The 42,322-nt window shown below is 61.7% G+C and carries 35 protein-coding genes and 3 tRNA genes (1 of these 38 running past the window's edge); 15 read left to right on the top strand and 23 right to left on the bottom strand.

Annotated elements, in window-relative coordinates; genetic code table 11:
* Positions 1 to 677 precede the first annotated feature (677 nt).
* Entirely contained in the window at positions 678 to 1,724 is a 1,047-nt protein-coding gene (locus ACQ4W0_RS18425; RefSeq protein ID WP_102121980.1) for an NAD(P)-dependent alcohol dehydrogenase, read from the bottom strand.
* Between the two features lie 179 nt (positions 1,725 to 1,903).
* Between ACQ4W0_RS18425 and ACQ4W0_RS18420 the strand changes: the two genes are divergently transcribed.
* The gene (locus ACQ4W0_RS18420; protein ID WP_436578045.1) at positions 1,904 to 2,851 is read left to right on the top strand and encodes an AraC family transcriptional regulator; all 948 of its coding nucleotides are present in this window, start codon (positions 1,904 to 1,906) and stop codon (positions 2,849 to 2,851) included.
* On the opposite strand, the gene ACQ4W0_RS18415 is transcribed toward ACQ4W0_RS18420, so the two are convergent.
* Positions 2,833 to 6,405, bottom strand: coding sequence for a hydantoinase B/oxoprolinase family protein (locus tag ACQ4W0_RS18415; protein WP_436578044.1), 3,573 nt, complete (start codon positions 6,403 to 6,405; stop codon positions 2,833 to 2,835). The two genes, ACQ4W0_RS18420 and ACQ4W0_RS18415, sit on opposite strands and share 19 nt — an antisense overlap.
* A gap of 143 nt (positions 6,406 to 6,548) precedes the next feature.
* Between ACQ4W0_RS18415 and ACQ4W0_RS18410 the strand changes: the two genes are divergently transcribed.
* A complete protein-coding gene (locus tag ACQ4W0_RS18410) occupies positions 6,549 to 8,093 on the top strand; it encodes an NAD(P)H-hydrate dehydratase (RefSeq protein WP_436578043.1) in 1,545 nt (514 codons plus the stop codon).
* Positions 8,094 to 8,101: 8 nt separating this feature from the next.
* Here ACQ4W0_RS18410 and ACQ4W0_RS18405 read toward each other — a convergent pair whose 3' ends face one another.
* Positions 8,102 to 8,749, bottom strand: a complete 648-nt coding sequence (locus tag ACQ4W0_RS18405; protein WP_070301963.1) for an ABC transporter ATP-binding protein — start codon at positions 8,747 to 8,749, stop codon at positions 8,102 to 8,104.
* Positions 8,750 to 8,852: 103 nt separating this feature from the next.
* Between ACQ4W0_RS18405 and ACQ4W0_RS18400 the strand changes: the two genes are divergently transcribed.
* A complete protein-coding gene (locus ACQ4W0_RS18400; RefSeq protein WP_436578042.1) occupies positions 8,853 to 9,542 on the top strand; it encodes an arylesterase in 690 nt (229 codons plus the stop codon).
* An 80-nt stretch (positions 9,543 to 9,622) separates the two neighbouring features.
* On the opposite strand, the gene ACQ4W0_RS18395 is transcribed toward ACQ4W0_RS18400, so the two are convergent.
* The 8 genes from ACQ4W0_RS18395 to tig form a co-directional block, all read right to left on the bottom strand.
* Complete coding sequence (locus ACQ4W0_RS18395) at positions 9,623 to 11,545, bottom strand: SurA N-terminal domain-containing protein (RefSeq protein WP_436578041.1); 1,923 nt, start codon at positions 11,543 to 11,545, stop codon at positions 9,623 to 9,625.
* A gap of 422 nt (positions 11,546 to 11,967) precedes the next feature.
* A tRNA-Asp gene (locus ACQ4W0_RS18390) sits at positions 11,968 to 12,044 on the bottom strand.
* 17 nt (positions 12,045 to 12,061) lie between these two features.
* Positions 12,062 to 12,138, bottom strand: a tRNA-Asp gene (locus ACQ4W0_RS18385).
* 125 nt (positions 12,139 to 12,263) lie between these two features.
* Entirely contained in the window at positions 12,264 to 12,536 is a 273-nt protein-coding gene (locus ACQ4W0_RS18380; protein ID WP_010398442.1) for an HU family DNA-binding protein, read from the bottom strand.
* A 204-nt stretch (positions 12,537 to 12,740) separates the two neighbouring features.
* The gene (gene lon, locus ACQ4W0_RS18375; protein WP_436578040.1) at positions 12,741 to 15,152 is read right to left on the bottom strand and encodes an endopeptidase La; all 2,412 of its coding nucleotides are present in this window, start codon (positions 15,150 to 15,152) and stop codon (positions 12,741 to 12,743) included.
* Between the two features lie 273 nt (positions 15,153 to 15,425).
* Entirely contained in the window at positions 15,426 to 16,694 is a 1,269-nt protein-coding gene (clpX, locus tag ACQ4W0_RS18370; protein ID WP_010398446.1) for an ATP-dependent Clp protease ATP-binding subunit ClpX, read from the bottom strand.
* Between the two features lie 360 nt (positions 16,695 to 17,054).
* Positions 17,055 to 17,672, bottom strand: a complete 618-nt coding sequence (gene clpP / locus ACQ4W0_RS18365; RefSeq protein WP_373629889.1) for an ATP-dependent Clp endopeptidase proteolytic subunit ClpP — start codon at positions 17,670 to 17,672, stop codon at positions 17,055 to 17,057.
* 82 nt (positions 17,673 to 17,754) lie between these two features.
* On the bottom strand, positions 17,755 to 19,095 hold the full coding sequence (gene tig / locus ACQ4W0_RS18360) for a trigger factor (protein ID WP_436578039.1): 1,341 nt from the start codon (positions 19,093 to 19,095) through the stop codon (positions 17,755 to 17,757).
* Positions 19,096 to 19,342: 247 nt separating this feature from the next.
* Between tig and ACQ4W0_RS18355 the strand changes: the two genes are divergently transcribed.
* The gene (locus ACQ4W0_RS18355; RefSeq protein WP_436578038.1) at positions 19,343 to 19,774 is read left to right on the top strand and encodes a hypothetical protein; all 432 of its coding nucleotides are present in this window, start codon (positions 19,343 to 19,345) and stop codon (positions 19,772 to 19,774) included.
* Positions 19,775 to 19,820: 46 nt separating this feature from the next.
* On the opposite strand, the gene ACQ4W0_RS18350 is transcribed toward ACQ4W0_RS18355, so the two are convergent.
* From ACQ4W0_RS18350 to ACQ4W0_RS18340, 3 genes are all read right to left on the bottom strand, one after another.
* Positions 19,821 to 19,903 (bottom strand) — tRNA-Leu (locus tag ACQ4W0_RS18350).
* A gap of 174 nt (positions 19,904 to 20,077) precedes the next feature.
* Positions 20,078 to 23,176: an efflux RND transporter permease subunit gene (locus ACQ4W0_RS18345; RefSeq protein WP_436578037.1), complete on the bottom strand. Its 3,099-nt coding sequence runs from the start codon at positions 23,174 to 23,176 to the stop codon at positions 20,078 to 20,080.
* Positions 23,173 to 24,336, bottom strand: coding sequence for an efflux RND transporter periplasmic adaptor subunit (locus ACQ4W0_RS18340; protein ID WP_436578036.1), 1,164 nt, complete (start codon positions 24,334 to 24,336; stop codon positions 23,173 to 23,175). The genes ACQ4W0_RS18345 and ACQ4W0_RS18340 overlap by 4 nt, the downstream gene beginning before the upstream one ends.
* A 293-nt stretch (positions 24,337 to 24,629) precedes the next feature.
* On the opposite strand from ACQ4W0_RS18340, the gene hpnC reads away from it, so the two are divergent.
* From hpnC to ACQ4W0_RS18310, 6 genes are all read left to right on the top strand, one after another.
* Positions 24,630 to 25,511, top strand: coding sequence for a squalene synthase HpnC (gene hpnC, locus ACQ4W0_RS18335; RefSeq protein WP_436578035.1), 882 nt, complete (start codon positions 24,630 to 24,632; stop codon positions 25,509 to 25,511).
* Between the two features lie 46 nt (positions 25,512 to 25,557).
* A complete protein-coding gene (gene hpnD, locus ACQ4W0_RS18330) occupies positions 25,558 to 26,391 on the top strand; it encodes a presqualene diphosphate synthase HpnD (protein ID WP_436578057.1) in 834 nt (277 codons plus the stop codon).
* Positions 26,384 to 27,763 (top strand): hydroxysqualene dehydroxylase HpnE, encoded by a 1,380-nt coding sequence (hpnE, locus tag ACQ4W0_RS18325; protein ID WP_436578034.1) that lies wholly within the window; start codon positions 26,384 to 26,386, stop codon positions 27,761 to 27,763. The genes hpnD and hpnE overlap by 8 nt, the downstream gene beginning before the upstream one ends.
* Before the next feature lie 130 nt (positions 27,764 to 27,893).
* Positions 27,894 to 28,049 carry a hypothetical protein gene (locus ACQ4W0_RS18320; RefSeq protein WP_436578033.1) on the top strand — a complete coding sequence of 52 codons (156 nt, stop codon included), beginning with the start codon at positions 27,894 to 27,896 and terminating at the stop codon, positions 28,047 to 28,049.
* Between the two features lie 28 nt (positions 28,050 to 28,077).
* A complete protein-coding gene (locus ACQ4W0_RS18315) occupies positions 28,078 to 28,869 on the top strand; it encodes a DUF1700 domain-containing protein (RefSeq protein WP_436578032.1) in 792 nt (263 codons plus the stop codon).
* A 10-nt stretch (positions 28,870 to 28,879) separates the two neighbouring features.
* Complete coding sequence (locus tag ACQ4W0_RS18310) at positions 28,880 to 29,686, top strand: head GIN domain-containing protein (RefSeq protein WP_436578031.1); 807 nt, start codon at positions 28,880 to 28,882, stop codon at positions 29,684 to 29,686.
* 25 nt (positions 29,687 to 29,711) lie between these two features.
* Here ACQ4W0_RS18310 and ACQ4W0_RS18305 read toward each other — a convergent pair whose 3' ends face one another.
* The 3 genes from ACQ4W0_RS18305 to ACQ4W0_RS18295 form a co-directional block, all read right to left on the bottom strand.
* Positions 29,712 to 30,245, bottom strand: a complete 534-nt coding sequence (locus ACQ4W0_RS18305) for a DUF2812 domain-containing protein (RefSeq protein ID WP_436578030.1) — start codon at positions 30,243 to 30,245, stop codon at positions 29,712 to 29,714.
* Complete coding sequence (locus ACQ4W0_RS18300) at positions 30,242 to 30,580, bottom strand: PadR family transcriptional regulator (RefSeq protein ID WP_436578029.1); 339 nt, start codon at positions 30,578 to 30,580, stop codon at positions 30,242 to 30,244. The genes ACQ4W0_RS18305 and ACQ4W0_RS18300 overlap by 4 nt, the downstream gene beginning before the upstream one ends.
* Positions 30,581 to 30,731: 151 nt before the next feature.
* Positions 30,732 to 31,976: a TIGR03862 family flavoprotein gene (locus ACQ4W0_RS18295; protein ID WP_436578028.1), complete on the bottom strand. Its 1,245-nt coding sequence runs from the start codon at positions 31,974 to 31,976 to the stop codon at positions 30,732 to 30,734.
* Positions 31,977 to 32,141: 165 nt separating this feature from the next.
* Here ACQ4W0_RS18295 and ACQ4W0_RS18290 point away from each other — a divergent pair, with 165 nt between their 5' ends.
* Positions 32,142 to 32,384, top strand: a complete 243-nt coding sequence (locus tag ACQ4W0_RS18290) for a hypothetical protein (protein ID WP_436578027.1) — start codon at positions 32,142 to 32,144, stop codon at positions 32,382 to 32,384.
* 47 nt (positions 32,385 to 32,431) lie between these two features.
* Here the strand turns inward: ACQ4W0_RS18290 and moaD are convergent, their stop codons facing one another.
* The 3 genes from moaD to thrC are packed head-to-tail and all read right to left on the bottom strand — an operon-like array spanning position 32,432 to position 35,422.
* Positions 32,432 to 32,689: a molybdopterin converting factor subunit 1 gene (moaD, locus tag ACQ4W0_RS18285; RefSeq protein ID WP_436578026.1), complete on the bottom strand. Its 258-nt coding sequence runs from the start codon at positions 32,687 to 32,689 to the stop codon at positions 32,432 to 32,434.
* Positions 32,690 to 32,699: 10 nt separating this feature from the next.
* A complete protein-coding gene (locus ACQ4W0_RS18280; RefSeq protein ID WP_436578025.1) occupies positions 32,700 to 33,926 on the bottom strand; it encodes a molybdopterin molybdotransferase MoeA in 1,227 nt (408 codons plus the stop codon).
* Entirely contained in the window at positions 33,926 to 35,422 is a 1,497-nt protein-coding gene (gene thrC / locus ACQ4W0_RS18275) for a threonine synthase (protein WP_436578024.1), read from the bottom strand. Before thrC ends, ACQ4W0_RS18280 begins: the two co-directional genes overlap by 1 nt.
* A gap of 287 nt (positions 35,423 to 35,709) precedes the next feature.
* Here thrC and ACQ4W0_RS18270 point away from each other — a divergent pair, with 287 nt between their 5' ends.
* Positions 35,710 to 36,450, top strand: coding sequence for an AAA family ATPase (locus ACQ4W0_RS18270; RefSeq protein ID WP_180977463.1), 741 nt, complete (start codon positions 35,710 to 35,712; stop codon positions 36,448 to 36,450).
* A gap of 60 nt (positions 36,451 to 36,510) precedes the next feature.
* On the opposite strand, the gene ACQ4W0_RS18265 is transcribed toward ACQ4W0_RS18270, so the two are convergent.
* Genes ACQ4W0_RS18265 through kbl form a run of 3 tightly spaced genes read right to left on the bottom strand, consistent with a single transcriptional unit; the run spans position 36,511 to position 40,172 of the window.
* Complete coding sequence (locus ACQ4W0_RS18265) at positions 36,511 to 37,911, bottom strand: L-serine ammonia-lyase (protein WP_436578023.1); 1,401 nt, start codon at positions 37,909 to 37,911, stop codon at positions 36,511 to 36,513.
* 48 nt (positions 37,912 to 37,959) lie between these two features.
* Positions 37,960 to 38,925 carry an NAD-dependent epimerase/dehydratase family protein gene (locus tag ACQ4W0_RS18260; protein ID WP_436578022.1) on the bottom strand — a complete coding sequence of 322 codons (966 nt, stop codon included), beginning with the start codon at positions 38,923 to 38,925 and terminating at the stop codon, positions 37,960 to 37,962.
* A gap of 20 nt (positions 38,926 to 38,945) precedes the next feature.
* Positions 38,946 to 40,172 carry a glycine C-acetyltransferase gene (gene kbl / locus ACQ4W0_RS18255; RefSeq protein ID WP_436578021.1) on the bottom strand — a complete coding sequence of 409 codons (1,227 nt, stop codon included), beginning with the start codon at positions 40,170 to 40,172 and terminating at the stop codon, positions 38,946 to 38,948.
* Between the two features lie 220 nt (positions 40,173 to 40,392).
* Between kbl and ACQ4W0_RS18250 the strand changes: the two genes are divergently transcribed.
* The 3 genes from ACQ4W0_RS18250 to ACQ4W0_RS18240 all read left to right on the top strand — a co-directional run.
* Positions 40,393 to 40,968 (top strand): helix-turn-helix domain-containing protein, encoded by a 576-nt coding sequence (locus ACQ4W0_RS18250; protein WP_034751403.1) that lies wholly within the window; start codon positions 40,393 to 40,395, stop codon positions 40,966 to 40,968.
* Positions 40,969 to 41,059: 91 nt separating this feature from the next.
* Positions 41,060 to 41,986 (top strand): STM4015 family protein, encoded by a 927-nt coding sequence (locus ACQ4W0_RS18245; RefSeq protein WP_436578020.1) that lies wholly within the window; start codon positions 41,060 to 41,062, stop codon positions 41,984 to 41,986.
* 27 nt (positions 41,987 to 42,013) lie between these two features.
* Positions 42,014 to 42,322 carry the start of an STM4014 family protein gene (locus ACQ4W0_RS18240; RefSeq protein WP_436578019.1) on the top strand. It continues 780 nt past the right edge of the window, so only the first 309 of its 1,089 coding nucleotides appear in the window; it begins with the start codon at positions 42,014 to 42,016; its stop codon lies beyond the right edge, outside the window.

Genomic DNA, 42,322 nt, shown 5'->3' with positions numbered 1-42,322 from the left:
GAGTTCACAGGTGATCCGTGTGATACGGAACTTCTTGGCGTTATCAAACGCGTTAAGGCGATGGCTGAAATGTAGTCAGCGACGGCCTGAAGCGAAGGTCTGCTTTGGGGCGAAAGCGGACGGACACGGCGATCAGCGACGGGATGGTGAGCTGAACTGATGCTATGGCTAAAGCAATGCTGCCTGGCGGGCTCTGCTTCCTTTTCGTTGCTCACCTTCAGCACACCGTCGCCGAAAGGCGCTCGGCCACGGTTCAGTGACGCACAATGAAAATTTGTCAGCCGCTATTGGGGCTTAATCCGCCCTGCGCGCGACTCGCGCCACCACCATCACGATCAGTTCCGCAATCAATGGCCGGAACGTGGCGGCGCTGCCGCCCTGCCCCTGCATGATGGTGCGCGTTGTCAGGTGCGAAAAAACAGCGTCAAACAGAATCTGCGACAGGTTGGAAAACGAGGTATCGGGCGCGATGCGGCCCTGGGTACGCTGCTGCTCCAGAAGACGCAGGATCAGGGCGCGTCACACTTGCGGGCCGTGTTCGTGCTTGATTTTTGGCGCGATGGGATAGTGGATGCGGCGGCGGCATGTCGGGTTTGACTTGAAGCATGCGCCGCCGGAACGCCCGAAAAACGCCCAGGGCGAGACGCGACAACAACGCCCTGGGCTACTCTCGGGTGTTACAAAGAGGCCATGTCGATGACGAAACGATAGCGCACATCGCTCTTCACTACACGCTCAAACGCCTCATTGATATCCTGGATGCGGATGATCTCGATGTCGGACACGATATTGTGCTTGCCGCAGAAATCCAGCATTTCCTGGGTTTCCTTGATCGAGCCGATCATGGAGCCGGACAGGCTGCGGCGCGCGCCCACCAGGCCGAAGGCGCTGATCGGCGGCACGGCGCCGTCCGGGATGCCGACGATGACCATGCTGCCATCGACTTTCAGCAGGTTGATGTACTGGTTCCAGTCGATGGAGGCACCCACGGTGCAGATGATCAGGTCAAACGTGCCGGCCAGCTTGCTGAAGGTTTCCGCGTCGTTGGTGGCGTAGTAATGGTCGGCGCCCAGACGCAGCCCGTCTTCGCGCTTCGACAGTGTCTGGCTCAGCACCGTCACTTCGGCGCCCATGGCGTGGGCAATCTTGACGCCCATGTGACCCAGGCCACCCATGCCCAGGATAGCGACTTGCTTGCCAGGGCCGGCTTTCCAGTGGTTCAGCGGCGAATACAGGGTGATGCCGGCGCACAGCAGCGGGGCGGCGGCGTCCAGCGGCAGGTTGTCGGGTATCGACAGCACATAGCCTTCCTTGACGACGATGCTGTCCGAGTAGCCGCCCTGCGTGGCCGTCTTGCCATCCGCCTCCAGGCCGTTGTAGGTCTGGATCAGGCCTGGCATGTATTGTTCCAGGTCCACGTTGCGCGTCTTGCAGGTGGTGCAGGAATCGACGAAGCAGCCCACGCCCACATGGTCGCCCACCTTGAACTTGCTGACGTTGGCGCCAACGGCCGTGACGACGCCGGCGATTTCATGGCCGGGCACCATCGGGAAGGCGGCGCCGCCCCATTCGTCGCGCGCCTGGTGGATGTCGGAATGGCACACGCCACAGTATTTGATCGAGATGGCCACGTCGTCTTCGCGCGGGGCGCGGCGCTCGAACGTAAACGGTTGCAGTGCGGAGGTGGGGCCCAGTGCGGCGTAGCCTTTGGCGATGGTGGTCATGAAAACTCCTGTATCTATAGGTGTGTAACGAGGGGGGGACGCGTGCCGTGCATGCGATTGCACAAGTGTGCCTGAGAAGCCAGCCCGCCGTTACCGCGATCCTGCAAGACCTTTGCACGATCCTCCAAATCTGCGTAAGATCAAGCCCTGCCCTTCCTCGCCTGACGCATACTCGCCCCATGTCCACACAGATCCTCCCGCAAGATGAAATCGCCACCCTGATCAGCCGCCACGCGCCGCGCAATGGCGACTACGCGACGTCCATCGGCAACCTTACCTTCCACCGCCAGTCGTCGGTCACCGAATCGCTGTTCCATGCAGCGCGCCCCAGCGTGGCCATCATCGCGCAAGGGGCGAAGGACGTCACCCTGGGCACGGAAACCTTCCATTACAGCCGCATGCAGTACCTGCTGACCTCCGTAGACTTGCCGGTGCAGGTGCGCGTGGCCGAAGCGAGCGAGCAGCAGCCGCACCTGTGCGTGGTGCTGGGCATCGACATCGCCGACGTGGCGGCGCTGCTCGACAGTGACAGTGACAATGGGGCGCAGCAAAAAATTCTCCCCGCCACGCGCGGCATTTCCGTCAGCGACGTCTCGCCCGAGCTGCTCGACGCCATGCTGCGCCTCGTGCACCTGCTGGACAAACCGGGGGAAATCGCCGCGCTGGCGCCCCTGATCCGCCGCGAGCTGACCTACCGCCTGCTGAACGGTCCTGTCGGCGCGCGCCTGCGCCACATGGCGCTAGCCAGTAGCCAGTCGCACCAGGTGGGGCAAGCCATCGACTGGATCAAGCACCATTACGCGCAGCCGCTGCGCATCGAGCAACTGGCCGGCATGGCGAACATGAGCATGTCGTCGCTGCACCACCACTTCAAGGCGATCACCGCCATGACGCCGATGCAGTACCAGAAGCTGCTGCGCCTGCAGGAAGCGCGGCGCTTGATGCTGGTCGAGCAAATCGACGCGGGCACGGCCGGCTACCGCGTCGGCTACGCCAGCGAATCGCAGTTCAGCCGCGAATACAGCCGCCAGTTCGGCCGCGCGCCCATGCGCGACGTGGGCCAGGTGCGCGCGCACCTCAGCGGTGCCAACGCCGGCGCCGGCACGGCCTATTCCAACTTGCCGTAGCCGCCACCACCCGGCGTCTCGATCACGAACACGTCGCCTGGCTGCATGTCGGTCTTGCCGATATGCGCCAGGCGCTCGACCGTGCCGTCCACCCGCTCCACATAATTGCGCCCCAGCGCGCCCGGCGCACCGCCATCCATGCCGAAAGGAGGATGGATACGGTTGTTCGACAAAATCGCCGCCGTCATGGGTTCCAAAAAGCGCACCCGGCGCACGCCACCATTGCCGCCATGCCAGCGCCCCGCCCCGCCCGAACCTGCGCGGATGCTGTAGCTGTCAAGCCGTACGGGGAAACGCCACTCCAGAATTTCCGGGTCCGTCAGGCGTGAATTGGTCATGTTCGTCTGCACCACGTCCGTGCCGTCGAAGCCGGGGCCGGCGCCCGAGCCGCCCGATATCGTCTCGTAGTACTGGTATTTGGCGCTGCCAAACGTGAAATTGTTCATCGTGCCCTGAGAAGCGGCCATGGCCCCCAGCGCGCCATACAGGGCGTTCGTGATGCAGGTCGAGGTTTCCACATTGCCCGAGACGACAGAGGCCGGATACTGCGGATTGAGCATGGAGCCGGACGGGATGATCACAGTCAAAGGCTTCAGGCAGCCCGCGTTCAGCGGAATGTCGTCATCGACCAGGGTGCGGAACACGTACAGCACGGCCGCCATGCAGACGGCGGACGGCGCGTTGAAATTGTTCGGCAGCTGGCTTGAAGTCCCAGTAAAGTCGATGGTGGCGCTGCGTGCAGCCACGTCGACCTTGATCGCCACCTGGATGCGCGCGCCGTTGTCCAGGTCCAGCGTGTAGCTGCCATCCTTCAGGGTGGTGATGACCGTGCGCACGGCTTCCTCGGCGTTGTCCTGCACGTGGCCCATGTAGGCTTGCACGACGGGCAAGCCGAAATGCGCGACCATATTGTGTAGTTCCTCGGCCCCCTTCTGGTTGGCCGCCACCTGGGCGCGCAGGTCGGCCAGGTTTTGCCGCGGATTGCGGGCGGGCCAGCTGGCACCCGCCAGCAGGGCCAGAGTCTCGTCTTCGCGCATCACGCCAGTGGCGCCGTCGACCAGCTTGAAATTGTCGATCAACACGCCCTCTTGCTCGATGCGCGTGGAGTCGGGCGGCATGGAACCGGGCGTGGTGCCGCCGATGTCCGCATGGTGGCCGCGCGAACCCACGTAGAACAGGATGGCCGTCCCCTCTTCATCGAAGACAGGAGAAATAACCGTCACGTCGGGCAGATGCGTGCCGCCGTGATACGGGTCGTTCAGCATGAAGACGTCGCCCGGCCGCATGGCGCCCGCATTGCGCGTCATGACGGTGCGGATGCTCTCGCCCATGGAACCCAGGTGCACGGGCATGTGTGGCGCATTCGCGATCAACTGGCCTTGCGCATCGAAGATGGCGCAGCTGAAATCGAGCCGCTCCTTGATGTTGACGGAATGGGCCGTATTTTGCAGGCGCAGTCCCATCTGCTCGGCGATCGACATGAACAGATTATTGAAAATTTCCAGCATCACGGGATCGGCATTGGTGCCAATGGCGCGCCGCTCGGGCAAGGCCACGACCCTGCGCAAGATCAAATGGCCATGCGCGGTGACTTCCGCGCGCCAGCCAGGTTCGAGGACGGTGGTGGCGTTGGCGTCGCTGACGATGGCCGGGCCGTCTATCGTATCACCGGGGCGCAGGCTGGCCGCCGCATACAGGTCGCTTGGCCGCCAGGCTCCGGCGCAGTACATGTCCACCGTTTGCACTGGCGCCAGCGCGCCGGCGCGCGCCGCATAGGCCGGCGTGGCCACTTGCGGCGCATCGGACGCGCCGATGGCTTCCACGGAAATGGCTTCGACCATCAAGGCGCGCGCCGGCATCAAAAAGGAAAAACGCTTTTTATACGCCGTTTCGAACTGCGCCTGCATGCCGGCCAGCGAATCGAACAGCACGACGAGGGCCGAATCCGTGCCCTCATAGCGCAGGTGTACGCGCCGCACCAGCGCGATGCGCTCCCCTGCCACTCCCTGGCGCAGCAAATCGCCCCGCGCCAGGTCGTCCAGGGCCGCGAAATCGCCCTCCAGGTCCACGCCCAGTATCGCTTCGATGGCCTGTTCGCGCATGGCGCTCTGGTCGGCCAGACCCATACCGTAGGCCGACATCACGCCCGCCAGGCTGTGGATGAACACCGTGCGCATACCCAGCGCATCGGCCACCAGGCAGGCGTGCTGGCCGCCCGCGCCGCCAAAGCTGGTCAGGGTATATTCGGTAACGTCATGCCCCCGCTGCACGGAAATCTGCTTGATGGCGTTGGCCATATTGCCCACGGCGATGGCGATATAGCCTTCGGCCACCTCTTCCGGGGTGGCGTTCACCGTGCGCGCCAGCGCCGCGAACTGGGCGCGCACCGTGGCCGCGTCCAGCGCTTCATCGGCGTCAGGACCGAAAACGCGGGGAAAGAAGGCGGGCTGCAGCTTGCCCAGCATGACATTGCAGTCGGTGACGGCCAGCGGGCCGCCGCGTCGGTAGCTGGCAGGGCCGGGGTTGGCGCCCGCGCTGTCCGGCCCCACCTTGTAGCGGGCGCCGTCGAAATGCAGGATGGAGCCGCCGCCGGCCGCCACCGTGTGGATGCTCATCATGGGCGCGCGCATGCGCACGCCGGCGATCTGCGTCTCGAATACGCGCTCGAATTCGCCCGCGTAGTGCGACACATCCGTCGAGGTGCCGCCCATGTCGAAGCCGATGACTTTATCGAAACCGGCCAGCGCGCTGGCGCGCACCATGCCGACGATGCCGCCGGCGGGGCCGGACAAGATGCTGTCCTTGCCCTGGAAGGCTCGCGCATCCGTCAAACCGCCGTTCGATTGCATGAATTGCAGGTGCACGCCTGGCAGTTCGGCCGCCAGCTGGTCCACATAGCGACGCAAGATCGGCGACAGATAAGCATCGACCACCGTGGTGTCGCCGCGCGCCACCAGTTTCATCATGGGGCTGACCTCGTGCGACACGGACACCTGCGTAAAACCGGCCGCGCGCGCCAGCTGCGCCACCCGCGCCTCGTGCGCGTGGTAGCGGTAGCCGTGCATCAGCACGATGGCGATGCCGCGCACGCCGCGCGCATGCGCGTGTTCCAGTGCCGCGCGTGCGGCCGCCTCGTCGAGTGCCTCCACCACTTCGCCATGCGCGCCCAGGCGTTCATTGATTTCGATCACATCGCCATACAGCAGTTCCGGCAAGACGATCTGGCGTGCGAACAGCTGCGGGCGGTTCTGGTAGGCGATGCGCAAGGCGTCGCGAAAACCGCGTGTGATGGCCAGCACGGTCGGTTCGCCCTTGCGTTCGAGCAGCGCGTTGGTCGCGACCGTCGTGCCCATCTTGATGGCGCCCACTTGCGCCACGGGCAGCGGCGCTTCGGGCGCAAGCCCCATCAGCCGGCGCATGCCGGCCAGCGCCGCGTCGCGGTACTGGCCCGGGTTTTCCGACAGCAGCTTGCAGGTGGCCAGGCCGCCGTCAGGACGGCGCGCCACGATGTCCGTAAAGGTGCCGCCCCGGTCGATCCAGAATTGCCAGTCCATCGTCCTGCCCCCGTGCCTGTGTGTGATCCTAATGAGATGGCTATTGTAGCCGCCAAACAGGCGCGCGTTTCAGGCGTGCGCGCCTTGCCTTTCACCCGGTTCGGCCTTATGTTGAAGGCATGCTGACTAACGGAACACGCGCCATGCCCCTGATCGACTCTGCAACACCGCTGTACTCCATCGCCGAACTGCGCGCCATCGAACAAGCGGCCATGTGCGACCTGCCGCAAGGGTTGCTGATGCAGCGCGCGGGCCAGGCCGCGGCCAGTGCCGCCCTCAAGCTGCTGCACGCCCAGGAAGATGCCGGCGACGCGGGCCACCGGCGCGCACTGGTGCTGGCCGGCCCAGGCGACAACGGCGGCGATGCGCTGGAAGCGGCCGCGCACCTGGCCGGCAGCGGCACCGAGGTGCTCATATGGCTGGCGCCCGAGGCGCAAGCCACGTCGCCCGAACGCGAACAGGCCCTGAGCCGCGCGCGCAACAGCGCCGCCCGCCTCATGGACGCGACGACCTCCATGGCCTCGGCCGCAGTGGGCGCCGCGCCATGGCACCTGGTCATCGATGGCCTGTTCGGCATCGGCGCGTCGCGCCCGCTGGACGGTGAATGCCGCGAAGTGGCGCAGCTGGTCAACAAGCTGGCCTGCCCCGTGCTGGCGCTCGACGTACCCAGCGGCCTGCATGCGGACACGGGCGCCATCGACGGCGTCGCCATCCGCGCCACGCATACGCTCACCTTCATCGGTGACAAGCCGGGGCTGCACACGGCAAACGGCCGTGACTATGCGGGCGAGGTGGAAGTGGCGGCGCTGGCCATCGATCCATCCCTGCTGCCGCCGGCCAAAGCCCAGCTGGGCGGCCTGCACCTGTTCGCCCGCCAGTTGCAGCCACGGCGCCAGAACACGCACAAGGGCAGCTACGGCAGCGTCGCCATCATCGGCGGCGCGCAAGGCATGGCGGGCGCGCCCATCCTGGCGGCGCGCACGGCCCTGCATGCGGGCGCGGGACGAGTGTTTATCGCCTTTCCCGACGCGCCGCCCGCGTTTGACAGCGGCCAGCCGGAACTGATGTGCCGCCGCGCGCAGGACGTGGATTTCTCGGGCCTGCACTTTGCCGCGCTGGTAGCCGGTCCCGGCCTTGGCGACGACGTCGATACGGTGGAACTGCTGCAGCGGACGTTTGAGAGCGACAGCCCGCTGCTGCTGGACGCGGACGCCCTGAACCTGATGGCGGCCGAGCCGGAACTGCAATCGGCGCTGGCCGTGCGCACGGGCGCGGGCGCGACGATCTTAACGCCCCATCCGCTGGAAGCGGCCCGTTTGCTCGACATGACGGTGGCCGAGGTGCAGGCCGACCGCCTGGGCGCGGCGCGCCAGCTGGCCACGCAGCTGAGCGTCATCGTGGTATTAAAAGGTTCGGGCACGGTGATCGCCGCGCCAGATGGCCAGGTCGTCATCAACAACACGGGCGGCCCCGCGCTGGCGACTGCCGGCACGGGCGACGTGCTGTCCGGCCTGTGCGGCAGCCTGCTGGCGCAGGGCTGGCCGGAATGGGAAGCGGCCATCGGCGCCGTCTGGCTGCATGGCGCGGCGGCCGATGCTCTGGTGGCCTCGGGCGAGGGCCCCATTGGCCTGACGGCAGGCGAATTGATCCCGGCCATCCGCAAGCTGATCAATGCCTTGTCGGCATAGTTAAAACGCTATACCAGCCGCCCTGCCGCAATCGTGATGGTGCGGCCGCAACGGGCCGCGATCGAACTGTCATGCGTGACCAGCACCAGGGTCGAGCCCCGTTCACGGTTCAACTCGAACATCAGCTGGATCACGGCCTCCCCGGTGGCGGCGTCCAGGCTGCCCGTCGGCTCGTCGGCGAACAGCAGCGGCGGCTCCGTCACAAACGCGCGGGCCAGGGCCACGCGCTGCTGCTCGCCGCCGGACAGGTATTTCGGATAGTGTTTCAGGCGGCTACCCAGGTTCACCCTGCCCAGCATGGCTTGCGCCTTCTCTTTCGCGTCCGGGTCGCCCCGTAATTCCAGTGGCAGCATGACATTTTCCAGCGCCGTCAGGTGGGCCAGCAGCTGGAAGGACTGGAACACGAAGCCCAGCTTTTCCTTGCGGAAACCAGCACGGCCGTCTTCGTCAAGGGCGAAGATATCGGTGCCATCGAGGATGACCTTGCCCTCGCTGGGCGTATCCAGGCCGGCCAGCAAACCCAGTAAGGTGGACTTGCCGGAACCGGAGGCGCCGACGATGGCCAGCGTCTCCGCCGTTTGCACGGTAAAATCGACTTGATGCAGGATGGTCAGCTCACCATCGGCATCGGGTACGCGCTTGGCCAGCTGGACCACTTCGATGGCAGGTTGGCCGTTATGACTCTTGCTTGCAGCAGGCCGCTGGGCGGCTGCGTCGGACGGGAGAAAACTGGTGGAAGTCGCTTTAGGGAATTCGGGCATGCTGATCTATCTTAAAAAATTTCGTGAACAAATAAGTGTCAAGGGCAACAGCCGCATGCGGCGGCGCGCGCTGTCCCTGCTTCCTGCGGCAGCCCTGCTGCTGGTATCGAGCATGACGAACGCCTATTCTGCACCAAAAACGCTGCTGGTGCTCGGCGACAGCCTCTCGGCCGAGTATGGCCTGGCGCGCGGCACCGGCTGGGTGGCGCTGCTGGAACAGCGCCTGGCAGCGCAAAAGAACGATACGCGCGTCATCAACGCCAGCATCAGCGGCGAGACCACCAGCGGCGGCCGCGCGCGCCTGCCCGCGCTGCTGGCCAAACAGCAGCCAAATGTGGTGCTGATCGAACTGGGCGCCAACGACGGCTTGCGCGGCTTGCCCTTGGCGGCCACCGAAGCGAATCTGCGCGCCATGGGCGAGGCGGCCAGAAAATCAGGCGCGCAAGTGGTGCTGGTGGGCATGCGCATGCCGCCCAACTATGGCCGCGCCTATGGCGAGCAGTTTTATGGCATATACGGCAAGCTGGCCAGGGAATGGAAGGCGCCGCTGGTGCCCTTCATGTTCGAAGGCATCGCCGACCAGCCACAACTGTTCCAGGCCGACCGCATGCACCCGAATGCAAAGGCGCACCCGACGATTTTGAAAAATATCTGGCCGCAATTGGCGCCGTTGCTGAAAGCCAAGTAAGCCTGCGCCAAGCCAGCACATTCTGCAGACAAAAAAATAGCCGCTCGAGAGCGGCTATTTTTATGCGTGGAAACTAAATCTTACGGTGCTGGCGCTGCGGCGGCTGGGGCGCTGACCGGCTTGACGATCTTCACCTTGGCCTTCGATTTCAGATACTCGACGTAATCGAACATTTCCTGTTGTGCCAGGATGCCGCTGATCTGGTCTTTCTCTTGCTGGCGGCGCGCTGCGTCCACTTGCGCCGGCTGCTGCACCTTGGCGATACGGTAGATACCATAACCCAGGGCTGGCAGGTCCACGCCCACGTAGGCTGGCAGCTTGCTCGTGTCCGCTTTCATGACTTGCGCGATGGCGCCACGGTTGATGCCGTCGAGCTTGCTGCGCGACACCCATTGTGCTGCGCCGAAACCGCTCGCATCACCCGAGGCCTTCAAGGCGGCCAGCTTGGTCTCGCCCGCTTTCTTGGCCAGCTTTTCCGCTTCTTCCAGGGTCACGCGCTGACGGATCATCGCTTCGACTTCGGCCAGCGGACGCTTCGTGGCAGGCTTGAACTCCACCACGCGGCCGGCGATCAGCACGTTCGGCGCGACGGTGACGGCTTCCGTGTTGCGCTTGTCCTTCAAGGAATCGTTCGAGAAGATGGCGGTCAGGAACTTGGCATTGTTGAACGGTGCCTTGCCCAGTGCTGGCGACGGCGTGCGCGACAGGTTGGCGACGGTTTCCACTTTCAGCTTCAGCTTGTCAGCCACCGGTTTCAGGCTGTCCGATTGCTCGTAGACCGTGTTGGTGAACGTTTCGGCCATTTCCGAATATTTCTTGGCAGCAAATTGCTTGCGCAGGTCGGCCGTGATTTCGCCGCGCACTTCATCGAGTGCCTTGACGTGTTGTGGCTTGAGCGAGGTGACGGTCAGGATGTGGTAGCCGAAATCGGAAGCGACGACATCGCTGATTTCGCCTTGCTTGAGCTTGCTTACCGCGCTCAGCAGTGGTGCTGGCAAGCCATCCTTGCCGATCACGCCCAAGTCACCGCCCTGTTCGGCGGAGGCCGGGTCTTCCGACTTGGCTTTCGCCACGGCAGCAAAGCTGGCAGGCGTTTTGCGCACGTCAGCCAGGATCGCTTCAGCCTTGGCCTTGGCGGCTGCCTTGTCGGCGGCCGAGGCGTCTTTCTTGACGGCCACCAGGATGTGGCTGGCCTGGCGCGCTTCTTCCGTCGTGTAGGCTTTCTGGTTCTTCGCGTAGTAGCCGGTCACGTCGGCGTCGCTGACGTCGACTTGCTCGCCGGCAGCGCTGTCGTCCAGCACGACGTATTCGATCTTGGCTTGTTCCGGGATCTCGAAGAACTTGCTGTTCTTGTCATAGAAAGCCTTGATCATGGCGTCCGTCACTTTAACTTCCGGCACGTACTGGGCGATCGGCAACAGCAGTTCCTGTACTTCACGCTCTTCCGAGGTGATGTCCGACAGGCGCTTGGAGACGGTGTTCGGTGCGAAGGCGGTGCCTTGCACGGCGCCGGCCAGTTGCTGCAGGGCCATGTCGCTGCGGCGGCGCGCATCGTACATCTGCGGCGTCATGCCTTGCGCGGCCAGCATGGACTTGTAGCGTTCCAGGTCGAACTTACCGTCTGGCAAGGTCAAGCCTGGAATTTCCAGCACTTCCTTTTGCAGCACGGCATCGCTGATGACCAGGTGGCTACGGCCCACTTCGGCAGCCACGGCGCGCTCGGCGATCAGGTTGTCGAGGATGCTCTGGCGCGCTTCCGGCGTGTCAAACATTTTCTGGTCGAACTGCTCGCCCATCATCTGGCGGTAGCGGTCGATCTGCTGGCGTTGCGCTTCTTCATATTGCTGCTGCGTGACCACCTGATCGCCGACCTTGGCGATGGTGTTCGCGCCGTCGCCGAAGCTTTGGTAGCCGCTGATACCGACCAGTGCAAAAGACGGGACGATGACCAGCATCAAGAGAAACTGCATCAAGCGTCGATGGGTACGAATAAATTCAAACATGGTCAGCCAATTCGGGATGAGTGGATCACTATAAAAAAAGGCGAACATGCGTTCGCCTTGATTTCTGCGGCGGAATGGACGGGACAGATGTCCACTTCCCCTTTAGATTCAACAACTTGGCGCTGGAACTAAAGCAGGATTCTGACGCCCAAGCCATTATCTCCTGATTCTACAATGCCCATAGCGCTATAGCAAGAGTAAATCAGGGCACGCGCCCTGCCCCGGTGCCGCGCGCCGCGCAGCCATGCCGGCAAGGCGCCAGCCTCGGCATTAAACCCGGTGAAGCTTAAAGCGGATTTAAATGGCCCTGCGTTTGATTCAAAACGGCATGCGGGAATTTCAAAATGGAAGCGCCTGGAGATAATCGGACGCATAAAAGAAAAACCCGCGCTACTTATTCAGCAGCGCGGGTTTCTATATTCTGGCGGAGCGGACGGGACTCGAACCCGCGACCCCCGACGTGACAGGCCGGTATTCTAACCAACTGAACTACCACTCCTTAAGAGCGTATTTTTTTGGCGGAGCGGACGGGACTCGAACCCGCGACCTCCGACGTGACAGGCCGGCATTCTAACCAACTGAACTACCACTCCGAAAAATACACAGTACTACTTGCATTTGCATCCAGGGTTGCGATTCGAAGAACTTCAACCCTGAAATCGCGGCACCCGGAGGCGCCGCCAAATGTTTCCGGTGATTGTCACCTCACCGAAGTCCGTTAGTTTACAGCATCCTTCAAAGCTTTACCAGCTTTAAATTTTGGAACTTTTGCAGCTTCGATCGTGATCGCTTCTTTGGTACGCGGATTGCGGCCGGTACGCTCAGCGCGTTCGCTGACCGAGAAAGTGCCAAAACCAACCAGCGTCACGCTGTCGTTGTTTTTCAAAGTTTCCGTCACGCCGCCGATAACAGCGTCGAGTGCGCGCGCAGCGGCGGCTTTGGAAATGTCAGCTTTTTCAGCAATGTGGTCGATCAATTCAGTCTTGTTCACTAGCATCCCCAATTACAAAGGTATAAAACGTTTACCGTATCGTTGCGGCACTTTTGGCACCACAGCTGTCCGGCGAAAAAAATGTGCAGGCGTATTAAACAAGCCACACTGTATATGTGTCAAGCGCTTTGGGGGCGCAATTCACGTTTCAATATAAAACAAGCGCTCTAAAAGCGCTTGTTTGGGGAAAACAGGGGTAAAACGTTAGTGTTTTACTACCTCGCCAGCCGCGTCAGGCTTGGCTGCGGCGGCCGTGACAGCCTCCACGGCAGCGACTTCCACCAACGGTTCAGGCATGCGTTCGAGGGCGATTTCCAGCACTTTGTCGATCCAGCGCACCGGCACGATCTCCAGCTTGTTCTTGACGTTGTCCGGAATTTCGGCCAGGTCTTTCACATTTTGCTCTGGAATCAGGACCGTCTTGATGCCGCCGCGATGGGCTGCCAGCAGCTTTTCTTTCAGGCCGCCAATCGGCAACACTTCGCCGCGCAAGGTGATCTCGCCCGTCATCGCCACGTCGGCACGCACGGGGATGCCCGTGAAGACCGATACCATGGCCACCGTCATGGCCGCGCCAGCCGAAGGACCGTCCTTCGGTGTCGCGCCTTCCGGCACGTGGATGTGGATGTCGCTCTTCTCGAACACGTCCGCCTTGATGCCCAGGCGCTGCGCCCGGCTGCGCACCACCGTGCGGGCTGCCTCGATCGACTCTTTCATGACGTCGCCCAGGGTACCCGTGCGGATGATGCCGCCCTTGCCCGGCATCGACACGGCTTCGATGGTCAGCAGATCGCCGCCCACTTCCGTCCATGCCAGACCGACCACCTGGCCCACCTGGTTTTCTTTCTCTGCGACACCGAAATCATAGCGGCGCACACCGAGGAATTTATCCAGGTTCTTCGAGTTGACGATGACTTTCTTGTCGGATTTCTTCAGCAGCAGCATCTTGACCACCTTGCGGCAGATCTTCGACACTTCACGCTCGAGCGAACGCACACCGGCTTCCCGCGTGTAGTAGCGGATGATGTCGCGCAAGGCCGACTCGGCCACCGAGATTTCGTCTTCCTTCAAGCCATTGTTCTTGATCTGCTTCGGCAGCAAATAACGCTGCGCGATGCTGGTCTTTTCATCTTCCGTGTAACCGGACAGACGGATCACTTCCATGCGGTCAAGCAAGGCTGGCGGAATGTTGTACGAGTTCGACGTGGCCACGAACATCACGTCGGACAAGTCGAAATCGACTTCGATGTAATGGTCGGAGAACGTGTGGTTCTGCTCCGGATCCAGCACTTCCAGCAGGGCCGACGACGGATCGCCACGGAAATCGGCGCCCATCTTGTCGACTTCATCGAGCAGGAACAGCGGATTGCGCACGCCGACTTTCGCCAGCGATTGCAAGATCTTGCCAGGCATCGAGCCGATGTAGGTACGGCGGTGGCCGCGGATCTCGGCTTCGTCACGCACGCCGCCCAGGGCCATGCGCACGAACTTGCGGTTCGTTGCGCGGGCGATGGACTGGCCCAGCGAAGTCTTGCCCACGCCCGGAGGACCGACGAAGCACAGGATAGGCGCTTTGAGCTTGTCGACGCGCTGTTGCACTGCGAGGTATTCCAGGATGCGTTCCTTGACCTTGTCGAGGCCGTAGTGGTCGCCCTCGAGCACTTTTTCCGCATTCGTCAGGTCATTATTGACCTTGGATTTCTTTTTCCAAGGCAAGTTGACCAGGGTGTCGATGTAATTGCGCACGACGGTGGCTTCGGCCGACATCGGCGACATCAGCTTGAGCTTTTTCAACTCGTTGGTGGCCTTGTCGAGCGCTTCCTTCGGCATCTTGGCCGAAGCGACTTTTTTCTCCAGCTCGTCGAGGTCGGCACCATCTTCGCCCTCGCCCAGTTCTTTCTGGATCGCCTTGACTTGCTCGTTCAGGTAATACTCGCGCTGCGACTTTTCCATCTGCCGCTTGACGCGACCACGGATGCGCTTTTCCACTTGCAGGATGTCGAGCTCGCCTTCGAGCTGGCCCAGCAGGTGTTCGAGGCGCTTGGCCACGCTGAAAATTTCCAGGATGACTTGTTTTTGCTCAAGTTTCAGGGGCAGATGCGCAGCCACCGTGTCGGCCAGGCGGCCGGCATCGTCGATGCCCGACAGGGACGCGAGGATTTCCGGTGGAATCTTTTTGTTCAGTTTGACGTACTGGTCGAACTGCTGCACGATCGCGCGGCGCATGGCTTCGACTTCCGACTCGTCGCCCGGCTCGGACTCGAGCGGCGTCAGGTCGGCGATGAAGTGCGTCGGCGAATCGCTGATGTGGTTGATACGGGCACGCTGCGCGCCTTCGACCAGCACCTTGACGGTGCCATCGGGCAGCTTCAGCATTTGCAGAATATTGGCGACACAGCCAATTTCATAAATATCCGAAGGGGACGGCTCGTCCTTCGCGGCTGCTTTTTGAGCGGCAAGCATGATGCTCTTGCCCTGCTCCATCGCAGCTTCCAGCGCCTTGATCGACTTTGGACGGCCAACGAACAGCGGTATCACCATATGCGGGAAAACGACGACATCCCGCAGCGGCAATAACGGCAGTTGAGTTTGCTCAGTTAATTTGGAAGTTGTCATGGCGTACCTTATAGAAAGCGTGTTTACGATGTTGGCGCTCGCTGCCAAAACACAAGACCGGCGAGAATAAATAATTCTGTGAAACAAACATAGAGTCTATTTCGCAAAACACACCCGCATGACTGTAACAAATGCAGTTTTAACAGTAAAAAAGCCACGCGCAGCTAAGCGCCGCGAGTGGCTTTACGATTGAAGCCTGCACTCATTGATTTAAATTGTACTGCCATGCATTAAGGAATCAAAACCCTTTTTATGCATTTGTCTCGGCAGTTTTCAATTTTCTCCGGAGGCCTTGGCAGTCTCTTGATAAATCAACAAAGGTTTGGCACCACTGGTGATGGTATTTTCGTCGATGACGACTTTCACCACATTTTGTTCGCTCGGCAGTTCGTACATGACGTCCAGCAAAGCATGTTCCAGGATGGAACGCAGGCCACGGGCGCCGGTCTTGCGCGCCAGCGCCTTCTTGGCGATCGCATGCAGGGCGGCCGGACGAATCTCCAGTTCCGCGCCTTCCATCTCGAGCAGCTTCGAATACTGCTTGATCAGCGCATTCTTCGGCTCGACGAGGATCTGGATCAACGCCTCTTCCGTCAATTCCGCCAAGGTGGCGATGACGGGCAGACGGCCCACCAGTTCCGGGATCAGGCCGAACTTGACCAGATCTTCCGGTTCCGCTTGCAGCATCAGTTCGCTGGCCGAGCTTTGCGACTTGCTGCGCACCGTGGCCGAGAAGCCGATGCCGCTCTTTTCGGAACGGTTGGCGATCACTTTCGACAGGCCGTCAAAGGCGCCGCCGCAGATGAACATGATGTTGGTCGTGTCGATCTGCACGAAATCCTGGTTCGGATGTTTGCGACCGCCTTGTGGCGGCACGGAAGCCATCGTGCCTTCGATGAGTTTCAGCAAGGCTTGCTGCACGCCCTCGCCCGACACGTCGCGCGTGATGGACGGATTGTCGGACTTGCGCGAAATCTTGTCGATTTCATCGATGTAGACGATGCCGCGCTGGGCTTTCTCGACGTCATAGTTGCAGCTTTGCAGCAGCTTCTGGATGATGTTTTCCACGTCCTCACCCACGTAACCGGCTTCGGTCAGGGTGGTGGCGTCGGCGATCACGAACGGCACGTTGAGCATGCGCGCCAGGGTCTGTGCCAGCAGGGTCTTGCCCGAGCCGGTAGGACCGACCAGCAAGATGTTGCTCTTGGCCAGTTCGATGTCGTCTTTCTTGCCCAGGTGCTTGAGGCGCTTGTAATGGTTGTACACCGCCACCGACAGGATGCGCTTGGCAGTCTGCTGGCCGATCACGTACTGATCGAGCAAGGCAGCAATTTCTTGCGGCGTCGGCAGGTCGGATTTGGTACCGGTCACCGTCTCGATGCTCGACGTTTCATCACGGATGATGTCGTTGCACAGGTCGATGCACTCGTCGCAAATAAACACGGACGGGCCGGCGATGAGTTTCTTCACCTCGTGCTGGCTTTTGCCGCAGAACGAGCAATACAGTAATTTTTCGCCGCTAGAGGATTTTTTGTCTGACATAAGGCATTTTGGTTGGAACTGCATTAACAATATTGCAAAATCGCAAGCCGGAGTGCGGTAGTTGCCCGAAAGACAGCCACCCATGGCGCAAGTCAACAACCTGCACAAGCTCCATGCTACCCGAAATAAAAGCGAAACGCCCGAACGTTTGATCGCCCGGGCGTTTACTTACGAACGTGGAGCCTATCCCGGTAGATGAATACATCCGTATCAGGCAGCCCCTCAGAAGCGGGGACGGCGTTGCTCGTCGTAGCATGGATTACCATGCGTCCTCCTCGCGCCTTGTCCGCACTCCCGAAGAGCGACCTGCTACAGACGCTCCCTACCAAGATAGGCTCCTGCAATACCGGTAGGGGCTCATCAAGCGCGGCTGGTCAACACTTTGTCGATCAAACCATACTCAACGGCCTCGTCGGCGGACATGAAACGGTCGCGGTCGGTATCCTTGGCGATCTGTTCGATCGACTGGCCCGTGCGCTCGGCCATGATGCCGTTCAAGCGGGTACGCAGGTAAAGGATTTCCCTTGCCTGGATCTCGATGTCGGACGCCATGCCTTGCGAACCACCGGACGGCTGGTGAATCATGATGCGCGAGTTCGGCAGCGAGAAACGCTTGCCCTTGGCGCCAGCTGCCAGCAGGAAAGCGCCCATCGAGGCAGCCATGCCCGTGCACAGGGTCGAGACGTCCGGCTTGATGAACTGCATGGTGTCGTAGATGGCCATGCCGGCCGAGACCGAACCACCTGGCGAGTTGATGTAGAGCGAGATTTCCTTTTCCGGATTTTCGCTTTCCAGGAACAGCAGCTGGGCGACAACCAGGTTGGCCATCTGGTCATTGACCGGGCCGACCATGAAAATCAAGCGTTCCTTCAGCAGGCGCGAGTAAATATCATACGAGCGCTCGCCGCGACCGCTTTGTTCCACCACCATCGGCACCAGGCCGAGCATCTCTGTGTCCAGCGCTGGATTACGGTTCATACCTGTCATTTCATTTCCTTGTGAAGCAGTTGGGACGCCGCCCTCGCCTCGCGGCTGGCGCGGCATCCGAATACCAACTGGTTTACGCTTGTGCGTTGCTTCCCATCAGTTCGTCGAAAGCAACTGCTTTCGTCGTGACTTTCGACAGGCCCAACACGTAAGTGACGACGTTTTCTTCCAATACAAGGGCTTCGATCTCACCCAGACGACGACGGTCGCTGTAGTAGTACTTCAGCACTTCGCGTGGATCTTCGTAGCTTTGAGCGAAATCTTCGATTTGCGCCTTGACTTGCTCAGGCGTTGCCTGCAGGTTGTTGTCGCCCACCAGTTGCGACAGGATCAGGCCCAGGCGTACGCGACGCTCGGCTTTTTCTGCGAACAGTTCTGCTGGGAAAGGCACGTCCTTGACGTTCATGCCGCGCTGCGCCATGTCCTGGCGGGTCATTTCGGCCAGGCGCTCGGAATCCTGAGCGATCAGCGTTTTTGGCACTTCCAGCTCAGCAACTTTGATCAGCGCGTCCATGACGGCTTCCTTGTTGCGTGCTTTCACGCGGCCAGCGACTTCGCGTTGCAGGTTAACTTTGATGTCTTCGCGCATTTTGGCCAGGTCGCCATCGGCAACGCCCAAGGACTTTGCGAATTCAGCATCGACTTCCGGCAGGTGCGCCCATTCCAGCTTTTGCAGGGTGATGGTGAACGAAGCGGTTTTGCCGGCGACGTCCTTGCCATGGTAGTCCTCTGGGAACGACAATGGGAAAGTCTTAGCTTCGCCCACTTTCAGGCCCAGGGTCGCTGCTTCGAATTCTGGCAGCATGCGGCCTTCGCCCAGCACGAAAGCGTAGCCTTCAGCTTTGCCGCCTGGGAATTCAACGCCGTCGATAGCACCGACGAAGTCGACCGTCACGCGGTCGCCGTTGGCAGCGATCGACTCACCGCCGTCGCCGTGTTCGCCAGCTTCGCCCTTGGTGTGGAAGTGCACGCGCTGCTTGCGCAGGATGTCGATGGTCTTGTCGATTTCGGCTTCCGACACGTCGGCTTGCACGGTTTCGATTTCAACAGCCGTCAGGTCGCCGATGGCCACTTCCGGATACACTTCGAAGGTCGCGTCGAAAGCCAGCTGGCCTTCGGCTGCTTCTTCTTTCGGCACGATGTTCGGGAAACCGGCCACGCGCAGATTGTTTTCGTTGGCGGCGTCGTTGAACGCGCGGCCGACTTTGTCGTTCAGCACTTCCGATTCAATTTGGTAGCCGTATTGTGCTGCGACCATTTTCAACGGCACTTTGCCCGGACGGAAGCCCGGTGCCTTAGCCGTACGGGCTTGCACTTTCAGGCGCTTCTCAACTTCCGTGCGGACGTCCGTCAGCGGGAAGGAGATCGTGATACGACGTTCGAGTTTGCCCAAGGTTTCGACTGCAGTTGCCATGTAAAAAATCGTCCAAAAAATAAACACTGTTGGTGCGAGAAAAGAAGACCCGACCCCTTGCGCCATCACTGGCGGCAAGACATGGGTCCAGCTTCACTCGCTCGCATATTCATCTGTAAAAGCACTGGAAAACAGGACGATGGACCTGGTCTACCCGGCTGAGGGAAAACCCGCACCAGGCACCAAACAATCCGCCGCTTCCAGTACTGCGACAGGGCTCCGAGCGTCCAGCCTTGCTTCCAAGTAAATGCAAGGCCGGCCATCATTCGGTAAAGCGTGGCATTATAACAAAGGACTTCGGGAAAGTGGCTGGCTTTGCAGCCCGGCCACAGAGGATGCCAGCGGCGGCGAACGAATCGCTACAGCCTGGGTTGCCCTGTCTTTACTCTTGCCCCGGCATTCTTTATTTCGCCAGAGACAGGCTTTCCAGCCTGCTTCGTTCATTAGTATATGCGAACTGTCGCTCCGTCCGAAACAAAGAAATGCGCTCACAGCGAAGATTTCAGCCAAAAAACCTTTGATTTACCTCAATTTGGCCATTTTCCAGGCAAATCTCCGTCCGTGCCCTGCCCTGCCGCACGATCTCAGGCAAAAAAATGGCACAAACAAAGGCATGCCGAATGACGGAAAGACAGGAATGGCAACAGAAAAACAGGAAAGACGTTTGCAACGAGGCTGAAGAACAACTTGATGGTGCTGCACCTCCGGGCTGGAACAACCCGGATTGGTGCGGATGGGGAGACTCGAACTCCCAAGCCGAAGCACTGGCTTCTAAGACCAGCGTGTCTACCAATTCCACCACATCCGCATTTTGTACTACTTGTCGCAGGCTACACACCTGCCGCTCCTGATTTTAACAACTCGGGAACGATCTGGCTACCATGGACTGCTAGAGCAAGCCCTCGGTAAAGCAAAGGCGGCATTCTACTGGATTTCCCAGAGGAATGCCGCCTTTTTTATGACTGCACCTTGGCGACGGCTCCTAGCCTTCTTTTGCGGTCACCGGCGCCGGCTTCTTGACCCGGAACCAGGCCGCATACAGGGCCGGCAGGAACAGTAAAGTCAACGCCGTCGCCAGGATCAGGCCGCCCATGATGGCCACGGCCATCGGGCCCCAGAAGACGGAGCGCGACAGGGGAATCATGGCCAGCGCTGCCGCGGCGGCCGTCAGCACGATGGGGCGGCAGCGGCGCACGGCCGAGTCGATGATGGCATCCCATGGGGCTGAGCCATCCTTGATGTCTTGCTCGATCTGGTCGACGAGGATCACCGAGTTGCGGATGATCATGCCGAACAGCGCGATGACGCCCAGGTTGGCCACGAAGCCCAGCGGACGGTGCAGCAGCAGCAAGGCAAATGCAGCGCCCGCCACGCCCAGCGGGCCCGTCAGGAACACCAGCAGGGAACGCGAGAAACTGTGCAGTTGCAACATCAGCAAGGTGAAGATGATGAAGATGGCCAGCGGCAAGTTGGTCGCGATCGACGCTTCCGCCTCGCCGCTGTCGGCCGCCACGCCCTTCACGGTGATGCGGTAACCGTCCGGCATCTTGGCCCGCAAGGCGTCGAGCTGCGGCGCCAGCTGCGTTGACACGGTGGCTCCCTGGATGCCGTCGACCACGTCCGATTGCACGGTAATGGCCCATTCGCGCTTGTCGCGCCAGACTACGCCCGGTTCCCACACGAAATGCGCACGGGCCAGCTGCGAGATGGGTACGGACTTGCCCGTTGCCGTCGGAATATTCGTGTCATTCAGCACGGAAATCGTCGCCCGTTCTTCCAGCGGCTGGCGCACCTGGATATCGATCAGCTTGTTGTCTTCGCGGAACTGGCCGATGACCGTACCCGACAGTATCGTATTGGCCGCCTGCATCACCGTCTTCGAGGTGACGCCCAGCGCGCGCATCTTGTCCTGGTCCAGGTCCAGGCGCAGTACTTTCACCGATTCATTCCAGTTGTCATTGACGCCCAGGGTGTTCGGGTTGGCGCGCATGATGTCCTTGACCTGGTCGGCGATGGCGCGCACGCCCGCCACTTCCGGTCCCGTAACACGGAATTGCACGGGATACGGCACGGGCGGCCCGTTCGGCAACAGTTTTACCCTGCCCCGCACTTCCGGGAAATCCTTCTTGAAGACATCGACGATTTGCTGGCGCAAGCGTTCGCGGTCCGCCAGGCTCTTCGGCAAGACCACCACTTGCGACACATTGGTCTGCGGGAAGATCTGGTCCAGCGGCAGGTAGAAACGGGGGCTGCCCGTGCCCACGTAGCTGGTCACGCTGTCCACGCCGTCGAGCTTGCTGACGAAGGCCTCGAATTTCTTCACCTGCTTTTCATTCGCGGCAAAGGTCGTGCCTTCGGGCGACCACAGTTCCACCATCAGTTCCGGACGGCTGGAATCGGGGAAGAATTGCTTTTCGATAAAATTAAAGCCGTAAATGCCCAGCGCAAAGATGGCCAGGGTGGCGGCGATCGTCGTCTTGCGCCACTCCACGCACCAGGTGACGGCGCGGCGGAAGCGGCGGAAGTTCGGCGTGTCGAACAATTCATGGTCGTTGTGCGCGTGCGGCTTGACCTTCAACAAGACATAGCCGATGTAGGGGGTGAAGACGACGGCCACCACCCACGAGATGATCAGGGCCAGCGCATTCACGGAGAACAAGGAGAATGTGTATTCGCCGGCGGCCGACTTGGCCAGGCCGATGGGCAAGAAGCCCGCCACCGTGATCAGGGTGCCCGTCAGCATGGGCATGGCCGTCGACGTGTAGGCAAACGTGGCGGCGTCGAAACGCGACATGCCCTCTTCCATCTTGCGCACCATCATCTCGACGGCAATGATGGCATCATCGACCAGCAAGCCCAGCGCGATGATCAGGGCGCCCAGCGAGATCTTGTGCAAGTCGATGTCGAGCAGGCGCATGAACAGGAAGGTGACGGCCAGCACCAGCGGGATGGTCAGCGCCACCACCAGGCCCGGCCGCACGTCGATGCGCAGCGGTTTCGTATGCAAGCCCAGCGCCACAAAGCTGACGGCCAGCACGATCAAAATGGCTTCGACCAGGGTATGCACGAATTCACCCACGGAAGCGGACACGGCTTCCGGCTGGTTCGACACGCGCTGCAACTCTATGCCGACCGGCAATTCGCGCTTCATGCGCGTAACCGTCGCTTGCAATGCCTTGCCCTTGTCGATGATGTTGCCGCCCTTCTCCATCGACACACCCAGGCCGATCACTTCCTTGCCATTGAAACGCATCTTGTCCTTCGGCGGATCGATAAATTCGCGTTTCACGGTGGCAAAGTCGCCGAGGCGGAAGGTGGTGCCGTTGGCGCGCAGCTCCAGGTTTTCCAGGTCCTTGACGGTCACCATGGCGCCCGTCACGCGCACTTGCAGATTGTCCGTCGGCGTCACCAGCACGCCCGTGGCGTTGATGCTGTTTTGCTCGGACAATTGCTGCACGATGGCGTCAAAAGGAATGCCCAATTGGGCGAATTTCTTGTGCGAAAAGATGATATTGATCTTTTCGTCTTGCACGCCAAACAGCTCCACCTTCGATACTTGCCCCACGGCCAGCAGTTCCTGGCGCACCTTGTCTGCGTAATCCTTCATTTCCGCATAGGTAAAACCGTCGCCGGACAGGGCGAAGATGGAGCCATAGGTGTCGCCGAACTCGTCATTGAAGAACGGGCCCACCACGCCGGCCGGCAAGGTGCCCTTGATGTCGCCGATTTTCTTGCGCACCTGGTACCAGGCGGCAGCCGTTTCCTTGGGCGGCGCCGATTCGCGCAGCTCCAGCAAGATCAATGTTTCACCGGGCTTCGAATAACTGGTGATTTCATTGATGTAGGGCGTTTCCTGCAGCTTCTTTTCCAGCTTGTCCGTCACCTGCTCAGCCATCTGCAGCGCCGTGGCGCCCGGCCAGTACGCTTGCAAGACCATGGCGCGGAAAGTAAACGGGGGATCTTCATCCTGGCCCAGGCTGGCATAGCTGAGCATGCCGCCGATCAGCAGCACGGCCATCAGGTAGCGCGTCAGCGGGATGTGTTCGAGGGCCCAGCGCGACAGATTGAAACCGCCCTTCATTTGGCCGCACCCACGCTGATTGCGGCAGCGGCGACATCAGCCTTGCTGGCCAGTTCGGCGCCAAGGATGGACACTTTCTGGCCAGGCTTGAGCAGGTTGACGCCGGCCGTGACCACCGTCTGCCCCGCTTTCACGCCCGAGGTCAGCAGCAACTCATTGCCCGCCACGCCGCCCACCGTCACCGGCACCAGCTTCACGGCGCCGTTTTCCACCACCCACACGGAGCTTTGCGACTTTTCATTGAACAGGGCCGTCAGCGGCACCTTGATCTGCGGCGTGGCCGTCTGCGAGGCAAACTGCACCACGGCCGTCATGCCCAGGCGCGCTTGCGGCGCGTCCGGGATGCTGACCTTGGCCAGGTAGGTGCGCGTGGCGGCATCGGCCACGGGCGACACTTCGCGTATCTTGCCCGGCAAGCCCTGCTTCGGGTCGGCCCACAGGCGCACCACCACATCCTTGACGCCGCGCAAGGTTTCCACCTTATCTTCGGGAATGCCGATCACGACTTCCTTCTCGCCGCTCCTGGCCACTTGCACCACGGGCGTGCCAGGCGCGACCACCTGTCCCACTTCGGCCTCGATGCGCGTGACGACGCCATCGACGTCGGCCAGCAAGCTGGCATAAGCGGACTGGTTCGCCTGGCCCCGGTACAGGGCCTGGGCCGCTTCCACATTCGCCTGCGCCGCCTTGTACGTGGCATCCTTGCCATCGAGCACAGCCTGGCTGACAAAATTTTTCTCGCGCAAATCCTGATAACGCTTCAGTTCGGCGCGCGCCAGGTCGCGGTTCGTTTCCGCGCTGACCAGCGAGGCCTTGGCCTGCGCCTGCGACAGCTGCAAGTCGGCCGGATCGAGCTGCATCAGCACTTGCCCTTTCTTCACGCTGGCGCCCACATCGACCTTGCGCGCGACGATCTTGCCGCCCACGCGGAAACCCAGCTGCGACACCACGCGGGGCACGACCTCGCCCGCCAGTTCGGCACTCACGTCAACATTACTGCTAGACAACACCATCGCGCGCACGGGGCGCACGTCTTCCACTTTGACGGCAGGCTTGGAACAGGCCGCCAGGGTCAGCGCCAGGGCGGCGGCGGCGATCAGCCGCAGGGCAGGAAGTGCAGATGCGCCGGTCTCGCGGCGCAGGGTTTTCAGGGCAAACAAGGTATTTTCCTTTACTATGCGGGCTGTAATATTTTTATGCGGAGAAACTTTTTGCTTGCCGATCGGGATAAGCCAAATTTTTTCGCACGCGATATCCTTAAATTTGTGACAATATCAGCTTGGTCATGGCGGAGAGTGTTTTTCGCCTAATGACTTTCTGGTTATTAATTATAATCGTGCGTAAAAGTTTTTAGTGACTTTTGCGTCATTAATCTTGAGACATACAACGTTCGGCAATCCTCCTGCACTGGCAGGGTGCCGGACAAAACTGCAAGACTAAAGAAGCGTGTTCAATGCCTGTAGACCATTACGAAAATTTCCCTGTTGCATCATTCCTGCTGCCGCGCCGCCTGGTGCCCGCCGTCGAAGCCATCTATGCCTTCGCCCGCAGCGCCGACGACCTGGCCGATGAAGGCGACGCCACGCCGGCCGAACGCCTGGCCGCTCTGCACGCCTACGAAGAGGCGCTGGGTCGCATAGCCCGCCAGGAAGGCCATGCCGGCGAGAACGCCGCCATGTTCGAACGCCTGGCCGCCGTCATCGCCAAATTCCAGCTGCCGCTGAAGCCGTTTTACGATCTGTTGTCGGCCTTCAAGCAAGATGTGCAAACGACGCGCTATGCCAGTTACGACGACCTGCTCGACTACTGTGCCCGCTCCGCCAACCCCGTAGGGCTGCTGATGCTGCACCTGTACGGTGCAGCCGATGAACAGAATGTACGCGATTCCGATGCGATATGTTCAGCTTTGCAACTAATTAATTTCCTGCAAGACGTCGCCATCGACCAGCAAAAAGAGCGCATCTACCTGCCGATGGAAGACTTGAGCCGCTTTGCCGTCTCCGCCGCCGCCTTCGAGCGGCCCGAGGCGCATGGCAAGTGGAGCGCCCTGATGCGCTTTGAAGTGGCCCGCACGCGCGCCCTGATGCTGTCCGGCGCGCCGCTGGCCCTGCGTTTGCGCGGGCGCATCGGCTGGGAACTGCGTCTCGTGGTGCAAGGGGGCTTGCGCATCCTCGAAGCCATCGAAGCCGTCAATTACGACGTCTTCCGGCGCCGCCCCAAGCTGGAGAAACGCGACTGGCTGATCATTTTCTGGCGCGCCCTGCGCATGTCGCGCAAAAGCCTGCATCAAGAGACACAAGTAAAAACGGCTTTTCCCCCGTCGCCCACTCTGTAAGACGATAGAATAGCGGCTTCGATCTGCAACCCTTGCTCTTTTGACTATGTCTCCCGACGAATACTGCCAACAAAAGGCCGCCCAGAGCGGTTCCAGCTTCTATTACAGCTTCCTGTTCCTGCCTGCCGAACGCCGCAAGGCGATCACGGCCCTGTACGCCTTCTGCCGCGAAGTCGATGACACGGTCGATGAATGCACGGACGAAGCCGTGGCACGCACCAAGCTGGTCTGGTGGCGCAAGGAAGTCAAGGCCATGTACGAGGGCAACCCCACGCATCCCGTGATGCGCGCGCTGCAGCCGCACCTGGACGTGTACAAACTGGAAGAAAAGCATTTGCAGGCCATCATCGACGGCATGGAAATGGACTTGAACCAGACCCGCTACCTCGATTACCAGGCCATGAGCCGCTATTGCTGGCATGTGGCCAGCGTGGTGGGTATCTTGTCGGCCAGCATTTTCGGCGCGACGCGCCCGGAAACCCTGCTGTACGCGGAAAAACTGGGCCACGCCTTCCAGCTGACCAACATCATCCGCGACGTGGGCGAAGATGCGCGCAAGGGGCGCATCTACCTGCCGATCAGCGAGTTGCAGCAATTCAATGTAACGGCGGCCGACCTGCTGAACGCGCGCCACAGCGAAAATTTTGAAAACCTCATGCGCTTCCAGGTGGCGCGCGCGCAAAAGGCGTATGACGAAGCGTTCGCCCTGCTGCCGGCCGAAGACCGCCGTGCCCAGCGCCCGGGCCTGATCATGGCGGCCATCTACCGCACGGTGCTCAATGAAGTCGAGCGCGACGGCTATCACGTGCTGAAACAGCGCATCTCGCTGACGCCGATCCGCAAACTGTGGCTGGCCTGGAAGACCTGGGTTCGTGGCTGAGAGTAGCGTGAAGCAACGCTACGCCGTCATCGGCGCCGGCTGGGCCGGTTGCGCGGCGGCCATGGAACTGGCACGCGCCGGCCATGCCGTCACCGTCTTCGAAGCGGCGCGCACCTTGGGCGGACGGGCGCGCCGCGTCGAACGCGAAAGCACCGTGCTCGACAACGGCCAGCACATCTTGCTGGGCGCCTACACGGAAACCCTGCGCCTGATCAAACTGGCAGGACAAGACGCCAGCGAGCTGATCCTCACCCTGCCCCTGCAGATGCGCTATCCGGCGGGTTCTGGCGGCATGGATTTCATCGCGCCGCGCCTGCCCGCACCGCTGCACCTGGCATGGGCCCTGCTGCGCGCCACAGGTTTACAGGGCGCCGACAAGCTGGCCCTGATGCGCTTTTCCACCGCCATGCGGACGATGGACTGGCAACTGTACAACGATTGCACGGTCAGCGAATTGCTGCTGCGCTTCGACCAGACGGACCGCTTGAACCGGCTGATGTGGCACCCGCTGTGCCTGGCCGCGCTGAATACCCCGCCCGAACGAGCCTCGGCCCGCGTCTTCCTCAACGTGCTGCGCGACAGCCTGGGGGCGAGCCGCCGGCGCGCCTCCGACATGCTGATCCCGAAAGCGAACCTGAGCGCCCTGTTCCCCGAAGCGGCCGCCCGCTACCTGGCCCAGCATGGCGGCGCAGTGCGCACGGGCGCCAAGGTCGCCTCCTTGCACGCCTTGCCCGATGGCCGCTGGCAGCTTGATGACGGCGTCGATGACGGCGAGCACTATGACGGCGTGATCGTCGCCACCTCGTCCGTGCAGGCCGCCAGCCTGCTGCAAAGTTTGCACGACGCACGCCTCGGCGATGCGATTGAGCGAATGCAAGCTTTCACGCCGGAAGCCATCAGCACCTGCTACCTGCAATACGACGCCACCGTGCGCCTGGACTTGCCGTTCTACGCCCTCGTCGATGCACCACAGCAGCAGCACTGGGGCCAGTTCGTCTTCGACCGGGGCCAGCTCGACGCCAGCCAGGCGGGCTTGCTGGCCGTCGTCATCAGCGCGTCCGGACCTGCCGCCGAGCAAGGCCATGGGCCGCTGGCGCAAGCCATCGCCGCCCAGCTGGCGCAGGTGCTGCAGCGTCCGGACCTGGCGCAGCCCGTCTGGACCCAGCTGATCACGGAAAAGCGCGCCACCTTTGCCTGCACGCCGGACCTGGCGCGCCCCGGCAACGCCAGCGGCGCGCCGGGCCTGCTGCTGGCCGGCGACTACACGGCCAATGCGGACCGGACGCAGGACTATCCGGCCACCATCGAGGCGGCCGTGCGCAGTGGCGTGGCGGCGGCCAGGGCCGTCACTGCGGGCAAGATGGCAAAGTAGACTTGACGGTGCATCCTGCCCTGGTGTCGCTCGCCCCCGCGAAATTGCATTCTGTCGCACCGCACTGGTGCGCCTGCGTGCGCTTGGGTACAGTCTGATCATCGACAACGGCCATGCCACGGGGAATACCATGCACACCACCTTGCACTTGAAAAACAGCTTGAAAGCCGTGGCGCTGCTGGCTTGTGTGGCGCTGGCCACCCTGATCGTCATCCACGTACAGCAAGCGCCACATGCGCCATTGCTGCTGAGCCAGGCAAGCATGCTGCTGCCGGCAGTGGGCTGAAACGGCGAAGCGGACGGACAGGAAGAATATGATGAACAAACAAGATTATCTCGACGCGCTGCGGCGTGCGCTGGCAGGCTTGCCACCAGACCTGGTGGCCAAGACCCTCGACTATTACGAACAAACCTTCATCGAAGGCGCGGCGGCGGGCCGCAGCGAGCACGAGATCGCCGACGACCTGGGCGAGCCGAAAAAAATCGCCCTGACCTTGCGCAGCAGCACCCACCGCCAGGCTTTCGAACACAAGAAAACCCCCGTCAACCTGCTGCGCCTGCTCATCTCGCTGCTGGGCCTGGCCATCTTCAACCTGTTCATGGTCGTGCCTGCCGCCGTCTACGCGGCCCTGCTGGCCACCCTGTACGCCGTCGGCCTGAGCTTTTACCTGGCCGGCATCGCCATCACGGCCAGCGGCTTGTCCGGTGCCAACGAACTGGTGCTCGATGGCCCGCTGCGCCATGTCTTCATCCATGACGATGACGGCGGCGAAGACGGCGAGCGGCGCGAGACGCGCATTACCATCGGCGACACGGGCATCGAAGTCGACCACCTGCCCGGCCCCTCGCAGCGTGAACCGGCCGACCCCGGAGCCCCGGGCGCTTCGTCGCGCATGATGGAGCGGGCCGAAGCGCTGGCTGGTGGCGGCATCCGCATCTCCACCGACATGGACCGCGATGCGCGCACCACGCAAACCGTCTTCGGCGTGGGCATGCTGCTCGGCGGCATCGCCATCTTCCTGCTCAGTCTGGTGGTCACGCGCTATACACTGATCGGCATCAAGCGCTACATCGCCATGAATGTCTCCCTGCTCAAAGGTCACTAGAAAGACTGCCATGAAACGCTTGCTCAAAGTTGGCCTGTCCATGCTCCTGCTGGCACTGGTCCTGATCGCCATGTCGTATGCCGCGCTGCGCGCCAAGGGAATCAGCAATCCCAGCAGCGCTGCGGGCCGCGCCGTGCGCAGCGAAACGCGCCCGATTTCCGCCGATATCAACAGCATCGACCTGGCCGGCCCCATCGACCTGGTGCTGCGCCGCGGCGCCACGCCATCGATGAAGGTGAGCGGCGAGCAGCGTTTGCTGTCGAACGTCGCGACCACCGCCGATGGCACGACCCTGCATATCGGCCCGAAAGGCATGCTGTTCCACCATCGCCAGCCGCTGCAGGTGGAACTGGTGCTGCCATCGCTCGTGCGCATGGAAGTGCATGGCAATGGCGACAGCAAGATCACGGGATTTTCCGGCGACAGTTTCATCCTGGAATTGACCGGTTCGGGCGACGTCAGCTTCACGGGACGCTACAAGCAGGTGTCGGCCACCGTCAACGGCAGTGGCGATCTCGACATCAACGGCGGCAACAGCGACAGCGTGGTGCTGGAAATGGTGGGTTCGGGGCGCATCGCCGCCAGCGGCAACACGAAGTTCCTGCGTGCCGACCTGAGCGGCTCAGGCGATATCGATGCCGAACACCTGGCGGCCGACAAGGCCAGCGTCAGCCTGCAAGGCTCGGGCCAGAGCACCGTCTTCGTGCGCGATGCCGCCAACCTCACCTTGCGCGGCAGCGGCGACATCCACGTCCACGGCAACCCGCGCCAGCGCGATGCGCAAAAGAGTGGTTCCGGCGACATCATCTGGCATTGAGCGGGCTGCCCCCCGAGCCTGCCCCCTACTGCGCCTCGCCCTGCCGCAACTGACGCACACGCTGCACGAGTTTGCCAATGGCGTAGACCAGCATTAACAGGCCGGCGCCAGTGACAACGCTCGCCCGGGGCTCCGCCAACAAGACATGGCGTGATGCTGGCGCAACGACCACCAGAAAGAATGGCAATCCGCTTACCAGCAAGAGGACCAGGCTGCGCTGGTATTTCCGCACCTTCGATGGTACATCCGTGAAAATTTCGGGAATTTTTCCATCCACCACAGGTTTGCGCCAGCAACGCCATCCCCCCACATCCACCACGCGTTCCCAGCCTCCATCGACAAATAATTGCGTATAGACAGGATCCGCCTTTACGCCCGAAAAATCCCAGCGATATGCCATGTCCGCCGGTGCGCCGCGCTCGAACGTCATGCGAATGCCGAGGGCATCGCTGGCATGCAAGTGCAGTCCCTGCCGCGCCTGCTCTTGCAGCCAGCGCTCATGCATCCCGTCTTGCCACACCCACCACCATTTGAATTTCTTGACCAGTTGCTTGCTCATGCCGTGCCCCCCTGCAAAAGTGACAATGTTTTTTTCCCTGTGGCTGCCATGATGTCCAGGCGCCGAACCTGCTCGGCAAGGACCCGTCGCCCCCTGTCGGTCATGCCATACACCTTGCGCCGCTCCTCTTCCCTGAGCTTGACGACCAAGCCCTGCCTTTCCAGCGTGGCAAAGGCGCCGTACAAGGTGCCCGGGCCGATGCTGACGCTGCCTTGGCTGAGCATGTCCACCTTTTGCATGACGGCATAGCCATGCATGGGTTCATGCAGGCAGGCGAGCACATAAAATGTGGCCTCGGACAGCGGCAGGTAGTGCGAGAAATTGATATCTTCCATGCTACCTCCATATCGATACTCGCTATATCGTGAATCGATATATCGATCATCGATATTAACGCCTGTCATTATTTATTGTCAACAAGATTATCGAGGGAGAAAACAGCGGAAGAGCTTACGCCGCAGCAGCGCGCGGGCGCATGGCGAGGAATCAGACGCAGCGCGCCTCGAGCCAATGGATGGCCTGCTCGCCGGCCGCCTTGCCTTGCGCCAGGCAGGCCGTCAGCAGGTAGCCGCCCGTGGGCGCTTCCCAGTCCAGCATTTCGCCGGCAACGAACACGCCCGGCATGGCGCGCAGCATGCAGCCGTCGATACCGTCGAAGGCCACGCCGCCGGCGCTGCTGATGGCTTCATCGATGGGACGCGGACGCACGAGCATGACGGGCAGCAGCTTGATGGCGCGCGCCAGTGTGGCTTCATCGGCAAAGTCGGCCGCGCCCAGGCATTCGCGCAGCAAGCCCGATTTCACGCCTTTGATGCCCAGCCGGCTTTGCAAATGGCTGGACATGGAGCGGGCGCCGCGCGGGCGCGTGACTTCCTCGAAGACCCGTTCATGGCTGTGGTCGGGCGCCAGGTCCAGCCAGATGGTGGTGTGGCCCTCAACGGCGATCTGCTCGCGCAGTGCGGCCGACAGCGCATAAATCAGGCCGCCTTCGACGCCGCCCGCCGTGATGACGCACTGGCCCTGGCGCTTGACCGTCAAACCATCAATGTCATGCGCCGTGATGGCCACCGTGGCCAGATGCTCGCCCGCGTAACGGCTGCTGAAATGCGCGCCCCAGTCCACATCGAAGCCACAATTGGCCGGCGCCAGCGCCGCCACCGCCACGCCCTGCCCTTGCAGCAGCGGCACCCAGGCGCCGTCCGACCCGAGGCGCGCCCAGCTGCCGCCACCCAACGCCAGGATCACGGCGTCGAAGGAGCGCAGGCGTTCACCGTCCGGCGTGGCAAACGCCAGCTGGCCGTCGTGCCAGCCCGTCCAGCGGTGGCGCATGTGAAATTGCACGCCCGCTTCGCGCAAGCGGTGCAGCCAGGCGCGCAGCAAAGGCGCGGCCTTCATGTCGGTCGGAAAAACGCGGTTCGAGGAACCGACGAAGGTGTCCACGCCCAGGCCATGCACCCAGTCGCGCACCTTCTGCGGGCCAAACTGGTCCAGCGTGGGTTTCAGGCGGTTGGCCTGCCTGGCGTAGCGCGAGACAAAGGCCTGGTAGCCTTCCGCGTGCGTGATGTTCATGCCGCCGCGTCCGGCCAGCAGGAATTTGCGGCCAACGGAAGGCATGGCGTCGAACAATTCCACCTGTGCCCCGTGGTCGGCGGCCGCCTGGGCGGCCATCAGGCCGGCGGGACCGCCTCCGATGACGGCGATGTGAAACGGAGGGGAGCTGGAATTGGTCATGGCAAGCTGGGAAGACGGTGAAAACCCCGGCATTTTAGTCGAGATTGGCCCGGATATGGCCCGCCGATGGCGATCCCGCCCAAAAATGAGGCATACTGCGCCAGGCATGCTGCAACGATGAGCAGTTTCATATCACTTGACGACGTGACACGAGAGGAGAAACACATGGGTGCAGGATTCTGGATTTCCCGCTATTTGCTGGCCAGTTCGATTTTATTCATCATCCTTTCAGTGGTCGAGTACAGCAAGGGCACGACCAGCCAGGCCGATATCGTCAGTGCCCTGGCCTGGTCGCTGGTGGCGTCGGCCATCTTCATCGGCTCGAAATACTGGCGCCACAAGAAAGCCATCGCCTGCGCCACCTGCAGCGATACCACGGCCAGCAAGCCGAAAAGCAAGTCCTCATGAAAAAACGGCCACTTCGATGAAGTGGCCGTCTCATTTGGCAAGCCCGATCAGCCGCCCGTCACGGGCGGGAAGAATGCCACTTCATCGCCGTCCGCAATCACGGTGCCGGCATCGCACATCACCTGATTATGCGCCATGCGCAGCGCACGGCCCTGCGCCAGCGCATATTCCCAGTTGCCGCCACGGGCGATCAGCAAAGAGCGCACGTCACCGACCGTCCGCAACGACTCGCTCACCTCCAGCACTTCCTGGGCCGTGCCCACCAGCTCGCGTACGCTGGCAAAAAAACGCAGATTGATCTTCATCGACACTTCCTTAGTACAGCAATTCGTTAAACGGGATAAAGCGCAGCATGTCGCCGCGCGCAATCGACAGCCCCGGCGGGCAATCGATCAAGCCGTCGCCCCACACGGTGGATGTCAGCACGCCCGAACTCTGGTTGGCGAACAGTGCCAGTTCACCCTCGTCATTAACCTTGGCGCGCAAAAACTCGTTGCGCTTGTCCGCCTTCAGGCGCTCAAACGCGGCCGGCAGTTTGTAGCTGCGTGGCGCCAGATTTCCCGCCACGCCTTGCAGGCGCAGGATGAACGGGCGCACGAACAGCAAGAACGTGACAAAGCTGGACACGGGATTGCCGGGCAAGCCGACAAAGAACGCATCCTGCACTTCGCCAAACGCCAGCGGTTTTCCCGGTTTGACGGCGATCTGCCACATGTTCAGCCGCCCTTCCGCTTCCACGGCCGGCTTGACATGGTCTTCCTCGCCCACGGACACGCCGCCCGAGGTGATGATCAAATCATTGCCCTGGGCCGCCTGGCGCAGCACGGCGCGCGTGGCCTCCAGGCTGTCGGGCACGATGCCCAGGTCCGTGATGTCGCAGCCGAGGTTTTCCAGCAGGCCGCGCAGGGTAAAACGGTTCGAGTTGTAGACGGCGCCCGGCGCCAAGGGTTCACCGGGCATGGCCAGCTCGTCACCCGTGAAAAACACGGCGACGCGCAGCTTGCGCAGCACGGGTACTTGCGCCAGGCCCACCGAGGCGGCCAGCCCCATTTCCTGGCTGCGCAGGCGCCGGCCCGCACCGAGGATCTCGCCACCGGCGCGGATATCCTCGCCCTGGCGGCGCACCCATTCGCCCGCATGCGGCACGTGATTGACCGTCACCACGCCGTCCGCCACGGTGCACTGCTCCTGCATCACCACGCAATCGGCGCCGTCCGGCAACAGAGCGCCCGTAAAAATGCGCGCCGCCGTCCCCGGCTGCAGGGGCTGGCCCACGTGGCCGGCCGCGATGCGCTGCGACACGGGCAAGCTGGCCGCGCCGCTGGCGCAATCGCTCGCGCGCACGCAATAGCCATCCATCTGCGTGTTGTCGCGCTCGGGCACGTTCAGGGTCGACGTTTGCGCCGTGGCCAGCACGCGGCCGTTGGCGCGCATGGTGTCGACCAGCTCGACCTCGGTCACCGGGCGCGCCGCGCCCAGCATGAAGGCTTGCGCCTCGGCCACCGACAGCATCGGTTTGCGTTGTGCGGTCGGATCGCTCATCACAAGCCCGTATTTGCGGCGATGTACGCCTTCATCTTTTCCACGTCGGCATCCATCACGACGAACTTTTGCGGCAAGTCTTCGATGTTCTCGAAGCCCTTTGGCCGTTCCGCGTCCACGCCCAGCGCTTCCAGGATGGTTTCGTTGAACTTGGCCGCCAGCGCCGTTTCCAGCACGATCATCGGCACATTCGGCTCCAGGTGTTCGCGCGCCACCTTGATGCCGTCGGCCGTGTGCGTGTCGATGGTGATGCCGTAGTCATCGGCCACGTCGCGGATGGTGTCGAGGCGGTCCTGGTGCGTGGACTTGCCCGACTTGAAGCCATACTTGGCTACCAGTTTGAACTCGTCGCCATCGCTGCCTGGCTTGCCGGACAAATCGAAGCCGCCGTGCGTTTCCACTTTGGTAAACAGCGCGCGCACACGGTCGCTGTCGCGGCCCACCAGATCGTAGACGAAGCGCTCGAAATTCGACGCTTTCGAGATATCCATCGACGGGCTGCTGGTGTGGTAGGTTTCGGCCGACCTGCGCACCCGGTACACGCCCGTGCGGAAGAATTCGTCGAGCACGTCGTTTTCATTCGTCGCCGCCACCAGTTTCGAGATGGGCAAACCCATCATGCGGGCGATATGGCCGGCGCAGATATTACCAAAGTTGCCCGACGGCACCGTGAACGACACTTTTTGCTCGTTGCTGGTGGTGGCCGCCAGATAGCCGCGGAAGTAGTACACGACTTGCGCCACGACACGCGCCCAGTTGATGGAATTGACGGTGCCGATCTTTTGCTTTGCCTTGAACGGCAAATCGTTCGAGACGGCCTTCACCATGTCCTGGCAGTCGTCAAACACGCCTTCGACGGCGATGTTAACAATGTTCGGGTCTTGCAGGCTGAACATCTGCGCCGTCTGGAAGGCGCTCATTTTCTTGTGCGGCGAGAGCATGAAGACGCGGATGCCCTTCTTGCCGCGCATCGCGTATTCGGCCGCGCTGCCCGTGTCGCCCGACGTGGCCCCAAAAATATTGAGTTCGGCACCCGTCTTGGCCAGCGTGTATTCAAACAGGTTGCCCAGCAGCTGCATGGCCATGTCCTTGAAGGCCAGGGTCGGGCCGTTCGACAGCGCCTGCAGCATCAGGGTGGTCTGGCCGCCTTTGACGACGTTTTCTTCGAGCACGCGCAGCGGCGTGATGTCGGCCGCGTTTTCGCCGGCGCGGGCATTCTTGTAGACAGCCTTGGTATAGGTTTTCGCCGTCAGTGCCTTCAGGTCCGCGGCCGGGATATCGGTGGCGAACTTCTTCAGGATTTCGAATGCCAGGTCGGCATACGACAATGTACGCCAGGCATTGAGCTCGGCACCAGTGACTTGCGGATAATGTTCTGGGAGATACAGTCCGCCATCGGGGGCCAGGCCGCCCAGGAGGATGTCGGAGAATTGCTGCAAAGATGACTGTTGCGACTGCAATGGCGCTGTATCAGCGCGGGTAGACACGTAATGCATAGATTTGAAGAGTCCAGTTGAGCTGAGAGCGGTTGATCATGAATGGCAGCGGATATTATAGTGCCAGCCGCTCCCCAAGGCGAATCACATGCGTACGCAGCCGGCCCGGCCTCCGCGCCTGTTGTCAAACAGCAGCGCCCGGCAGAGCTGAAACCATTGCACTTTGGCATTTTTTTATGGTGAGATCAACGCCCCTCGTAAAGATGCGTCCGCATACTGGCGTGCGCGCCTGATTTGCGCCACACTGGTACTTGTCGGCCGAATTGCGGCCATTCATGGAACCGGCCATGTCGCTGAGTAAAAAACCGTATTTGCAAAGCGCCACGCTGCGCGCTGACGCCGTCGTCGATCTGGACCACTATCCGTTCACCATCCCCGCCATCCGCGACTTCGTGCACATGGACTTTCACCGCGACGTGACGTTTTTCGTGGGCGAGAATGGCAGCGGCAAGTCGACCATGCTCGAAGCCCTGGCCGTGGGACTGGGTTTCGGCAAGGATGGCGGCACGCGCAATGTGCGCATCGCCCTGCCGTCGGACGAGGAATCGGGCTTGCACGCACACTTGCGTCTGAGCAAGAGCTACAAGAAGCCCGATGACAGTTATTTTTTACGCGCCGAGAGCTTTTTCAATGTCGCCACCTACATGGACGACATGCCCGAATACCTGGGCAGCTACGGCGGCAAGTCACTGCACGCGCAATCGCATGGCGAAGCGTTCATGGCGACCCTGATCAACAAGCTGCGGGGCAAAGGCTTGTATCTGCTGGACGAACCGGAGGCGGCGCTGTCGCCCAGCCGCCAACTGGCGGCCCTGTCGGTGATCCACCAGCTGGTGCAGGACGATTCGCAGCTGATCATCGCCACCCACTCGCCCATCCTGCTGGCCTACCCGAACGCGAAAATCCTGATGTTTACGGGCGGCGGCATCCACGAAGTGGCGTATGAAGATACGGAACACTACGCCGTGACGCGCGATTTCCTGAATAACTACCCCAGGAGGCTGGAGCAGTTGTTTGAGGAAGAGTGAGGGTGCAATTAAGACGCAGCGGAAATCTGGGGTCAGACCCGGCGGGTCTGACCCCGGCACTTAGCAGGCTGCATGATTGACCGTGATGACATGCACGGCAAGCCCGCCCAAAGACGTTTCCTTGTACTTGTCCTGCATGTCCGCGCCCGTCTGGCGCATGGTTTCGATGACTTCGTCGAGGCTGACGAAGTGCGTGCCGTCGCCCTTCAGCGCCAGCGAGGCGGCCGTGATGGCTTTTACGGCGCCCATGCCATTGCGCTCGATGCAGGGAATCTGCACCAGGCCGCCGATGGGGTCGCACGTCATGCCCAGGTGGTGTTCGATGCCGATTTCGGCCGCGTTTTCGATCTGTTCATTCGTGCCGCCCAGGGCAGCCACCAGGCCGGCCGCCGCCATGGCGCAAGCCACGCCCACTTCGCCCTGGCAACCCACTTCGGCGCCCGAGATCGAGGCATTGCGTTTGCACAACATGCCGATGGCGGCCGCCGTCAGCATGAAACGGCGCACGCCGCCAACCGGGTCGCTGGGGCGGCAATCCTGCGCATAGTAGCGCAGCACGGCCGGGATGATGCCGGCGGCGCCGTTGGTCGGCGCCGTGACGACGCGCCCGCCGGCCGCGTTTTCCTCGTTGACGGCCATCGCATACAGGCTGACCAGGTGCACGGCGTCGTGCGGCAAGTCGTTGGCGCGGTTATCGGACGCCTTCGCCTCCTGCGCCAGACGCCATAATTTGGCGGCGCGGCGCTTCACGTTCAAGCCGCCCGGCAGGTTGCCCGTCGTCTCCAGGCCGTGCGCGATGCAGTCGCGCATGACGTGCCAGATGCGGTCCAGTCCTTCATTGAGTTCGGTCTCGCTGCGCTTGACGCACTCGTTGGCGCGCAGCATTTCCGGGATCGACAAACCGCTTTCCACGCCATGCGCCAGCAACTGCTCCATGGTGTCGAAGGGGAAGACGACTCTGGCGCTGGCTGCCGACTCCACGGCGGCTTCCGCCTGGGCTTCGCCTGCCTCGCGGATAAACCCGCCGCCGATCGAGTAATACACCTTGTCGATGCGGCTGCCGTCCGCCAGTTTCAGGGTAAAGCGCATGCCGTTCGGATGCTCGGGCAGCGATTCGCTCTTGTGCCAGATCAAACCCGTGGCAGCCGTAAACGGCACCACGTGCGTGCCCAGCAGCGCGATTTCGCCGGCTGCCTCGATGGCGGCCAGCTTGCTGTCGACGGCATCGGGCGCCACGTCCTGCGGCGTTTCACCCATCAAGCCCAGAATGACGGCCTTGTCCGTGGCATGGCCCACGCCCGTCAGCGCCAGCGAGCCATACAGGGCCGCCTCGACGCCCACTACCTGGTCCAACGGACCGTATTCGACCAGAAAACGCCGCGCCGCCGCCATCGGCCCCACCGTATGGGAACTCGACGGCCCGATGCCGATCTTGAACAGGTCAAATACGCTCATATCCATGTAGTGTCTCTTTATATTAGTATGTTTTTATGAATGCTGGTGTGGGACTCAGGCTGCCTTGGCCGCCGGCCCCGCGTCGACGTTGGCCAGCATGTCCGTGACCATCTGCTCGACGCCGATCTGCGCCTTCCAGCCCCAGTCCGCGCTGGCCTTGCTGTCGTCCAGGCTTTGCGGCCAGCTGTCGGCGATGGCCTGGCGGCTGTCCGGCTTGTAGCTGATCTTGAAGTCCGGCACCATGTGCACGATGGCTTTGGCCAGCTGCTCCGGGTTGAACGACACGCCGGCCACATTGTAGGACGAACGGATCTTGATCGATGCCGCCGGCGCGTCCATCAGTTCGATGGTGGCGCGGATCGCATCGGGCATGTAAATCATCGGCAAGGTGGTGTTCGCATCGAGGAAGCAGTCATAGCGTTCGCCGCGCAAGGCCGCGTGGAAGATGGCGATGGCGTAATCGGTGGTGCCGCCGCCCGGAGGCGATTTATAGCTGATGATGCCCGGGTAACGGATGCTGCGCACGTCCACGCCATACTTGTTGAAGTAGTACTCGCACAGGCGCTCGCCGGCCAGCTTGCTGATGCCGTACATCGACGTCGGGTCCATCACCGTCATTTGCGGCGTGTTCACTTGCGGCGTGTTCGGGCCAAAGGCGGCGATCGACGATGGCCAGAAGATACGCAAAGGCTTGCCCGCTACGCCCCGCTCGCGCGCCAGTTCCAGGATATTCAGCAAGCCATCCATGTTCAGGCTCCACGCCTTCAATGGCGCCGCCTCGCCCGTGGCCGACAGCATGGCCGCCAGCTGGTACACCTGAGTGATGCCTTCGTCGGCGATGATAGTCGCCAGGCCGTCCTTGTCCAGCACATTGAGCTGGGCATAGCGCTTGGCCTGGTACAGATTATTCGTGCCGATGTCGCTGGCGATGACGTTGTCCGCGCCGTGCTGCTGCGCCAGCGCGCCCACCAACTCACTACCGATTTGGCCGTTTGCGCCAATGACTAAGATGCGTTCCATGCTATTTTCCTGAATTCTTATTAGTTAGTAGTGGTGGTAGTGGTCAGCAGACCGAGTTCCTTGCCGGCCTGCTCGAACGCAGCCAGCACTTGCACCAGCTGTTCGCGCGTATGCGCAGCCGACAGCTGCACGCGGACACGGGCCTGGCCCATCGGCACGACCGGGTAGAAGAAGCCCGTCACCAGCACGCCCAGTTCATACAGGCGGGCGGCGAATTGTTGCGCCACGGGGGCGTCGAACAGCATCACCGGCACGACCGGATGGGTGCCTGGCTTGATGGTAAAACCGATGCGTTCGATTTCGCTGCGGAAGAAAGCCGTGTTTTCATGCAGGCGGTCGCGCAGTTCCGTCGACTTGGCCAGGCGCTCAAGCACCGACAGCGAAGCGCCGGCAATCGATGGCGCCAAGGTGTTCGAGAACAGATAAGGGCGCGATTTCTGGCGCAGGGTGTCGATGACTTCCTTGCGCGCCGAGGTAAAGCCGCCCATGGCGCCGCCCAGGGCCTTGCCCAGGGTGCCCGTAATGATGTCGATGCGGCCCATTACATTGTGGTGTTCGTGCGTGCCGCGGCCCGTCGCGCCCATGAAGCCGGAAGCGTGGCATTCGTCGATCATCACCAGCGCGCCGTATTGGTCGGCCAGGTCGCAGATCTTGTCGAGCTGCGCAATCGTACCGTCCATCGAGAACACGCCGTCCGTGACGATGACCTTGTGGCGCTTGCCTGCGGCGACGGCCGCTTGCAGCTGCACTTCCAGGTCGGCCATGTCGTTGTGCGCGTAGCGGTAGCGGCCAGCCTTGCACAGGCGGATGCCGTCGATGATGGAAGCGTGGTTCAGCGCGTCCGAGATGATGGCGTCATTTTCATCGAACAGGGGCTCGAACACGCCGCCGTTGGCGTCGAATGCGGCCGCGTAGAGTATGGTGTCCGCAGTGCCCAGAAAAGCGGAGATGGCCTGTTCCAGTTCCTTGTGCACGGTTTGCGTGCCGCAGATGAAGCGCACGGACGACAGGCCGTAGCCGTATTTCTGCGTGGCGGCAATGGACGCTTCCTGCGTCTGCAGGTCGCCGGACAGGCCCAGGTAATTATTCGCACACATATTGATCAGGGTACGGCCATCGTCGCACACCACTTCGGCGCCCTGGCGCGAGGCGATCACGCGCTCGGACTTGTACAAGCCCTGCTGGCGCAGTTGATCGAGATTCTGTTGCAGACCGCTGAAAAAGGTGTTCTTCGCTTGCTCGCTCATGATGATCCTTGTGTGTCCCTGTTGTATGGATGGTATCCGGGTGACCTCAGCCTCCATAGGGGGAGCGGCCGCTTGACCGGTGCGCGCAGTATGCTGTACCGTGAAGCGCTGTTTGAAGTCTACACGTTTCCGTGTTTTTCTTCAAAATCCACTATGTCGAACTGAAATTCAATATAGTGGATATTACCCAAGCCTATTGAACTTTGCAAGCCACCTGCCGATGAAAACCAGCGTTTCGACCAATTCTCCCCCTGAAGTGGGTGCCACCCTGCAACGGCTGCGCCTGGCGCGCGGCCTGACACTGGAGGATTTGTCGCGCATTGCGGGCGTATCGAAGTCCATGCTGTCGCAAATCGAGCGCGAAAAAGCCAATCCCACCATCGCCATCACCTGGCGCCTGGCCAACGCCCTGGGCGTGCAGATCGGCGAATTGCTCTCCAGCGCAGAAAAGGCCGTGGAAACCATCCGCATCACGGATGCCCACGAAACCCCCACCCTGCCCGGCGACCATGCGGGTTACGTGCTGCGCATCCTGGGGCCGATGGAACTGGCCGGCAAATATGAATGGTATGAAGTGACCCTGGCGCCGGGCGGCGAACTGGCGTCGCAGCCGCACGACCCGGGCACCACCGAGCATTTGACGGTTATCCACGGCAACCTGGAGCTGGAAGTGGGCACGGCAAAGAAAAAAGTCAAGAATGGCGGCACGGCACGCTATCCGGCGGACCAGCCGCATACCATCCGCAATCTGGGAAAAACTGAAGGAAAAGCTTTACTGGTGGTGATCCATAGATAGTTGCTTTTCAGCGGTGTGCAATAAGCTCTTTCACCCATGCTAAGATTTTAGAATAGACAAGATTTTCACTGTCTTTCATGGAGCCTTAGCAATGACGATTTCCGAAAGCACCACCCTCTTCCACCAAAAAAAGGTCGTCCAGTACGATCCTGATATTGCGCTGCAATCCGGGCAGGATATCGTCTACCGCCTCTCGCTCGAGTATGACGACAAGCGCAAGATGCCGGACTTGATCGCCGGCTTCCTGGAAAAAACTGACAAGAATGCGCTTGAGGCGCTGATCATCGGCATGTGGGGCGACCCCTACGAGGCGGGCGCCGACGAGGTGATCGCCGCGCTGGCCAGCCACGCGCCGCAGCTGCCCAACTTGCGCGCCCTGTTCATCGGCGACATGACGTACGAGGAATGCGAAATCTCGTGGATCGTGCAAGGCAGCTACAAGCCCCTGTTGGACGCCTTCCCGCAGTTGCAGGAATTGCGCATTCGCGGCGGCAATGAACTCGTCATCGAGCCGTTCGCGCACCAGCACCTGCGTCGCTTCACCATCGAAGCGGGCGGCCTCGATCAAAAGATCGCCGAAGCGCTGGCACAATCGAGCATGCCGCAGCTGGAACACCTGGAACTGTGGCTGGGCACGGACGAGTATGGCTTTTCCGGCGATGTCGCCCTGTACCGCAAGGTGCTGGCGCAGCTGACCGTGCCGACCCTGCGCTACCTGGGCTTGCGCGACGCGCAAATCGCCGACGACCTGGCCGTGTGGCTGGCGGAAGAACCGCTGGTGGCGCAGCTCGACACGCTGGACCTGTCGCTGGGCACCATCGGCGACCTGGGCGCCGTGGCCGTACTCAATCACACGCAGCTGGGCAAGTTGAAGCGCCTGGACCTGTCGCACCATTACATTTCCGAGGAAAACCAGGCCAGGCTGAAGGCGCTGCCCTTCGAGGTGGTGCTGGACGATCCGCAGGAAGAGGACGAAGACGACGGCGAAAGCTACCGCTACGTGGCCGTCGGCGAGTAGTCATGGTCAAATAGGCGGATTCCCACTTTGCCAACGCCTCTCACCCTGCTGGCCACCAGCGGCAGCAAGCGCGTGCGCCTGATGCAGGCGGCGCGCGCGCAACTGCGCCTGCCGCCCGCGCAAGTGCTGGAGTGGCGCGACTGGCTGGCGCAGCCGGCGCTACTGGAGGAGGCATTGCGCCAACACTGCCTGTTGAAGATCGAACCGCCCGGCGACGATCCCGCCGCCCATTTGCTATTGCTGCAGGCGGGCTGCCGGTTGCTGGACCGTCCCCTGGTCGATGCGCCCGCGCATGGCGAGCTGCTGGCCATGGATGCCTGGTTTGCCGGCTTTGCC

The organism is Janthinobacterium breve, assembly GCF_051380895.1.
In the GTDB taxonomy this organism is placed as follows: Bacteria; Pseudomonadota; Gammaproteobacteria; order Burkholderiales; family Burkholderiaceae_D; genus Janthinobacterium.
The sequence above is the reverse complement of the archived record's forward strand: the minus strand, read 5'-3'. Positions and strand labels throughout refer to the sequence as shown.

Bases quoted from the DNA above. Each gene is read 5' to 3' on its own strand.
- ACQ4W0_RS18355 (WP_436578038.1), top strand. From the start codon at position 19,343: ATGCAAGGCCGGCCATCATTCGGTAAAGCGTGGCATTATAACAAAGGA.
- clpP (WP_373629889.1), bottom strand. From the start codon at position 17,672: ATGAACCGTAATCCAGCGCTGGACACAGAGATGCTCGGCCTGGTGCCG.
- ACQ4W0_RS18290 (WP_436578027.1), top strand. From the start codon at position 32,142: ATGGGTGCAGGATTCTGGATTTCCCGCTATTTGCTGGCCAGTTCGATT.
- ACQ4W0_RS18315 (WP_436578032.1), top strand. From the start codon at position 28,078: ATGATGAACAAACAAGATTATCTCGACGCGCTGCGGCGTGCGCTGGCA.
- ACQ4W0_RS18300 (WP_436578029.1), bottom strand. From the start codon at position 30,580: ATGGAAGATATCAATTTCTCGCACTACCTGCCGCTGTCCGAGGCCACA.
- moaD (WP_436578026.1), bottom strand. From the start codon at position 32,689: ATGAAGATCAATCTGCGTTTTTTTGCCAGCGTACGCGAGCTGGTGGGC.
- ACQ4W0_RS18250 (WP_034751403.1), top strand. From the start codon at position 40,393: ATGAAAACCAGCGTTTCGACCAATTCTCCCCCTGAAGTGGGTGCCACC.
- ACQ4W0_RS18410 (WP_436578043.1), top strand. From the start codon at position 6,549: ATGCCCCTGATCGACTCTGCAACACCGCTGTACTCCATCGCCGAACTG.
- ACQ4W0_RS18265 (WP_436578023.1), bottom strand. From the start codon at position 37,911: ATGGATATGAGCGTATTTGACCTGTTCAAGATCGGCATCGGGCCGTCG.
- hpnC (WP_436578035.1), top strand. From the start codon at position 24,630: ATGCCTGTAGACCATTACGAAAATTTCCCTGTTGCATCATTCCTGCTG.
- ACQ4W0_RS18305 (WP_436578030.1), bottom strand. From the start codon at position 30,245: ATGAGCAAGCAACTGGTCAAGAAATTCAAATGGTGGTGGGTGTGGCAA.
- ACQ4W0_RS18260 (WP_436578022.1), bottom strand. From the start codon at position 38,925: ATGGAACGCATCTTAGTCATTGGCGCAAACGGCCAAATCGGTAGTGAG.
- ACQ4W0_RS18420 (WP_436578045.1), top strand. From the start codon at position 1,904: ATGTCCACACAGATCCTCCCGCAAGATGAAATCGCCACCCTGATCAGC.
- ACQ4W0_RS18345 (WP_436578037.1), bottom strand. From the start codon at position 23,176: ATGAAGGGCGGTTTCAATCTGTCGCGCTGGGCCCTCGAACACATCCCG.
- ACQ4W0_RS18245 (WP_436578020.1), top strand. From the start codon at position 41,060: ATGACGATTTCCGAAAGCACCACCCTCTTCCACCAAAAAAAGGTCGTC.
- ACQ4W0_RS18395 (WP_436578041.1), bottom strand. From the start codon at position 11,545: ATGTTTGAATTTATTCGTACCCATCGACGCTTGATGCAGTTTCTCTTG.
- ACQ4W0_RS18320 (WP_436578033.1), top strand. From the start codon at position 27,894: ATGCACACCACCTTGCACTTGAAAAACAGCTTGAAAGCCGTGGCGCTG.
- clpX (WP_010398446.1), bottom strand. From the start codon at position 16,694: ATGTCAGACAAAAAATCCTCTAGCGGCGAAAAATTACTGTATTGCTCG.
- kbl (WP_436578021.1), bottom strand. From the start codon at position 40,172: ATGAGCGAGCAAGCGAAGAACACCTTTTTCAGCGGTCTGCAACAGAAT.
- ACQ4W0_RS18270 (WP_180977463.1), top strand. From the start codon at position 35,710: ATGTCGCTGAGTAAAAAACCGTATTTGCAAAGCGCCACGCTGCGCGCT.
- hpnD (WP_436578057.1), top strand. From the start codon at position 25,558: ATGTCTCCCGACGAATACTGCCAACAAAAGGCCGCCCAGAGCGGTTCC.
- ACQ4W0_RS18310 (WP_436578031.1), top strand. From the start codon at position 28,880: ATGAAACGCTTGCTCAAAGTTGGCCTGTCCATGCTCCTGCTGGCACTG.
- ACQ4W0_RS18280 (WP_436578025.1), bottom strand. From the start codon at position 33,926: ATGAGCGATCCGACCGCACAACGCAAACCGATGCTGTCGGTGGCCGAG.
- lon (WP_436578040.1), bottom strand. From the start codon at position 15,152: ATGACAACTTCCAAATTAACTGAGCAAACTCAACTGCCGTTATTGCCG.
- ACQ4W0_RS18400 (WP_436578042.1), top strand. From the start codon at position 8,853: ATGCTGATCTATCTTAAAAAATTTCGTGAACAAATAAGTGTCAAGGGC.
- ACQ4W0_RS18415 (WP_436578044.1), bottom strand. From the start codon at position 6,405: ATGGACTGGCAATTCTGGATCGACCGGGGCGGCACCTTTACGGACATC.
- ACQ4W0_RS18295 (WP_436578028.1), bottom strand. From the start codon at position 31,976: ATGACCAATTCCAGCTCCCCTCCGTTTCACATCGCCGTCATCGGAGGC.
- tig (WP_436578039.1), bottom strand. From the start codon at position 19,095: ATGGCAACTGCAGTCGAAACCTTGGGCAAACTCGAACGTCGTATCACG.
- ACQ4W0_RS18425 (WP_102121980.1), bottom strand. From the start codon at position 1,724: ATGACCACCATCGCCAAAGGCTACGCCGCACTGGGCCCCACCTCCGCA.
- thrC (WP_436578024.1), bottom strand. From the start codon at position 35,422: ATGCATTACGTGTCTACCCGCGCTGATACAGCGCCATTGCAGTCGCAA.